The sequence below is a fragment of the Duganella rivi genome (assembly GCF_009857435.1).
Classification (GTDB): Bacteria; Pseudomonadota; Gammaproteobacteria; order Burkholderiales; family Burkholderiaceae_D; genus Rugamonas; species Rugamonas rivi.
In genome coordinates this window covers 567,627-622,805 of the sequence record NZ_WWCK01000006.1, presented here as the reverse complement: position 1 = coordinate 622,805, position 55,179 = coordinate 567,627, and the positions used below count along the sequence as shown (strand labels likewise).

The window sequence follows — 55,179 nt, the reverse complement described above, 5'->3', positions numbered from 1 at the left end:
GATCGGCGTCGGCCAGTACCAGCACGACGTGTCGCAGACCCAGCTGGCGCGCACGCTGGACGCCGTGGTCGAGGATTGCGTGAACGCGGTCGGCGTGGATGTGAACACCGCCTCGGCGCCGCTGCTGGCACGGGTGTCGGGCTTGTCGTCCTCGGTGGCGCAGGCGATTGTCGCCTACCGCGACCTGAAGGGAGCGTTCACTTCGCGTGCAGCCCTGAAATCCGTGCCGCGCCTGGGCGACAAGACCTTCGAACAGGCGGCCGGCTTCCTGCGCGTGATGAACGGCGAGAACCCGCTGGACGCCTCGGCAGTCCACCCGGAATCCTACCCGCTGGTGGAAAAAATCCTGAGCGACATCCAGAAGGACATCAAAGGCGTGATCGGCGATACCGCCCTGATCAAGCGCCTGCAACCGGCCAAGTACGCCGACGACAAGTTCGGCGTACCGACCATCACCGACATCCTGAAGGAGCTGGAAAAGCCAGGCCGCGACCCACGCCCTGAATTCACCACCGCCACCTTTAAAGAAGGCGTGGAAGAAATCAAGGACTTGCGCCCGGATATGATCCTGGAAGGCGTGGTGACTAACGTGGCCGCCTTCGGCGCGTTTGTCGACATCGGCGTGCATCAGGACGGCCTGGTGCACATCTCGGCGCTGTCCAACACCTTCGTCAAAGATCCGCACACGGTGGTGAAAGCCGGCCAGGTGGTGAAAGTGAAAGTGCTGGAAGTGGACGAAAAGCGCAAGCGCATCGCCCTGACCATGCGCCTCTCCGACAGCGCGCCGCAAGCCGGTTCGCAGCCGCAGCAGCGCGGCGACCGCAACGACCGCCGCGCCATGGGCCAGCAGCAAAAGTCGCAAACCCGCGAGCCGGCGATGGGCGGCAGCATGGCCGCCGCCTTCGCCAAGCTGCGGGGGTAAAATCACGGGCGCCGGCATTTTCTTATAAAATGCCGGTATTCGACATCTTTACACCCTAGAGGCAGCTATGAGCGACGTACAAACTTGGATCAAAGAAACCGTGACCAACACCCCGGTGGTGCTGTTCATGAAGGGCACCGCCCAGTTCCCACAATGCGGCTTCTCCGGCCGTGCTATCCAGATCCTGAAAGCGTGCGGCGTTGAAAACATTGCCACCGTGAACGTGCTGGAAGACCCGGAAGTGCGCCAAGGCATCAAGGACTACTCGAACTGGCCGACCATTCCCCAGCTGTACATCAAGGGTGAATTCATCGGCGGTTCGGACATCATGAACGAGATGTTTGAGTCGGGCGAACTGAAAGCCCTGCTGGATGCCTGATCGGCCTCAGCGGATTGTCATTGCCATCACCGGCGCCACCGGTGCGGTGTATGGCGTGCGTCTGCTGCAAGTTTTACAACATATCGCAGGCGTCGAGACCCACCTCGTGATCTCGGACGCCGCGGTTCTCACCCTGCACCAGGAAACCGGCTTGCAGCGGCGCGAAGTTGAATCCTATGCCCACGTGGTGCACAAGGTGCGCGATGTTGGCGCAGCCATTGCCAGCGGCTCGTTCCAGAGCGAGGGCATGATTATCGCCCCCTGCTCGATGAAAACGCTGGCTTCAGTCGCCCACGGCTTGTCTGACAACCTGATCGCGCGCGCCGCCGACGTGGTGCTCAAGGAGCGCCGCCGCCTGGTGCTGATGGTACGGGAAACCCCGTTCAACCTCGCGCACCTGCGCAATATGACGGCGGTCACGGAAATGGGCGGCATCATCTTCCCCCCGCTACCTAGCTTCTATCACAACCCGCAGACAATTGCGGAAATGGTCGACCACACGGTGGCCCGCGTCATTGATTTATTTGGGATAGAGCACGCACTGGCGCCACGCTGGGCGGGCCTCAAGGGCGCCGCCGGCGGCGACACGGGACAGACTTAACGCTTGTCGTAGTAAGAACTGCTGGCGCGCTTCAGTTCACGGGCTTCTTCCACCATGCGGCGCTGGGCAATGCGCTTGCGCATCACTTCAGCGTGCTGGGCGGCGCTCATGGGCGGGGCGGTCATCAAATCTTTCAGCTGGGCGGCGTTGCTGTAATTGCTTTTCATCAAACGGCTCAAAGCGTGACTCCCCGAAAAGTAGGTTCTGACCTATTGTGCCTGAAATCGGCGATGAAACCATGACAAATCGCAAAGATAGCGAAAATAAAAAGGGCGCTCCCGCAGGTGCGCCCTAATTCCGAACAAAAACCGGTCTATCCTGAACCCAGTTTCATGAATATATGGTTGAAGCACATCCCGGTGCGGTCAACATCTCTCCGTAGTACTACGTAAAAATAACTACTTTTGGTAGTTCACCCGTACCAGCATGCGGATAAATTCACGCGCGATCTGGCGGTGATGCTCGTCCAAACGCTGCAAATCCGCGATCAGCTTGACGTCGGCCGACTCAAAACGCGACAAGCCATTGCCGCCGTCACCGGGCGGCGCGCCTTCTTCCGGGCCGCCAAAGCGCAGCCACTCGGCCGGTACGCCCAGCCACTGGGCGATCATGCGCAGCTTCTCCTGCGTCGGAATCGCCTCGCCTACCAGCCATTTCCGGGCCGCATGGACGGTAATTGGCCGTCCGTCGAACCGGATATTGAATTCGCGCGCCAACCGGGTCGGGCTGTCGGGCGAATAGTGGGCGTTTTTAAGAGCCTGTTGCAGGCGCTGGCTAAAGCTTTCGCGTTCATTAGAAGAATTCATAATTGAACTATTTCACGTTGCGTCATGAAAGTCAGTCTCTTCGAGGGCTGCCTCAACTGTGACTTTACAGGATTCGATAATTAACATTTTATCATTTGAAGAGGCTAAAGTGAGCGCAAATGTTCGGCAAATTTTATTTGGCTCGCGCAGGCGGTCGGCCATCATGCTGCCGCGCGATGTTTCACGTCGCACGATACCACTAACTCGCGCTACAATGGTTTGACGTTGACGTAAACGGCAATCTAACGAGAAAAATGTCCACCTACACTATCACCGAACTGGCGCGCGAATTCGACATCACGGCGCGCGCGATCCGTTTTTACGAAGACCAAGGCTTGCTCAGCCCATCGCGCGAAGGCGCCGGCGGCCGCAACCGCGTCTATACGCCGCGCGACCGCACCCGCCTCAAGCTGACCCTGCGCGGCAAGCGCCTCGGCCTGTCGCTGGCCGAGATCAAGAGCCTGGTCGATATGTACGAAACGCCAAAGGACTCGGTGGCCCAGATGCACCGCTTCCTCGGCGTGCTGGCCCAGCACCGCGAAACGCTGGAACAGCAGCGCGAGGACATTGAAATGTCGCTGGCCGAAATCCAGGCCCACGAGGACGAGTGCAAGCGTCTGCTGGCCGCGCAGGCCGCTGCTTGACGTTTACGTTAACGTCACATCGGCGTATCATGGCCGCTTCAAACCAATAACGAATAGAGGAAGACATGCTCCATCTCCCAGGCCTGACTTTTGACCACGGCGAGGACATCGCCGCGCTGCGCGAAGCCGTGCAGCAGTTCGCCGCCGCCGAAATCGCCCCGCGCGCGGCCGACATCGACCGCAGCGACCAGTTCCCGATGGATCTGTGGCGCAAGATGGGCGAACTGGGCGTGCTGGGCATCACCGTGCCGGAAGAGTACGGCGGCGCCAACATGGGCTACCTGGCCCACATCGTAGCGATGGAAGAAATCTCGCGTGCCTCGGCCTCGGTCGGCCTGTCCTATGGCGCGCACTCGAACCTGTGCGTCAACCAGATCAAGCGCAACGGCACCGAAGAACAGAAGAAAAAATACCTGCCAAAGCTGATTTCGGGCGAGTACATCGGCGCGTTGGCCATGTCCGAGCCGAACGCCGGTTCCGACGTGGTCAGCATGAAGCTGCGCGCCGATTTCAAAGGCGACCGCTGGGTGCTGAACGGCACCAAGATGTGGATCACCAACGGCCCGGACGCCGACGTGCTGGTGGTGTACGCCAAGAACGACCTCGAAGCCGGCCCGAAAGGCATGACCGCCTTCCTGATCGAAAAAGGCTTCAAAGGCTTCTCCATCGCGCAGAAACTGGACAAGCTGGGCATGCGCGGCTCGCACACCGGCGAGCTGGTGTTTGAAGATTGCGAAGTGCCGGCCGAGAACGTGCTGGGCGGCCTGGGCAAGGGCGTCAACGTGCTGATGTCGGGCCTCGACTTCGAGCGCACCGTGCTGTCCGGCGGACCGCTGGGCATCATGCAGGCCTGCATGGACGTGGTGGTGCCGTACATCCACGACCGCAAGCAGTTCGGCCAGCCGATCGGCGAGTTCCAGCTGATGCAAGGCAAAATCGCCGATATGTACTCGACCATGATGGCGTGCAAAGCCTACGTCTACGCCGTCGGCCAGGCCTGCGACCGCGCCACCACGCCGGAGCAAGTACGCAACCTGCGCAAGGACGCCGCCGGCGCGATCCTGTACAGCGCCGAAAAAGCCACGTGGATGGCCGGCGAAGCGATCCAAACCTTGGGCGGCAACGGCTACATCAATGAATACCCGGTCGGCCGCCTGTGGCGCGACGCCAAGCTGTACGAAATCGGCGCCGGCACCAGCGAAATCCGCCGCATGCTGATCGGCCGCGAATTGTTCGCCGAAACCAAATAATTTTAGAAGGACAGGAAAATGAACGATCCTATCGTAATCGTCGGTGCAGCCCGCACCCCCATGGGCGCCTTCCAGGGCGACTTCTCCGCCAAGTCCGCGCACGATCTGGGCGCTGTGGCGATTCAAGCCGCCGTTGAGCGCTCCGGCATCGACGGCAAGCTGGTCGAACACGTCTACTTCGGCAACTGCCTGATGGCGGGCCAGGGCCAGGCGCCTGCGCGCCAAGCCTTGCTGAAAGCCGGCCTGCCGACGTCCACCGGCGCCGTCACCCTGTCCAAGATGTGCGGCTCGGCCATGCAGGCCACCATCTTCGCGCACGACCAGCTGGTGGCCGGCAGCGCCGACGTCGTCATCGCCGGCGGCATGGAGTCCATGACCAACGCGCCCTACCTGATTCCAAAAGCACGCGGCGGCTACCGCATCGGCCACGGCATGATGTTCGACCACATGATGTACGACGGCCTGGAAGACGCCTACTCGCGCAACGAGAAAACCGGCGAAGGCCGTTCGATGGGCACCTTCGCCGAAGAGTGCTCGGCCAAGTACGAATTCACCCGCGAGGCGCAGGACAACTTCGCCATCGAATCGGTGAAGCGCGCGCAAGTCGCCACCAGCGAAGGCTACTTCAAGTGGGAGATCGCGCCAGTGACCGTGACCTCGCGCGCCGGCGACACCGTGATCGACAAGGACGAAGGCCCGCTGAAAGCCAAAGTCGAAAAAATCCCTACGCTGCGCGCCGCGTTCAAGAAAGACGGCACCATCACCGCCGCCTCGTCGTCGTCGATCAACGACGGCGCTGCGGCGCTGGTGCTGATGCGCGAATCGAAAGCCAAGGAACTGGGCCTGGCGCCGATCGCCCGCCTGCTGGGCCACGCCACCTTCGCGCAGGAACCAAACTGGTTCACCACCGCACCGATTGGCGCGATTGAAAAGCTGTACAAGAAAATCGGCTGGGGCACCAAGGACGTTGACCTGTTCGAGATCAACGAAGCCTTCGCCGCCGTGCCGATGGCCGCCATGCGCGACCTCGACATCCCGCACGAGAAGGTCAACATCCACGGCGGCGCTTGCGCACTGGGCCACCCTATCGGCGCATCGGGCGCGCGCATCATCGTGACGCTGCTGGGCGCACTGAAACGCACCGGCGGCAAGAAAGGCGTAGCGGCGCTGTGCATCGGCGGCGGCGAAGCGACTGCGGTAGCAGTGGAACTGGTGTAAGCATGGCGACTGCACTCGTCGTCGGCGCCTCGCGCGGCATCGGCCTGGAACTGGTCAAGCAGTACCGGGCCGACGGCTGGCGCGTGATCGCCACGGCGCGCAAGCAGGAAGACTGCGACGCGCTGTTGGCGCTTGGCGCCGAACCGCACAAGCTCGATGTGACCAACGTTGAAGCGGTGGCAGGCATCGGCTGGAAACTCGATGGCGAAGAGTTGGACGTCGCCATCCTGAACGCCGGCGTGTACGGCCCGCGTCACGACGGCTTCCCGATGGAGACCGACTTCAACGCCGTCATGCACACCAACGTGCTGGCGGCGATGCGGCTGCTGCCGATCCTCGCGCCGCTGGTGTGCGCGTCGCGTGGGAATGGCAAGTTAGCGGTGCTGTCGTCGCGCATGGGATCACTGAGCGAGCGCAATTCGCCCGGTGGTTCGCTGTACCGCGCCAGCAAGGCGGCGCTGAATTCCGTGCTGCTCGATACGGCGCTGGTGTTCGGCAAACAAGGCGCCACCTGCGTGGCCCTGCATCCGGGCTGGGTGCGCACTGACATGGGTGGCGCCGACGCACATCTCTCGGTAGAAGAGAGCGCGGCAGGCATCCGCAACACGCTGGCGACGCTACCCGCGTCGGACAAGGCGGCATACCTGAACTACGATGGCACAACCATCGGCTGGTAAAGAATAGAAGAGACAACATGATACTGAGTCAGGAACACGAGATGATCCGCGACGCCTTGCGCGCTTTTGCGCAAGAGCGTCTGGCCCCTAACGCGGCACGCTGGGATAAAGAGCACCACTTCCCAAAAGAAGAACTGAAGGAACTGGCGGCGTTGGGCGCGTTTGGCGTCGCCGTGCCCGAGGAACTGGGCGGCGCGGGCATGGATTACGTGTCTCTGGCTTTGGTATTGGAGGAGATCGCGGCAGGTGATGGCGGCACGTCCACCATCATCTCCGTCAACAACTGCCCGGTATGCAGCATCGGCATGATGTATGCGAACGCGCAGCAGAAAGAACAATGGCTGCGGCCCTTGGCGCAAGGCGAGATGCTGGGCGCCTTCTGCCTCACCGAACCGCACACCGGCAGCGACGCCGCCGCACTGCGCACCACCGCCACGCGCGATGGCGAGCACTATGTGCTGAACGGCGTGAAGCAGTTCATCACCAGCGGCAAGCACGCCGACGTGGCAATCGTGATGGCGGTGACCGACAAAGCCGCCGGCAAAAAAGGCATCAGCGCATTCTGGGTGCCGACGTCGACGCCCGGCTACATCGTCGCCGGCATCGAGCAGAAGATGGGCCAGCACTCGTCGGACACCGCGCAAATCCTGTTTGAAAACTGCCGCGTACCGGCCGAGAATCTGATTGGCGAAGAAGGCCAAGGCTACAAGATCGCCTTGTCCGGGCTGGAGGGCGGCCGCATCGGCATCGCCTCGCAATCGGTCGGCATGGCGCGCTCCGCGTACGAAGCAGCCTTGAATTACGCGAAGGAACGCGAAAGCTTCGGCAAGCCAATCTTCGAGCATCAATCGGTGCAATTCAAACTGGCCGAGATGGCGATGCAGATCGAAGCCGCGCGCCAACTGATCCTGCACGCCGCATCGATGAAAGACGCCGGCCTGCCGTGCCTGAAAGAAGCCGCGATGGCCAAGCTGTTCGCCTCCGAGATGGCCGAGAAAGTCTGCTCCGACGCCATCCAGATCCACGGCGGCTACGGCTACGTCAGCGACTTCCCGGTAGAACGCATCTACCGCGACGCGCGCGTCTGCCAAATCTACGAAGGCACGAGCGACATCCAGAAAATCCTGATCGCCCGCGCGCTTTAAGTCTTGGCGTGCACTTCGTCGCCGATGGCGTAGAACGTGCCGCCGGCGATGTAGTGCAGGCTACGCAGGCTTGGATCGGCGGTTTCGAAGTGCCAGTGGCCGTTGCTGAACACACGGTCATCGGCATACGCGGCGACGATCTCGCCGATGAACAAATCGTAGACCTGCTCATTGCGCGGCTCAGGAGTCACTTTGCAGATCATCCAAGCCGACGAACCGGCGACCAGCGGCGTATCGTAGCCGGCCACGCGGAACAGCTGCACGCCGGCCTTGGCCAGCTTGTCCGGCGTATCGTTCGCGCTGGCGTGGCCGACATCGTAGGTCAACTGCACCTGCGACACATTCGGCACTTGCAGCACAAAGTAGCCGCTCTGCTCCACCAGCGGACGCGTGGCCGTCGCCTTATCCAGCACCACCGTCACCTTGGGCGGCGAGAAATCCAAGGCACACGACCACGCCGCCGACATCACATTCTCAACACCGCCATGCGCCGCCGACACCAGCACTGTCGGCCCATGATTCAACAAACGATACGCCTTCGCCAGCTCCACCGGCTTGATATGCTGATCCATTTTTAAATCCTTACGGCGAGCGCCGCCAACGTTATAAACAGTACCGGCAGGGTCAAGACTATCCCCACGCGGAAATAGTAGCCCCACGAAATGCGCGTGCCCTTGTTAGCCAGCACGTGCAGCCATAACAGCGTGGCCAGGCTGCCAATCGGCGTGATTTTCGGCCCGAGATCGCTGCCGATCACGTTCGCATAAATCATCGCTTCGCGCACCGCGCCTTGCGTGGTGGTCGCATCGACCGACAACGCGCCGACGAGCACCGTCGGCAGGTTGTTCATTATCGAGGACAGGATGGCCGTCAGGAAGCCGGTACCCATGGCTGCGCCCCACACGCCATATTGCGCGCACCAGTCCAGCGCCGCGGTCAGGTAGGCCGTCAGGCCGGCGTTGCGCAAACCGTACACCACCAGGTACATCCCCAGCGAGAAGATCACGATCTGCCACGGCGCATGCAGCAGCACCTCGCGCGTGGAGATGCGATGGCCGCGCGCCGCGACCACCAGCAGCACCAGCGATCCAAACGCCGCCACGGCGCAAATCGGCACGCCCAAAGGTTCGATCACAAAAAAGCCAATCAGCAGCAGCGCCAGCACCCACCATCCCGCGATAAAGGTCGGACGGTCGTGAATCGCCAGCGCCGGATCCTTGATCTGCGTGACGTCGTAATCGGCCGGGATATCGCGCCGGAAGAACCACATCAGCACCGCCAGCGTGGCCGCCACGGCGACAAAATTCACCGGCACCATCACCGCTGCATAGCGCGCAAAGCTGATGCCGAAATAATCGGCCGAGACGATGTTGACCAGATTCGACACGATCAGCGGCAAACTCGCCGTATCCGAAACAAAGCCCGCCGCCATCACAAACGCCAGCGTGGCGCGCGCCGAGAAACGCAGCGAGTGCAGCATGGCGATCACGATCGGCGTCAGGATCAGCGCCGCGCTATCGTTGGCGAACAGCCCTGATACAACAGCACCCAGCAGCACCAGCAGCACAAACAAACGCTTGCCGCTGCCGCCGCCCCAACGCGCCACGTGCAGCGCGGCCCATTCAAAGAAGCCGGCCTTGTCGAGCAGCAGACTGGTGATGATGATGCATACCAGCGTCGCCGTTGCATTCCAGATGATGTGCCACACCACCGGAATATCGCCGACATGAATCACGCCCGCCAGCAGCGCCACCGCCGCCCCCAAAGACGCGCTCCAGCCGATGCCCAAGCCGCGCGGCTGCCAAATCACCAGCACCAGCGTGGCGATAAAAATTAACAGTGCGTTCAGCATCCGATGCGATCCAATGCTTCTTTGGTGATGGCGGGTAGCGCCAAAAACGCCTCGATGCGCGCGCGGATGATGCGATAAGTCTCTTCAAACGCCGCCTCGATTTCCTCCTCCGTGCCCACCACGTGGCCAGGATCGTCCACGCCCCAATGCGCGCGCAGCACCGGTGCGAGATAAGCAGGACAAGTCTCGCCCGCCGCGCTGCCGCACACCGTGATGACGATATCGGGCGTCACCGGCAAATCATTCCACGACTTGCTGAAATAGCCCTCGGTCGAAATGCCCTTGCGCTGCAACAGCGCCACTGCGCGCGGATGCAGCTTGCCGGCGGGCTGGCTGCCGGCGCTAATCGCCCGCCACTCCGGCGGCGCAAGGTGATTGAAAGTCGCCTCGCTCAACACCGAGCGACAGGAATTACCGGTACACAGAAAAAGTATGTTCATGGTTTGCACGAGACACCGCCGCAGCAGTTTTCAGTTAAAAATCCTATCAGCCCATTCATGGCCGCGATATCGGCCGAATAGATGACGAAACGCCCGTCCTGGCGCGACGCGATCAAGCCTGCATGCGACAACTCCTTGAGGTGGAAGGACAGGGAAGACGGCGCAATATCGAGCTTCTCGCCGATCTTGCTGGCAGCCAGGCCATCCGGCCCGGTCTGCACCAGTAGCCGGAACACCGCCAGCCGGCTGTCCTGCGCCAGCGCCGACAGCGCGGCCAAAGTTTGCTTAGTATTCATGCGAAACATGCTACAGCAAACGATTCGACATTTCAAATAATATTGAAATGAAGATGAAAAGTCAGGTCGGCTTGAAATCCGAGCGAATATCGACCAATTCCGCCGAGGGAATGGCGCACGCCACGTCAGCGATGGCGCGCGACAGCGCTGCGCCGGCACTTTCCGCCTTGCGCAGAAAATCCAGCGCGAGGTAGCCAGAACGCCCAACGCCGGCCAGCGCGTCGGCACAATTCGAGCCCGCCAGCCGCTCGGCCAGCTCCTCATAATTGCAATCGCGCTCGTCCAAACGATACCTGAGAGTAAAAGCAAACTCCATCATCCACCTCCGTCAGTCCTTCAGAATAGGGCTGACGCCGCCTGCCCCATTTGGGCCAGCGCAAGCGATGGACGAAAAAAAAGCCCGCATCGCTGCGGGCTTTGTTCCAATGTATTACCTATTCTTCAATCGTACCGGGCTCCAGGGCTATCTGCCAAGTGAGGCGGCGTCTCAAGCGCCCATGCTATCTGCATGGTGCCCTTGACGTGTAAATCGACCAACGTATTCGGAATTACAACTCCGGCTTTTGCGTCACCTGCGCCATCGAACTTACACAACTCTGGGCGCGGCGCATCGGCCGGATGTGGGACTGTTTGCTTGCAAACCTCAACCACTGAACGTAGTGTACCACAGTTCTTTGTGCAACGCACAAATTATTTTATTTATGTAGTCATTGGCTGCGGCGCGCGCTGCTGGTGGCCGCGCCCCACGCGCTCGAACTCGGAAATGACCTGGGCGCCAAACAGCAGCAAGGTCGCGCCGATCTCAAGGCTGAACATAATGATGATGGCAGTGGTCATCGAACCATACACCACGCTCACCTGCGACAGGGTGGAGAAATACCAGACCAGGATCCGCCGCGCCACTTCCCACAGCAGCGCCGCCGTCACGCCGCCGATCAGTGCGTGCGACAGGGACAAGCGCCCAACCGGCATCACCAGGTAAATCGACGACAGCACCAGCACCTCGCCGGCCAGCCCCAGCAAGTACAGCAGCATGCCCGACACGCCATGCAGCGACCAGCTGCGGCCCAGCAACTGCACGCTCTCCTCGCCCAGCACCTGCAAGCTGCCGGCCACCAAGGTCACCAGCAGCATGCCGGCGCCCAGCGAGAGGATATAGCAATAGGGCATGATGGCCGACACCATGAAATGCCGCCGCCGTATCGCCACCCGGTGCTTAAAAATCACACACATGGCGTTTTCCAGCACCGTGAACGCGAGCGAGCTGAAGAACAGCATGCTAACCAGCAGCACGCCGCCGACCACGTCGCGATGCTCGAGGAACTGCGCCACCTCCGCCACGATCGGCTTGGACTGCCCCGGCACCAGCCAGTTCAGATAGCGCCCGACCGTGAACAGCAGCTCCTCCTCCGCGATCACGTGCGACAGCGCCACCACGACCAGCAGCAGCAGCGGCAAGATCGACAGCAGCGAGTAATACGCCACCGCGCCTGCCAGCAGCAAGCCTTGATTGGCGCGGAAGCCTTGCAGGCATTGCACCGTGAAATCCATGGGATGGCGCCCCACATAGGCCAGCGCCCTGCGGTTGAGTAGATTCATGCTGTCATTCTAGGCACAGCTCAGTGTGCGGTATGTGCGTCGACGTCCAAATAACGCCAGTTGGTGAACTCCACCGGATGGCGACGGTAATTTTCCAACCACGGCTGCTGTAAGTCGGCGGAAATGGGATGCGTCAGCAGCACCCACGGCGTGTAAGCGTGGATGATGTTCGCCATCTCATCATACAGGGCCGTGCGCTGCGGCGACTCCCCCATCAAGCGGGCTTGCTCGTAGCGTTGATTGTATGCCGGAAGATTGAAACGCGCGTAATTGGCGCGCCCGGCGTTGGGGCCGTACAGCAGCTGGTAGAAGTTGTCCCCATCCGGGAAGTCGGCCACCCAGTTGGTTTCAAACATCATCACCGAGCCGAGGCGCGAGGCTTTGATGATCTCGGTTTTCTTGTCGCTCTTGAAGACGACCTTGAGGCCGATGGCGTTCAGGTTCTTGCGCCACAGCTCATCGCGCAGGCGGCCGACGGTGGAGGCTTCGCTGTGCATCACCAGCGTCAGCGGCTTGCCGTCCGGCTGGCTGCGGAAGCCATCTGCGCCCTTGCGGTAGCCGTAGCGTTCCAGCAGCGCGTTGGCCAGCGCCGGGTCGTAGGCGACCGGGCTGCGGTACTGCGGATCGTAGCCCAGCACATTCGGCGGCAGCGGCGTGATGGCGGGCAGGGCGAGGCCTTTCTTCATGGTGCTGACATCCTCGGCGCGGTTGTAGGCCAGCGCGATGGCACGGCGCAGCGCCACTTTCTCCTTGCTATAGCCGCCGATCAACGGATCGTCCATGTTCATCCACATATAGTAGGTTTGCAGCACGGGGAACGGCGCGAGCACGATGCCCCTGCGCGCCAGTTCGGGCTTGAGCTTGGCGTCGTCGGTCAGCACCATTTCTTTCATCGATTCCGGCAGTTGTTCGAGGAAGTCGAATTCGCCGTTGAGGAAACCCAGCACGCGCGACTGGTATTCCTCGACGATTTTGATGTCGATGCGATCCAGCAGCGGCAAGCGCTTGCCTTCAAATTCCGTCGGCCGGAAGTCGCGGTTGGCCAGCAGAATGATTTGATCGCTGCGCTTCCAGGTACCGATTTTGAATGGGCCGGTGCCGACCGGATGATTGCCGACCTGCGCGCCATAAGCCTCCACCACTTCGCGCGCCACCACGCCGGTGGCCGGCATGGCGAGGTAGAACAGGAAGTTGGGATCGGGCGCTTTCAGGCGGATGCGCAGGGTTTGTGCGTCCACCGCCTGCATGTCGGCCACGCCGTCGAACAGGTAGAGCCACGGCGATTTCAGCGCCGGATCGTACAAGCGCTTGAAGCTGTAGACGTAATCGGCCGCCGTCACCTGCCGTTTTGCGCCCTTGAAGGCAGCATCCGGCGTGAAGTAGACGTCCGGCCGCAGGCGGAAGGTGTAGGTTTTGCCGCCGTCCGTCACTTCGGGCATGGCGGCCAGCGTGTTGGGAATCAGCTTGACCGGACGGGCTTTGTAGTCGTAGCGCAGCAGGGGATCGAACAGGTTTTCGAGCAGGCTAAGGGTGGCGACGTCCGAGGCCACGGCCGGATCGAGGGCGGTTTCGCCGGTGCTGAGGAAGGCGTGCAGCACCTTCGTTTCGGCCAGCGCTGTGGCGCAGCTCATCGCCAGCACTACGGCTGCACAAATTTTCAGCATCCCTCTCATGGCGCCTCGCACGGTAAAGCGGCAGCTTATAACTTTTTTGGCTTGCTTACCCGCTATACTTTGCAGATCACCTACTGTCCAACAAAAAAATGTCGCTCAATTACATCTGGTCTGGATTCTTCCTCGTGGGCTTTTTGGCCGCGCTGGCGCAGTTCCTCTTCTTGGGCGACACCGAGATTTTCAAGCGCATCATCGACGGCACCTTCGATTCCGCGCGCACCGGCGTGATGGACATCGCCCTGCCGCTGGCCGGCGTGATGACGCTATGGCTCGGCATCATGAACATCGGCGAGAAAGCCGGCGCCATCGATCTGCTGGCGAAACTGATTGCGCCGTTCTTCTCGCGCATCTTCCCCGGCGTGCCGTCCAACCATCCGGCCACCGGCCACATGGTGATGAACTTCTCGGCCAACCTGCTGGGCCTCGACAACGCCGCCACGCCGTTCGGCCTGAAGGCCATGGAAAGCCTGCAAACGCTCAATCCCAACAAGGACGAGCCGACCGACGCGCAGATCATGTTCCTGGTGCTGCACACCTCGGGCCTGACCTTGATCCCGCTGGCCATCATGGCGCAGCGCTCCATCCTCGGCGCGGCCGATCCGTCCGACATCTTCATCCCCTGCATGGTGGCGACCTACGTGGCGACCATGACCGGCATCATCGCCGTGGCGATCCGCCAGCGCATCAACCTGTTCAACCGCGTGGTGGTGGGCTGGCTGGGCGGCATCACCGCCTTCATCGTGGCGACGGTCTGGTACTTCACCAACTACCTGACCAAGGCCGAAATCGAAGTGGCATCTAAAGTCTTCAGCAATTTTGTGCTGATGGCGGTGATAGGCGGCTTTATCATCGGCGCGCTGCGCAAGAAGGTGAATGTCTACGAGGCCTTTATCGAAGGCGCGAAAGGCGGCATTCAAACTTCGCTGACCGTGATTCCGTACTTGGTCGGCATGCTGGTGGCGATCAGCGTGATTCGCAACGCTGGCTTGCTGGGCTTTGTGGTGCAGGGCTTCAGCTGGGTGTTCAGCCATCTCGGTATCAACACCGATTTCGTGCCGGCCCTGCCGACCGCGCTGATGAAGCCACTGAGCGGCAGCGCCGCCAAGGCCATGATGATCGACACCATGCAAACCTATGGCGTTGATTCCTTCGTCGGCCGTCTTGCCTGCGTGTTCCAAGGCTCGGCCGATACCACCTTCTACATCGTCGCGCTGTATTTCGGCTCGGTCGGCATCCGCAAGACGCGCTACGCGATCTCCTGCGGTCTGATCGCCGATCTGGCCGGCGTCATTGCTGCGATTGCGGTGGCTTATGTCTTCTTCCATTAAGGTTTTTATCGCCGCGCTGTTTGCGGCCGGTGCGGTGCAAGCGGCGGATCTGCCGGAGCCAGTGGCGCGGCTGATGCAGTCTTCGAATATTCCGCTGGAAGCAGCCGGCATCGTCGTCATGCGCGGCGATACCACGCTGATCTCGCACAACGCGACGCAGAGCATGCAGCCTGCATCGACCATGAAGCTGTTCACTGCCATGACGGCGCTGGAGCAGCTTGGCCCGGTATTCCGGGGCCGCACCGAATTCCGCACCAACGCAGATGTGGTCAACGGCGTTTTGCAGGGCGATTTGATCCTGCGCGGCGGGGCCGACGCGGACTTCAACGAGGACGCGCTGGTGCACATGGTGCAAGCGCTGCGCAACCAAGGCATCCGCAAGATCAAAGGCGACATCGTGGTGGATCGCCTGTTGTTCCAGCCATCGCGCCCGGATGCTGGCCAGCCGCCGTTTGATGAATATCCATGGGCCTACTACAACGTCATCCCCAACGCGGCGCTGGTCAATACCAACCTGTTGAAAGTGGAGATGCGTTCGACGGCCGACAAGCTGTCGCTGGTGATGACGCCGGAGCTGGACAAAGTCAGCATCCGCTCCGAGATGAAACTCAGCGATGCCGCCTGCAGCGCATGGGAAAACGGCTGGCGCTCGCCGGACTATAGCCGCAAAGGCGACCGCATCGAAGTCGTCCTGCACGGCAGCTTCCCGAAAGACTGCGTCAAATCGACCAGCATCAACGTCCTCGATAGCCAGGACTACCTGGCGCGCCTGCTGCTGAACGAATGGCGCAAGCAAGGCGGTTCGCTGACCGGCGAGGTGCGCGAGGCCGCAGCGCCCGCAGCGGGCGTCGCCATGCCAGCCACGCGTCTACTCGCCGAACACGTCTCGCGTACGCTGCCCGAAGTCCTGCGCGACACCAACAAACAATCCGACAACACGCTGGCCCGCACCGTCTTCCTCAGCCTGGGCAGCCTCGAAGCCGACGCCACGCTGGGCAGCCGCCCGCTGCCCGCCGACGCCGCACAAACCAGCACCGCCATGCGCGCTGAAAGCGCGATCCGCGCCTGGCTCCAGCAGCACAACATCGACGGCAACGGCCTGGTACTGGACAACGGCTCCGGCCTCTCTCGCAGCGAACGCGCGACGCCCGCACAACTGGCAGGCGTGCTGCAGGCAGGCCTGAAAAGCCTGTGGATGCCCGAGTTCCTCGCCAGCCTGCCCATTGCAGCCACCGACGGCACTATGCGCCGCCGCCTGAAGGAAAGTCCAGCCGCTCAGCGCGCGCGGCTGAAAACTGGTAGCCTGTCAGGAGTGATTGCCATCGCCGGCTACGTCCCGGACGCCAGCAACCAGCCTTGCATCGTTGTCGCCATCCTGAACGACTCCCACGTCGCCAATGGCGCCGGCCGCGCCGTGCTGGACGCGCTAGTCGACTGGGTGGCCCGCAACTAACAGGAGCCAACATGAAACAACGCGCACTAGGTAAGCAAGGATTGATCGTCTCCGCCCAAGGCTTGGGCTGCATGGGCATGAGTTTCGCGTACGGCGAGGCTGACGAAGCCGAATCGATCGCCACGCTGCACCGGGCGCTTGATCTGGGCGTGAATTTCTTCGATACGGCCGAAGTCTACGGCCCGTACACCAACGAGGAATTGCTGGGCCGTGCATTCAAGGGCCGCCGCAGCGAGGCGATTATCGCCACCAAGTTCGGTTTCGATATCCGCGATGGCGCCAATGTCGGCGTTACCAGCGATCCGTCGCAAATCCGCGCCAAGGTAGAAGGCTCGCTGCGCCGCCTCGATACCGATTACATCGATCTGCTCTACCAGCACCGCATCGATCCGCAGGTGCCGATTGAAGAGGTGGTGGGCGTGATGGCCGACCTGGTGCGCGAAGGGAAAGTACGCTATCTCGGCTTGTCCGAGGCCGGCGTCGCCAACATCCGCCGAGCGCACGCTGTGCATCCGATCAGCGCCTTGCAAAGCGAGTACTCGCTGTGGGAACGCAACCTGGAAGACGACATCATTCCGGTGCTGCGTGAACTGGGCATAGGCCTGGTGCCATTCAGCCCGCTGGGACGCGGCTTCCTGGCCGGCACCGCCAAGCGCGCGGAAGAATATCCGCCGACCGACTTCCGCCACCTCGACCCGCGCATGCAAGGCGCGAACTTCGACGCCAATATGCAGGCCGCGCAAGCGGTGCGCGATCTGGCCGCAGCACGCGGCGTCGCTCCCGGCCAGATCGCGCTGGCGTGGGTGATGCAGCAGGGCGACGACATCGTACCGATTCCCGGCACGCGCCGCCGCAGCAATCTCGAACAAAATGCGGCAGCAGCCGATATTCAACTGAGCGCCGCCGACAAGGCCGCGCTGGAAGACGCATTAAAACAAGTGGCCGGCCCGCGCTACAGCGCCGAACGCATGGCCACCGTTGACCGATAAGGATTAGATTTGAAACGTCTCACCCTGGCAATTGCAATTAGCCTCAGCCTCTCCGCTCACGCCACAGACCTGCGCAGCGCCATCGATCAAGCCATTCAGCCGGTGATGGCGGAATACGATATTCCCGGCATTGCCGTCGCCGTCACGGTGAACGGCAAGGCCAGCTTTTACAATTACGGCATCGCCTCGAAAGAGAGCAACACGCCGGTCAGCGAAAACACGCTGTTTGAATTGGGCTCCGTCAGCAAGACCTTTACCGCCACGCTGGCGGCGGTCGCGGTAGCCGAGGGCAAGCTGTCGCTGGACGATCATCCGAGCCGCTACATGCCGCAATTGAAAGGCCGTGCTGTCGACAAGGCCACGGTGCTTCATTTCGGCACCTACACCGCAGGCGGCTTCCCGCAGCAGTTCCCGGATGCGGTGACCAACGACGAAGCCAGCATGCTGGCCTACTTCCGCAACTGGAAGCCGAAAGCCAAGCCGGGCAAGCTGCGCGAGTATTCCAACCCGAGTCTTGGCATGTTCGGCCATCTGACCGCGCTGGCGTTGAAAGAGGATTTTGCAGACGCCATGCAGCAGCGGGTGTTCTCGCCGCTAGGCTTGGCCAATACCTACATCCGCATACCGGAAAGCGCGATGCCGAACTACGCGTGGGGCTACGACAAGGACAAACCGGTGCGCATGCGGCCCGACCTGTTCTCGCAAGAGACCTACGGCGTGCGTTCCGCCAGCGCCGATATGATCCGCTACGTGCAGGCCAATATCGAACCGGGCAAGCTGGATGCGACGCTGCGGCCGGCGGTGGCCAGCACCCATATCGGCTACTTCCGCACCGGCGTGATGACGCAGGGTTTGGGCTGGGAGCAGTTTGCGTATCCGACCTCGCTGGAGAATCTGCTGAGCGGGAACTCCGTCGATATGCTCTCGAAAGCCAACTCCACCAAGCGCATTGCGCCGCAGCCGGAATCGGGCTTGTACGACAAGACCGGCTCAACCCGCGGCTTCGGCGCTTACGTGCTGTTTGTACCGGAGAAGAAAATCGGCATCGTCATTCTGGCGAATAAAAACTATCCGATCCCAGCACGCGTAAGAGCGGCGCATGCGATCCTGGCGCAGCTGGAGAATTAAAAGGGGTACAACGAACCGCAGATAGTTGGCGCTTGATGGTGTGCTGCTATTAGTACCCCAAACGAAGGGGTCTGACCCCGTACGGGGTCAGACCCCGAGCGCTGCGGTGTGCGGGTTGGGTTAGTGCCGCGCGCTTTTAAAGCGGCAAGCAACGTCAACCCCATCCATCAAAGCACGCGCGTGTAGTGCTGGCGAACGTGTTGGCGGTCGCCGCAATCGAAGTGCCACCACTCGGTGTTGATGCCGTGCCAGCCGTTTTGCAGCATGGCGTCACGCAACCAACGACGGTTTTCGATCTGCTGCGCGCTGAGGGAGCCGATGGCGAGCAGACCTTCTTCCAACGCCGGATGCGAGCGCTCGGTGAGGTCGTCGAAGCCGGTGCCCATATCAAGTTCCTGGCCTTGCGCGTCCAGCAGCGTGAGGTCGAGCGCCATGCCGAAGGAGTGGATCGAGCCGCGTACCGGATCAGCGATGTAAGTCAGCAGATCGGTACCTTGCAGCGCGGCCCAGAGTTGTTCTTGCACCCGTTGCGGACGCAAGGCATCCAGTACCAGCAGCTTGTATTCAGGTTTGCGGTCGGCCAGCCAGTTGACCGCTTGCTCCAGCGCGAAGGCCGCGTCCTTGTGCAGCCAGCAGCAATCGAGCGGCGAGTAGAGATCACGGCCGACGAAGTTGTCGGCCGTGGCGTAGCGCAGATCGACCGCGATGCCTGCGATGCTGTCCAGCCGGCGGAAATCAGGATGGCCGGGGATGGCTTCGCAAGGGACGGTCGGCGCGCTCATCGGCCTTCGGAAGACGCTGGCGGGACAACGGGCAGAGGGCTAGTCAACACATCCAGCATCGCCGCCGTTTCCGCATCCGGCGTGCCGTCGTATTGCGATGGCCGGTACTTGGTCTGGAACACCGACACCACGTTGCGCGTGGCCTGATCCAGCTCGCCGTTTTGCGGCACTGCATAACCCACTTCCGCCAGCTTGCGCTGGAACCACGCCACCTCCGGCAACTGCTGCACGTAGCCCGGCACGCGCGCCAGCACGCGGCTCGGTTCCGGCCACGTAATCAGTCCCGCATCGGCCAACTGCTTCCACGGGAACAGCGGCCCCGGATCCTGCTTGCGCTGCGGCGCGATATCGTTATGCCCGAGGATATTCCCCGGCGCGATGTTGTGGCGCTTGACGATATCCTTCAACAGCAAAATCAGCTGATCAATCTGCGCTTGCGAGAACGGCGCATACACGCGTCCCTGCGCCGTCTCCTTGAAGCCTGGATTCACAATCTCAATCCCGATGGACGCTGAATTGAGCTGGTTATAAATCTTCCAGCTACTCAGACCAGCATGATTGGATTGACGCGACTCGTCCACCAGCGCGTAGAAGAATGGCTGCTCCGTATCCGTCAGCAAATAGTGTGCGCTAACGTCGGTGGTGGTCAGCGTCTTGATCGAGCGTGGCGTGTCACTCACCGTGTAATGCAGGATCACGTACTTGATGCGGTCACTCTGCCCGCGCGCCGACAGCGAACGATCCAGGCGCGGCGCCTCCGGTGACGGCACCGTGGCGCAACCTGCCAGCACGGCAGCCATGGCGAGTAGGGGAACAATCTTCATAGTCGGTATCGGTAGCGATTCAAGGATGGGAGTGTAGAGCAATCCGCGCCGCGGCGTGGTGCGCCAGCGTATGGCGCGGCGTCAGCGACAACTCGACCGGCAGCGTCGCCCGCATGCTCTGCGCGATCAACGGATGCAGATGCGCAGCGCGTCCGCCCAGCGCAATCGGACGCTCACCGTAGCGGCCCACCAGCGCCAGCGCAATGCGCGCCAGCTCCGATCCGGCCCGTTCGAGGATGTTGCGCGCCACCGGATCGGCATCCGCACTGGCAGCGACGGCCAGCGCCAGCCTTCCGATCGCGCCGCGATCCTGCCCGTAAATGAATTGGCGCGACACCGACCAATCGCTGCCGCCGATGTGCGCAAACACCGCGCGCGCCATGGCCGATTGCTGCCACACGCCCGGTTGTTCATCCTCCAGGCGCCAGATGTGGCGCATGGCTTCGCGCGCGATCCAGAAACCGCCGCCGCCGTCATCGAGCGTGACGCCGCGCCCACCGGCGCGGTGGAACTGGCCGTCGGCATCGATCCACGCGGCGATGGAGCCGGTGCCCGCGTACACCAGATAACCTTCGCCCGGCGCAAAGCTGTCGAGATACGCAATCTCCACGTCGTTGCGGATGCCGACGGCAGCTGGGGCGAGGTTCAGCACCTCGGCCAGCATTTGCGCGGCCTGCGTGCTGACGCCATCGAAGCCGGTCAAGCCAGCGCACACGCGCACCGGCTGCGCCGCAGCCAGCACCTGCGTCGCCAGCATGGCGAAGATGCCGCGCACCGCGTCGCGGCCAGCGGTGCTGTTCATCTGCGTGGCCGACATGCCGCCCACGCTGCCCTCGGCCACGATAGCACCGGCTGCATCAGCCAGCGCCCAGCGGGTTTGCGTGCCTCCTGCATCGATGCCCAGACCGAGTTCACTCATCATCAGCTCCGTTGGTTGTAGACGTTGATACGTTCACTTTCATTGCCAAGGCGGTCGACCGCGCTGACCACTACGGCTTGCGCCGAGCCGCCTGCCGCATCGTCGGCCAGCAGCAGCACCGGGCGCGAAGCCGGAGCCACCGCGAAGCGCCATTCAGTGCCGTAGCGCGACCAGATCGCGTACCGCGCCACCGGCTTGCCGGCGCCGGCGGATAGCTTCAGCGCCACGCCATTGCTCTCGCGCCGCGCCGCTGCTTGCGGCGCCGCCGGCGCATCGGCGCCCAGCCACGGCGTGGCCGGTGTCAGCGCTGCCGATTGATAGGCTTGCGCTTTCAATTGATCGGCGATGCCCTTGCGGTTTTCCATCAGCGCCGCAATCGAGAAGTGCAAATGTCCGCGCACGCCGCTGCGGCTGCGCGTCACGCCGATCTGCTTGACGATTTCCTCCGGCGCGAACGCCTTGGCGCTGTTGTCGATGCGGCTGGTGTAAAGCCCAGGCCACACGTGGCGCGCGCGGGTATTCTGCGCCAGCCAGTAATCGAGCAGCACGTCGAACGCTTGCGGCGCTTGCGACACCGGCCAATACAGCTGCGGCGCAAGGTAATCGAGCCAGCCGTTGGCCAGCCACAGTTCCGCATCCGCATACAGCTTGTCGTACTGGCTAAAGCCGATGATGCCGGCCGGGCGCTTGTCCGGGCGGCCGATGCCGAATGGGCTGATGCCGAATCGTACCCAGCTTTTTTCCTTGCGGATGCCGAGGTACATCGCTTCGATCAGCGAATTCACGTTCTGGCGCCGCCAATGCGGGCGATCCAGCGTGCCGCCGGCCAGCAAGTAGCGCTGCCACGAAGCCTGATCCGGGAATTCCAGTTCCTGCTTGCCGCCGACGCCACCATCGAGCGCCACGCCTTCCGGCCCGGCCGCATTCGGCGTATCGATCGGATACGGGTAGAAGTAATCGTCAATGTGCACGCCGTCGATATCGTAGCGGCGCACCACGTCCAGCACCACGTCCAGCGTGTGCTGCGAGGCGGCGGCTTCGCCCGGATCCATCCACAGATAACGGCCATACGATTTGACCACGTCCGGCTGCTTGCGGCCGATGTGGTTCGCGGCCAGCGGCGACTTGGCGGTAGCATGGCGCGCGCGGTAGGGATTGAACCACGCATGCAGTTCCATGCCGCGCGCGTGCGCCTGCTCGATCCAGAATTGCAGCGGATCCCACGGCTGCGCCGGTGGGCGGCCCTGCTGGCCGGTGAGGAACTCCGACCACGGCTCCAGCTCGGACGGATAAATCGCATCAGCGCTAGGACGCACTTGCAGCACGATGGCGTTCAAATTCAGGGCCTTGGCGCGGTCCAGAATGGCGAGGGCTTCGGTTTGCTGCTTGGCCTGCGTGAGATTGCTGCGGCTCGGCCAATCGATGTTGGCGACGGTAGACACCCACGCGGCGCGGAATTCACGCGGCGCAGGCGGCGGCACGGTGGCGCTGACAGCAGCCTGCACCGGCGGCGTGGCCGAAGGCGAGGCGCCCGGCGCACCCGCAGGCGGAACCGGCCCACCCGGCGTGCTGCCGGGCTCCGGCATCGGCGCCATCGGCGTGCTGGAACATCCTTCAAGCAGCGCCGCCAGACCAGCCGCCACGCCGGCCGACAAAGTCAGCCGCTTCTTCGCATTAAAAACCAAGACCACTCTCCGAATCAGTTGAGACCGTATTGTAATGGCTATTCCCGGCCAAACCCGGCGGGAATGCGCACTAACAACGTCATGACAAACGCGGGCAGGGTGGAAATGCAGGCCCAGATGAAAAAGTGCTGATAGCCGAGCTGCTGCTGGATCCAGCCGCTCACCATGCCCGGCAACATCATGCCGAGGGCCATAAAGCCGGTGCAGATGGCGTAGTGGGCGGTTTTGTGCTCGCCATCGGCCACCAGCACCATGTACAGCATGAAGGCGGCAAAGCCGAAACCGTAGCCGAACTGCTCAATCGCTAGGCAGATGGAAATCAGTGTGAGGTCGCTCGGCAGTGCGGTGGCGAGGTAGACAAACACCAAGTCCGGCACGTGCATGATGAACACCATCGGCAACAGCGCGCGCTTGAGGCCGAAGCGCGACACGGTCACGCCGCCAGCCAAGCCGCCGATCACCAGCGCGCACACGCCGATGGTGCCGTAGACCAGTCCAAAGTCCGAGGTGGTGAGGCCGAGACCGCCCTTGTCGCGCGGATCGAGCAGGAAGGGTGCGGCCATCTTCAGCAGCTGCGCCTCGCCGAGGCGGTACAGCAGCAGGAAGCCCAGCGTCACGCCTATGCCCGGCTTCTGGAAAAAACTGCGGAAAGTGTGGACAAAATCCTGCCACAGCGCGCCGCCGGTGCTGTGGCTGTGGTCGGATGCCGGACGCGGCAGCACAAACTGGTGATATGCGCACAGCGCAAGATACAGCGCCGCCATCAAAGCAAACACCATCGACCAGGCATGCGCCGGGTCGCCGGTTGACTTGATCAACTCGCCGGCGAGATAGACCAAGCCGCCCTGGCCGCCGATCATCGCCAGCTTATAAAACGCACTGCGCACGCCGACAAAGGCGGCCTGCTGATGCTGCGTGGGCAGGCCGAGCATATAAAACCCGTCAGACGCAATATCGTGCGTGGCCGAGCTAAACGCCATCAGCCAGAAAATCACCAGCGTCCAGCGGAAGAAATCCGGCGCATGCAAAGTCAGCGCCACCGCCGCTAGGCCTGCGCCGCCGACCAGCTGCATCAACACCGTCCAGTGCCGCTTGGTGCCGAACATCTCCACGATAGGCGACCACAGCGGCTTAACCACCCAAGGCAAATACAGCCATGCCGTGTAAAACGCCAGATCGGCATTCGAGATCCCGAGATTCTTGTACATCACCGTGGACAGCATCATCACCGCCACGTACGGCACGCCCTGCCCAAACGACACACTAGGCACCCAAGCCCATGCACTACGCTGTTGCGCCATCTATTTCAACGCCTCGCGGACATTGCCCTTGGTTTGGTCGAGCAGGGCCAGCGCCTGCTCGGCGGTTTGTTTTTTGAGTAGCATGACGATGGCGACTTTGACCTGGTATTGGCATTGCTCCAGCGCGGCGCGGGCGGTGTCGGCATCCGCGCCGGTGGCGTGCATGGTGAGGCTGACGGTGCGCTCGGTGAGTTTGACGTTGGTCGGGTGCAGGTCGACCATCAAGTTGCCGTAGACTTTGTTGAGCCGCACCATCAGCGCGGTCGATAAGGTGTTGAGGACGATTTTCTGCGCCGTGCCCGCCTTCAGCCGCGTGCTGCCGGAAATCAGTTCCGGGCCGGTATCCAGCAAGATACCCGCGTCGCAGCCGGTCAGCAGGGGCGTGCCGGCGTTGTTGGCGATGCCCACGCTCAGCGATCCGACCGTGCGTGCCGCTTGCAGCGCGCCCAGCACGTAGGGCGTGGTGCCGGATGCGGCCATCAGCAAGATCACATCGTTGTAAGTGGGATAGAGCAGCCGCAAGTCGGCCGCGCCTTTTTGACGGTCATCTTCCGCGCCTTCGACCGCCTCGAACATCGCGCCGAGGCCGCCTGCCAATAGCGGCACCGCCCGCTCATGCGGCCATGAGAAAGTGGGGAATAGCTCCACGCTGTCCAGGATGCCCAGCCGCCCCGACGTGCCGGCGCCAACGTAAATCAAGCGCCCGCCTGCCGCCACGCGCGGCGCCATCGCCTCCACCGCCGCGCTGATGCTGGCCGAGGCCGCTTTCACGGCCTGCGCCGCCTGCGCCTGGTCGTCGATCAGAGCGTCGACCAGATCCTGCACCGGGTACAAGTCCAGTTCGGTGTGCTGCGTACTCGGCGTCTCGGTTTTCAGCATGGTGTCAGGTTGCGCGGCGCATCTCCGCCACGAAGTCGTAGTGATCGCTGTGGCAATACGAGTGCGTCAACTCCATCGCCTCGCCCGAGTCCAGATAGGCGATACGGGTGATGTACAGCACTGCCTGTCCCTCCGGCACGCCCAGCTGCTTGGCCAGCTCGGCCGACGCATTCATGGCGCGGATGTGCTGCAGGGCGCGTGCCGGCGCCTTGTTGATGCTTTCCAGGTATTGGTAGAGCGAGTTCCCGACCGCGTTCGGGTCGTTGAGCACGGTCTGCGGCAGTACCGACACTTCGTAGGCCATCACCACATCATCCGCAAGGCGCAGGCGTTCCAGCCGCGCCACCTTGGAATACGGCGACAAACCGAGACTCAGTTGTTCTTCCGGCGTTGGCGTCACCACCGCGCGCTTGAGCCAGCGCGAGCCGGGAATATGGCCGCGCTGCTGCAATTGTTCCGAAAAACTGGTGAGGTTGGACAAAGGCTGCTCGATGCGCGGCGCAATATAATTGCCCGATCCGCGACGGCGCACCACCAATCCCTGATCCACCAGCTGGTCGATAGCCTTGCGCGCGGTGACCCGCGACACGTTCAACAGCTCCGACAAAGTGCGTTCAGACGGCAGTGCCTGATCCACCTGGTAGCGGCCGTTGAGCACATCGTCGCTCAATTTGCGGGCAATTTGCATGTACAACGGCGAACTGTCGTTGGCATCCGCCTTGAATTCAAAACTGGTATCGCTCATTCATTTCTCCTCACGCCTCTAGTGTAATAGCGATGCGGAAGAACCAACAATTTTTCTACATCTAGCGTAACTCGCGGGACGGCAGAATGCGCATATTTGGCGGATAATGCGGGGTTTGCATCACCAGCCCCGGCTGTTCCGACCATGTCCAAGAAGTCCACCGCGCCCGCCGGCTGCCCTTGCGGCGGCCCCTCGCTAGCCACCTGCTGCGGCCCGTACATCGATGGTAGCGCCATCGCGCCGACCGCCGAGGCACTGATGCGCTCGCGCTATACCGCCTACGGCCAGCGCAACGAGCCCTACCTGCTGGCCACGTGGCACGCCAGCACCCGCCCGACCGAGCCCATCATGAGCGAAGAGGAAAAGGTGCAATGGCTGGGACTTGAGGTAAAATCTGCTTTACGTTTACGTCAACGTAAAGCAGAAGAGCCCGGCCTGACCAAGGATACGGTGGAGTTTGTGGCCCGGTTCAAGATCAATGGCCGGGCCCAGCGCCTGCACGAGATCAGCAACTTTGTACGCGAACCGGCAGAAGGAGGAGACCTGCGCTGGTTTTACGTTGACGGTAGTTTTCCAGAATAAATATGAGACTCCGGGGTCAGGTCCTCCATTTCTACACGGTCTCTACAGTAGGCGCGCCTACTGTAGAGACCGTGTAGAAATGGAGGACCTGACCCCGCTAGAAAAGGAAAAGCAATGCCGCAGATCGAAAGCAAACTTAACCCTCGCAGCGAGGATTTCAAGGCCAACGCGGCCGCCATGCAGGTCGTCGTCGACGATTTGCACGCCAAAGTCGCCAAGATCGCGCTGGGCGGCGGCGAGGCGGCTTCGGCCAAGCACGTCGCCCGCGGCAAGCTGCTGCCACGCGACCGCGTCCAGATGCTGCTCGATCCCGGCACGCCTTTCCTTGAACTGTCGCAGATGGCGGCCTACGGCATGTACGACGATGCCGCCCCAGCCGCCGGCATCATCACCGGCATCGGCCGCGTTGCCGGCCAGGAGTGCGTGATCGTCTGTAACGACGCCACCGTCAAGGGCGGCACTTACTACCCGATGACGGTCAAAAAGCACCTGCGCGCGCAGGAAATCGCTGACCAGAACAACCTGCCGTGCATCTACCTCGTGGACTCCGGCGGCGCCAACCTGCCGAACCAGGACGATGTGTTCCCGGACCGCGACCACTTCGGCCGCATTTTCTACAATCAGGCCAACCTTTCGGCCAAGGGCATTCCGCAGATCGCTGTGGTGATGGGTTCCTGCACCGCCGGCGGCGCTTACGTGCCGGCGATGAGCGACGAATCCATCATCGTCAAAGAGCAAGGCACTATCTTCCTCGGCGGCCCGCCGCTGGTGAAGGCGGCTACCGGCGAAGTCGTCACCGCAGAAGATTTGGGCGGTGGCGATGTGCATACGCGCCTGTCCGGCGTGGCCGATCACCTGGCGCAGAACGATTTGCACGCGCTGTCGCTGGCCCGCACCATCGTCTCGAATTTGAACCGCACCAAGCCGCAGCAGGGCGCGTTGCGCGAGGCCGTGGAGCCATCTTACGCCGCCAAGGAATTGTACGGCGTGATCCCGGTCGACACCCGCAAGCCTTTCGATGTACGCGAAGTGATCGCCCGCATCGTTGACGGCAGCGAGTTCGATGAATTCAAAGCGCGCTACGGCACCACGCTGGTGTGCGGCTTCGCCCACATCTTCGGCATGAAGGTCGGCATCATCGCCAACAACGGCATCTTGTTCTCCGAGTCCGCACTGAAAGGCGCGCACTTCATCGAGCTTTGCGCACAGCGCAAAATCCCGCTGGTGTTCCTGCAAAATATCACCGGCTTCATGGTCGGCCGCAAGTACGAGAATGAAGGTATCGCCCGCAATGGCGCCAAGATGGTGACCGCTGTCGCCACCGCCGCCGTACCCAAGTTCACCGTCATCATCGGCGGCAGCTTCGGCGCTGGTAACTACGGCATGTGCGGCCGCGCCTTCTCGCCGCGCTTCATGTGGATGTGGCCTAACGCGCGCATCTCGGTGATGGGCGGCGACCAGGCCGCATCCGTGCTGGCCACCGTCAAGCGCGACGGCATCGAAGCCAAAGGCGGCGCATGGTCCGCCGAAGAGGAAGCCGCATTCAAGCAGCCGATCAAAGAGCAATACGAACATCAAGGCCACCCGTACTACGCCACCGCGCGCCTGTGGGACGACGGCGTGATCGATCCGGCAGACACCCGCATGGTGCTGGGCCTCGGCCTGTCCGCCGCGCTGAATGCGGAAATTGAAGACACCAAGTTCGGCGTCTTCCGCATGTAAGGAGCGATGAAGATGACCTACACCACGCTCACCATCGAACGCGAAGGCCGCATCGCCACCGTCACGCTGAACCGCCCGGACGTGCGCAACGCCTTCAACGAAAAGGCCATCGCCGAAATTAAGCAAGCCTTCAGCGAATTAGGCGATGATGCCGCGCTGCGCGCCATCGTGCTGGCGGCGAACGGCCCGGCCTTCTGCGCCGGCGCCGATTTGAACTGGATGAAAAAAATGGCGGGCTACACGCACGCCGAAAACCATGCCGACGCCCTGCACCTGGCGGAGATGCTGCGTACGATTTACCTGTGCCCAAAGCCGGTAGTGGCCAAGGTGCAGGGCGATTGCTACGCGGGCGGCATGGGCCTCGTGGCCGCGTGCGACATCATCGTCGCGGTGGAAGAGGCCAATTTCTGCCTGAGTGAAGTGAAGCTGGGTCTCATCCCGGCCACCATTTCGCCGTACGTGATCAAGGCCATGGGCGAAAACGCCTCGCGCCGCTACTTCCTCACCGCCGAACGTTTCGGTGCACAGGAAGCGCTGCGCATCGGCTTTGTGCACGAAGTGGTTTCCGCTGGCACCTTGGATGCCAAGGTCGCGGAAATCGTCAAAGCGCTGGTCAACAACAGCCCGAACGCCGTGCAGCAAGCCAAAGTGCTGGTGCGCAAAGTGGCCGGGCAAGAAGTCAACGATGCGCTGCTGGCCGATACGGCCGAACGCATCGCGCATATCCGCGCCTCCGACCAGGGACGCGAAGGCGTGGCTTCCTTCCTCGAGAAGCGAAAGCCCGCCTGGTTAAGCTAGGAGCAGTTTTTGGAATTGAATAAACAAAGCGACTGGGTCGCGCGTAGCCTGCGTAGCGTATGGCATCCGTGCACCCAGATGCAGCATCACGAAACCGTCCCGCTGATTCCTGTCAGCCGGGGCAAAGGCGCATGGCTGTACGACCATGAAGGCCGCCGCTATCTCGACGCAATCAGCTCGTGGTGGGTGAATCTGTTCGGCCATGCCAACCCGCGCATCAACGCGGCGCTGAAAGACCAGCTGGATACGCTGGAACACGCCATGCTCGCAGGCTTTACGCACGAGCCGGTGATTGAATTGTCCGAGAAGCTGTCGGCGCTGACCGGCCATGTGCTGGGCCACAGCTTCTACGCCAGCGACGGTGCATCCGCCGTTGAAATCGCGCTCAAGATGAGCTTTCACTCATGGCGCAATAACGGCCATGCAGACAAGCAGGAATTCGTCTGCCTTAAAGGCAGCTACCACGGCGAGACTATCGGCGCGCTGGCCGTGACCGATGTTGCGCTGTTCAAGGACGCTTACGGCCCGCTGCTGCGCGCTTCGCAAACCGTGATGTCGCCGGATGCGCGCCTTGCTGCTGAAGGTGAAACGGCGCAAGACGTGGCGCGCCGCGCTGCCGCCGATGTCGAACGCCTTTTCATCGAACGTGGCGACAAGATCGCCGCCATCATCATCGAGCCGCTGGTGCAATGCGCCACCGGCATGGCGATGCACGATCCGCTCTACCTGCAACTGGTGCGCGCCCTGTGCGATCAGCACAACGTCCACCTGATCCTCGACGAAATCGCCGTCGGCTGCGGCCGCACCGGCACTTTCTTCGCTTGCGAACAAGCCGGCGTGTGGCCGGACTTCCTGTGCCTGTCGAAGGGCATCAGCGGCGGCTACCTGCCGCTATCGCTGGTGATGACGCGCGACGAAATCTACCAAGCCTTCTACAGCAGCGACGTCACGCGCGGCTTCCTGCACTCGCATTCGTACACCGGCAATCCGCTGGCCTGCCGCGCTGCCCTGGCGACGCTGCAAATCTTCGAACAGGACGATGTCCTCAACACCAACAAGGTAAAGGCCGCGCGGCTGACGCAAGCCCTGCAACCGCTGGCCCAGCACGAACAAGTGCGCAACTTCCGCCAGCGCGGCATGATCTGGGCCTTCGACGCCATCGACGCGCCGAAAGACTTCTCGCGCCGCTTCTTCGCCACCGCGACCGAGCACGAATTGCTGATGCGCCCTATCGGCTCTACTGTCTACATGATGCCGCCGTATATCCTCAGCGACGAGGAGATCGACGGCCTCGCCGCCAACACGCTGGCGGTGTTCAATAAAGTCATGGCGGGCTGACGATGGATCTGATTAAACGCCTCAACCAGCAGCTGCAAGCGCTGGACGACCAACAGCTGATCCGCAAGCGCCGCACCGTCAATTCGCCGTGCGGCGCGCGCGTGAACGTGGATGGCCGCGAACTGCTGGCCTTCTGCAGCAACGACTATCTCGGCCTGGCCAACCACCGCAAGATCAAGCTCGCGCTGCAGGAAGGCGCGGCGATCTACGGCGTTGGTAGCGGCGCCTCGCACCTGATCAGCGGCCATGTGCGCGCGCATGCGATGCTGGAAGAGCGCCTGGCCGAATTCGTCGGAGCGCACCTCGAAAAGCCGCGCGCGATCAGCTTCTGCACCGGCTACATGGCCAATCTCGCCGTCATCACCGGCCTTACCGCCGGCGACAAGGAAGCGGAAATCTTCTCGGAAGAGCTGAACCACGCCTCGCTGATCGACGGCGTGCGCCTATCGCGCGTCAAGGCCCACGTCTACCCGCACGCCGACCTGCAAGCGCTGGAAGTCCTGCTGAAAGCCAGCCATGCCGCTACCAAGGTCGTAGTAACGGACAGTGTCTTCAGCATGGACGGCAACCTTGCACCGCTGCCACAGCTGCTGGCCCTGTGCGAACAGCACAACGCATGGCTGGTAGTGGACGACGCCCACGGCTTCGGTACGCTGGGTGACAAAGGCCACGGTGCGCTGGAACACTTCAATCTGCGCTCGCCCTATCTGGTCTACATGGGCACCCTCGGCAAGGCGGCCGGCGTGGGCGGCGCTTTCATCGCCGCACATGAAACGGTAATTGAAACGCTGATCCAAAAAGCACGCCCGTACATCTTCACCACCGCCACCCCGCCGGCGCTGGCGCACGCCCTGCTGACTAGCCTCGATCTGCTGGAAGGCGAGGAAGGCGCTACACGGCGCGCACAGCTTCAGGCATTGGTGGCACAATTAGACGATGGCCTGCGCCTTGAGCGCTGGCAGCGCCTGCCCTCGAAGACTGCGATCCAGCCTATCCTGATCGGCGATAATGCTGAAACCATGCGCGCCGGCGCGGCCTTGTACGAGCAGGGCCTGTGGATCGGCGCCATCCGCCCGCCCACCGTGGCGCCCGGAACTGCGCGCTTGCGCGTCACGCTGTCGGCAGCCCACAACAGCATGGATGTCGCAAAATTGATAGGCGCGCTCAATGCCTTGGAAAGGGATATGAAATGAGTCTGGACGATCCCGTGTTAGCTATCGCTCCACAAACGCAGCCGGTCGGCGCAGGCAGCGGCATACCGCCGCGCTTTAACTGCTTCGTTACCGGCACAGATACTGAAATCGGCAAGACGCTGGTCTCTTCCGCCATGCTGCACGCACTGGTGCAAAGCGGCGTGCGCGCCTGCGGCATGAAACCGGTGGCCGCCGGCGCCGAGCTGGGTGAAGACGGCAAATGGCACAACGACGATTGCGACCAGCTGGCCGCCGCCGGCAATGTCCACCTGCTGCAGTCAATTACCACGCCGTTCCTGCTGAAAGAACCGGCCGCGCCGCACATCGCCGCCGAGCAGGAAGGCATCACCATTTCGCCGGTGCCGATCCTGGCGGCCTACGTTGAAATCAACGCCGCATCGGATGCGGTAGTGGTGGAAGGCGTGGGCGGCTTCATGGTGCCGCTCAACGACGAATTCGATACCGCCGACCTGGCCGAGCAATTGGCGCTGCCGGTGGTGCTGGTGGTGGGCCTGCGGCTCGGCTGCATCAGCCACGCGCTGCTGACGGTGGAAGCCATCCTGTCGCGCGGCTTGAAGCTGGTCGGCTGGGTCGCCAATGAGACGCAGGCCGATATGGCTTTCGCCGACGAAAACGTGATCGCGCTGGAGCAGCGCATCCCCGCGCCCTTCCTCGGCCGCGTGCCGCGCCTGGCCGAACCGACCGCCGAAGCGGCCGCCGACTACATCGATTTTACGCAGCTGCCTAACTGGCCGCTGCCACACACTATTTGAACGAAGAAGGAACCCGTATGCCTCAGAACATCCTGCAAGAACCGAAGGTCGTTTCCCTGCACCGTCCAACGGCGCCGATCACGCCTGCCGCCACCACGTGGCCGCGCGAAGAAGTATTGGCGCTGTTCGATCTGCCGTTCAACGACCTGCTGTTCAAGGCACAGCAAGTCCACCGCGCCAACTTCCCGGACGGCGACGTGGAGCTGGCGACGCTGCTGTCGATTAAAACCGGCGGCTGCGAGGAAGACTGCGGCTACTGCCCGCAAGCGGCACGCTACGACACCGGCGTGGAAGCCAAGAAGATTCTCGATCTGGAAACCGTGCTGGATGCGGCCAAGCAGGCCAAGGACAACGGCGCGACCCGTTTCTGCATGGGCGCTGCATGGCGCAGCCCTAAAGACCGCGATATGGAAAAAGTCGAAACCATGGTGCGTGAAGTGAAGGCGCTGGGTCTGGAAACCTGCGCCACGCTGGGCATGCTGGAAGAGCACCAGGCGCAGCGCCTGAAGGATGCGGGCCTCGATTACTACAACCACAATCTGGACACCGCGCCCGAGTTCTATGACAACGTGATTTCGACCCGCGAATACCAAGACCGTTTGGATACGCTGGGCCACGTGCGCGAAGCAGGCCTGAAGGTTTGCTGCGGCGGCATCGTCGGCATGGGCGAATCGCGCGACCAGCGCGCTGGCCTGATTGCGCAGCTGGCGAATCTGAATCCGTATCCTGAGTCGGTGCCGATCAATCACCTGGTGCAGGTGGAAGGCACGCCGCTGCACGGCCTGCCGCCGCTGGATCCGTTCGAATTCGTGCGCACCATCGCCGTGGCGCGTATCACCATGCCGAAAGCGCGCGTGCGCCTGTCGGCCGGCCGCCGCGAGCTGGGCGAGGCGGTGCAGGCAATGTGCTTCATGGCCGGCGCGAACTCGATCTTCTATGGCGACAAGCTGCTGACGACCGATAATCCAGAAGCCAACGATGACCGCGCGCTGCTGGAGAAACTGGGCTTGCGTACGCGCGGCGCGGTGCTGGAATCGGTACAAAAAGAGAGCTGCGGCTGCTGATCGCAAGCCTCACTGAAGCATCACCATAAAAAAACTTCCGGCCATAAGCCGCAAAGAGAGAGACGATGTTTACAAAAATTCTGATCGCCAACCGTGGTGAAATCGCTTGCCGTGTGGCCGCTACCGCGCGCCGTATGGGCATCAAGACCGTGGCCGTGTATTCCGAGGCGGATGCCAACGCCAAGCACGTCGCCGTGTGCGACGAGGCAGTGCTGATCGGCCCTGCCGCCGCCAAGGAGAGCTACCTGTGCGGCGATAAAATCATCGCCGTCGCCAAGGCGACCGGTGCGCAGGCGATTCATCCGGGCTATGGCTTCCTGTCCGAGAACGCGGAGTTTGCGGACGCCTGCGCGGAAGCGGGCCTCGTGTTTATTGGCCCGCCTGCATCGGCCATGCGCGCCATGGGTTCCAAGTCGGCTGCCAAGCAGTTGATGGAGAAGGCCAATGTGCCGCTGGTGCCGGGCTATCACGGCGAGCAGCAGGATGCGGATTTCCTGCATGCGCAGGCTGACAAAATCGGCTATCCGGTGCTGCTGAAGGCATCGGCCGGCGGCGGCGGCAAGGGCATGCGCGTGATTGAAAACTCGGCGCAGTTCAAGGATGCGCTGGCGTCGTGCAAGCGCGAGGCGATCAGTTCTTTTGGTGACGACAAGGTGTTGGCGGAGAAGTACCTCCAACGCCCGCGTCACATTGAAATTCAGGTGTTTGCCGATACGCTCGGCAATTGCATCTATTTGTTCGAGCGCGATTGCTCGGTGCAGCGGCGCCACCAGAAAGTGCTGGAAGAAGCGCCGGCGCCGGGTATGCCGGCGGAGCGCCGCGCGGCGATGGGCGAAGCCGCCGTTGCAGCCGCACGCGCCGTCGGCTATGTTGGCGCGGGCACGGTGGAGTTCATCGCCAATCAGGATGGCAGTTTCTACTTCATGGAGATGAACACCCGCCTCCAGGTAGAACATCCGGTGACCGAGATGATTACCGGGACGGATTTGGTTGAGTGGCAGTTGCGCGTTGCGGCCGGCGAACCGCTGCCGAAGCAGCAGCACGAGTTGGCGATCAACGGCCACGCCATCGAGGCGCGTATCTACGCGGAGAATCCTGAGAAGGGCTTCCTGCCATCGATCGGCACCCTGCGCCATCTCGGAACGCCAAGCGCAGTGTCGTTTGAACTGGGCGATGTGCGCATCGACTCCGGCGTACGCGAGGGCGACGCCATCTCGCCGTTCTACGATCCGATGATCGCTAAGCTGATCGTTTGGGGCGCGGATCGTAAGCAGGCTTTGGCCCGCATGGCGCAAGCGCTGGCGCAGTATCAAATCGTCGGCCTGGCAACCAACATCGCGTTCCTGAAACGCCTCGTTGAAGGCCAGGCTTTCTCCTTGGCCGATCTGGATACTGGCCTCATCGAACGCAATCACGACAGCCTGTTCCCAGCCGCGCAGCCCGCGCCAGCAGGCCCACTTGCACTGGCTGCCGTCGCGCTGCTGGCGTCGGAGCAAAAGCCGGCAGCCGATCCGTGGGCGCAGGCCAACGGCTGGCGCATGAACCAATCCTACGCGCGCAAGCTGTCGTTCGCCGACGAACATGCAGCCTACGACACCTACGTAACCTATCGCACTGAAGACTGGCTGTTCAGCGCCGGCAACGCCGCACCGCAAGCCCTGTCACTGACATCGCATACCGGCAACGACTACAGCATCAAGCTAGGCGACCAGGCCACCCACGGCACCGTGCTGCGCGACGGCGACACCTTCCACGTCTTCGCCAACGGCGCGCACTACCAGTTCGCGTGGAACGACCCCATGGCCCACGCCGGCGAAACCGAATCCGAAGGCGGCCGCCTCACCGCGCCCATGCCAGGCAAAGTCGTCGCCGTCCTCGCAGCCAAGGGCCAGGAAGTCAAAAAAGGCGAACCGCTAGTCATCATGGAAGCCATGAAAATGGAGCACACCATCGCCGCCCCGCACGACGGCATGATCGACGACATTCTCTACAGCGTGGGCGACCAGGTCGCAGACGGCGCGCCACTGCTGGCCTTCAAGGCGGCGTAAAGGAGAACACCATGCGCATCTTGTTACACCGCGCCGACGGCAAAACCGAGCCGTGGATCAAGGACTTCGCCAAATACCTGCCGGAAGCCGAGATCGAAATCTGGCACGCCGGTGAAAAAAACCAGGCCTGCGACTACGCCGTGGTGTGGTCGCCGCCGGAAGCCATGCTGCCGGAGCTGAGCACCGTCAAAGCCATCTTCGTCACCGGCGCCGGCGTCGACGCGCTGCTCAAATTCGGCGACGCACTGCCGCCGCACATTCCCATCATCCGTCTGGAAGATGCAGGCATGGCGATACAGATGGCAGAATACGTCACGCACTCCGTGCTGCGCTACTTCCGCCGCTTCGACGAATACGAAGCGCAGGCACGCGCCGGCCAGTGGGCGCCGCTACCGCAGCATCACAAGGAAGATTTCGCCGTCGGTGTGCTCGGCATGGGCGTGCTGGGAACGCGCGTGCTGGAAGCACTGGCGCCGTTCGGCTTTCCGCTGCGCGGCTGGAGCCGCACCGAGAAGAATATGCCGGGCGTGCAGTGCTTCCGCGGCGCCGATGGTCTCGATACCTTCCTGCGCGGTTCGCGCGTATTGGTCTGCATGCTGCCGCTGACGCCGGATACCAGCAACATCATGGATCGCACCAACATGAGCAAGCTGCCGGCCGGCTCTTACATCATCAACGTCGCGCGCGGCGCGCACATCGCCGAGCCGGATCTGCTTACGCTGATTAAATCCGGCCACATCGCCGCCGCCACGCTGGACGTGTTCCGCAACGAGCCGCTACCGGCGCAGCATCCGTTCTGGCAGGAGCCGCGCATCACCATCACGCCGCACATCTCCGCGCTGACCTTGCGCCGCGAGAGCGTGCAGCAGATTGCCGCTAACATCCGCAAGACCGAAACTGGCGAACAAGTCGCCGGCGTGGTTGACCGCATACTGGGATATTGAAATGAGCAGCTTACCGAAACAAGTCAAAATCGTTGAAGTCGGCCCGCGCGACGGCCTGCAAAATGAGAAGGAAAACGTCCCGGCCGAGATCAAGATCGAACTGGTGAACCGTCTTACCAGCGCCGGCTTCCAGAACATTGAAGCGGCAGCCTTCGTGTCGCCAAAATGGGTGCCGCAAATGGCGACCAGTGCCGACGTGATGGCCGCCATCAATCGCAAGCCGGGCGTGATCTACTCGGCGCTGACGCCGAACATGCAGGGCTTTGAAGCGGCGCTGGCGGCGAAGGCCGACGAAGTGGTGATCTTCGGCTCGGCCTCGGAAGCCTTCTCGCAAAAGAACATCAACTGCTCGATCGCGGAATCGATTGCGCGCTTTGAAGGCGTGGCGAAAGCGGCGAAAGAGCAGGGCATCCGCCTGCGCGGCAGCATCAGCTGCGCCTTCGGCTGCCCGTACCAGGGCGAAGTGCCGCTGGACGCGGTGGCCGACGTGGTAGGCCGCATGCGCGATCTGGGCTGCGATGAAATCGACATCGCCGACACCATCGGCGTAGCGACGCCGCGCAAGACGCAAGCGGTGATGGAACGCGCCATCCGCGAATTCCGCGTGGACGGCTTGTCCGGCCACTTCCACGATACCTACGGCCAGGCGCTGGCCAATATTTACGCCAGCCTGGAAGTGGGCATTGCGATCTACCACTCGTCGGTATCGGGACTGGGCGGCTGCCCGTATGCGAAAGGCGCAACCGGCAACGTCGCCACCGAGGACGTGCTGTACATGATGCAGGGCTTGGGCATCGAGACCGGCATCGACCTCGATATCGTGGTGGACGCGGGCCAGTTCATCTCGCAATTCCTCAACCGCAAGGGCGCCAGCCGCGCCGGCAACGCCATCGCCGCCAAGCGCGCCGGTTGATGAAAACCGGGGTCAGTTCTGCCATTGGTACATGAGCTCGTGTGCGATTGGCAGAACTGACCCCGGATTCACCGTCACCCGCCGCGCGGCGTTGCTGGTCGAGGCCTTGATCCATAAAGGAAAAAACCCTGTTTGACGTTGCCATCAAACAGGGTTTTTAGATTTTGGTCGGAGTACAAGGATTCGAACCTTGGACCCTCTGGTCCCAAACCAGATGCGCTACCGGGCTGCGCTACACTCCGAAGAAGCAAGATAATACAGTCTGCCGGGCAGGTCGTCAAGTGCTTGTGTAACTTCGGTGCTATGATCGACTGATCATGGATGCCACAATTTCATTCGATCAACCCGTGCGGCTGCGGCGGGCAGGCATTGCGGCAGGGATCGCCGTCTCGCTGCTGCTGCACGCCGTGTTGATCTTTGGCTATCGCTTGCCGACGGAAACACCGCAGCAGCCGGCCCGCGCGATGACGGTTTGGCTGCAGCCGCCGAAGCCGCCGCAAGTTGTTGCCCGGGCGGCGCCGCCGCCGGAAAAACCGCGCAAGCGCGAGCCTGTCCCCAACCGTGCACCACAGCGCGTCATCGCCGCCGAGGCCACACCGGGCATCATCCCGCCAGCGCCGGCAGCAACCCCGGCCGAGTCGCAAGCCGTCACGCTGCCGCCCGATCCGCTGTACCCGGACCAGCAGCCCAAGCAATTCGATATGAACGAGGCACTGAAGACCGCCCGCAAGGTGGCCAAGGAGAAAGCGCCGCCCGGCACGCTGGCAGCGCAGCTGGAAGCCCATCCGATCAATACCGAACCGGTCGCCAATGAGCTGGCGACCAAGATGGCCGCCGCCAAGAAAACCGATTGCTTGAAATCGGCCTCCGGCGCCGGCTTGCTCGCCCCGCTATTCTGGGCGCTGGACAAGCACTGTAAGTTTTAAGCCTCGTCCTTCAATTGCAGGGCGCGGTCGTACAGGGCGTTTTTCTTGCGGCCGGTGATTTGCGCGGCCAGCCCGGCTGCCTGTTTAACAGGCAGTTCCGCCAGCAGGATATTCAACAGGCGATCCGTTTCAACGTCATTTTCATCGTCGGCCGGGGGTGCGCCTTCCAGCAACACCACGAATTCGCCCTTTTCCCGGTGCGCATCGGCCTTGATCCACGCTTCCGCCTCGGACAGCGGGCAGCGGTGAATTTCTTCGAACATCTTGGTCAGTTCACGCGCAAACACCACTTGGCGGGTCGGTTCAAACACCGAGGCGAGGGCGGCGGCGCAGTCCAGGATCCGGTGCGGCGCTTCATAAAACACCATGGTCGCGGTCACCGAACGCAGGGTGCCGAGGAAGTTTTCGCGCTGCTTGGCCTTGGCCGGCAGGAAACCGACAAAATAAAACTGGTCATTCACCAGGCCGCTGGCCGACAAAGCCGTTACGGCCGCCGAAGCGCCCGGCAGCGGCAACACGCGCAAACCAGCCGCCCGCACCGCATCGACGATGCGCGCGCCCGGATCGGACACCGCCGGCGTACCGGCATCCGACACCAGCGCAATGCGCTCGCCGGCTTGCAAGCGGGCGATCAAAGTCTCGGCCGCCTCACGCTCGTTGTGCTGGTGCGCGGCAATTAATGGCTTGTGCAAGCCGAAGCGGTTCATCAAAGTCGCGGTATTTCGCGTGTCTTCGCATGCCACAGCATTGACCAAGCTCAAAACGTGCAGCGCGCGCAGGCTAATATCCGTCACATTGCCGATCGGGGTCGCCACGACGTACAAGGTTGCGCTAGGATAGGCTTGGTGTGCCGTTTCGCCCAGGACGGGCAGGCTGGCAATGGAACTGGAGTCGTGGTCGCTCATTGGGGATAAGGATGAAAAGTGTGAGGTTGACGCTGCTGTGCATGGCTGCCGCAGTGCTGAGTGCATGCAGCACGCCGTTTTGCGACGCGCCGGGAGGATTGTGCTCGCCCCAGCCGGCAAAAACAAGCCCGCCGCCGGTGATTGCCGCGCCCGCGCCTGCGCCCGCGCCGAAACCGCTGCCGCTCAAGGCGCCGCCGGGGCCGGAGCTGCCTGCGGCCGAGGTATTTGCCGTTACCGAGGCCGGCGCCACGGTCGCACCGGACACCGGCAGCCAGAGCCAAGCCGAGAATCCGGGCCAGCCAGCCATGCGCCAAGCCGATCTCGGCGCCCGCTTCGTCAACGAAAGCGCGCAGCCATCCGGCACGCCGATCCGCATCGGCCTGCTGCTGCCGCTGCGCTCGGACTCGCTGGGCGCCGCCGCCGAATCCGTCCGGGCAGGCTTCATGGCAGGCTGGGAACGCGACCGCGACAATATCACCATCACCGTGCTGGAAACCGGCGATGTGCCGCAAGACATCCTTGCCGCCTACGCACGTGCCCTGCAAAACGAAGATATCGTGGTCGGCCCGCTGTCGCGCGCGGCTGTGGCAACCATCGCCGGCAGCCCACTGGTCAGCAAGCCGACCATCGCCCTGAATTACCCGGAAGGCCACGGCCAGCCCGGCGCCATGCCGCTGCCGCCGCAAATGCTGGCCATCGGCCTGTCGATCGAGGAAGAAGCGCGGCAAGCGGCCCAGTGGGCGGCGTCCGAGCAGGCTGGCGGCAGCGCGCTGGTGCTCACCACCAATTCTGCGTGGCAACGCCGGGTGGCCGCCGCCTTCACCAGCCAGTGGGAAGGCCGCCTCGGCCGCCCGGTGCGCACCGTCGAACTAAGCGCGCCGGACGGCTACCTCAGCGATCCAGAACTGGTGCAATTGCGCGCCCGCCTGCGCCAGGACATGCCCACCGTGCTGTTCTCGGCCATGGGCGCGGACCAGACCCGCCAGCTGCGCATCGCCCTCGGCAGCGTGCTCACCACCGAGCCGGACAACCCGATTTTCAGCACCGCCGACAAGCTGCCGCCGCCACCGCCTGTGCCAACCGAGCAATTCGCCAGCCTGCCAATCTACGGCACCTCGGCGCTCAATCCCGGCGGCAGCGCCGGTTTCCCCGGCCGCGACCTGGACGGCGTACGCCTGCTCGACCTGCCATGGCAAGTGCAGCGCGACCATCCAGCGGTGATGGTCTACCCGCGTCCGCTGCAAACCGGCGTCGGCAGCGCTGACATGGCCCGCTTGTACGCGCTCGGCATCGACGCCTACCGCGTAGCGCGTGAAATCGGCCGCCATCCGGTCGGCCGCTTCCAGCTGGATGGCGTGACCGGCAAGCTGACCGTCGATTTCGGCCAAGGCCCGGCGCAGTTCGAACGCATCGAGCAATCGGCTGTCTACCAAAACGGCACCGCCAAGCCGGCCAACCCATGAGGATGATATGCCGCGCACCCCACAGCAGCGGCTGGGCCGGCAGGGTGAGGATAGGGCGCTGGCCTACCTCCTCACCCAAGGCCTGACGCTGGAGGCACGCAATTTCCTGTGCAAGGCAGGCGAGCTGGACCTCATCATGCTGGAAGGCCCGACCCTGGTGTTCGTGGAAGTGCGCCAGCGCGCCAGCAGCAAATTCGGCGGTGCGGCCTACAGCGTCACGCCGGCCAAGCAGCAGCGCTTGTTACGCGCAGCACAACATTATCTTTTACGCCATAAAATCCCACCGCCCTGCCGCTTCGACCTCATTGCCATCGACAACGATAAGTTGTCCTGGATACAAAACGTCCTGGAGATGTAAGCATTTTTAACAGCGCTTGTCCGGTCAACAGGACGACTGCACTATAATCAGCACACTATGACTAATCAACGCATCCTCTCGCACTTCCACGAAAGTGCCGAACTCAAAATCCAATCCGCCACCGTCCTCGCCCCGCACATTGCGCAGGCGATCGAGATGATGTTCTCGGCGCTGTCCAACGGCAACAAGATCCTGGTGTGCGGCAACGGCGGTTCGGCCGCCGACTCGCAGCACTTTGCCGCCGAGCTGGTGGGCCGTTTCGAGCGCGAGCGCTTCCCGCTGCCGGCCATCGCCCTGACCACCGACACCTCGATCCTGACCGCCGTGGCCAACGATTACAGCTACCGCGAGATTTTCTCCAAGCAGGTGCAAGCGTTCGGCCAGGCCGGCGACATCCTGCTGGCGTTCTCGACCTCGGGCAACTCGGGCAACGTGATGGCGGCAATTGAAGCGGCGCTGGAGCGCGAGATGCGGGTGGTGGCCCTGACCGGCAAAGGCGGCGGTGCCATCGGCAAGATGCTGACCGACGCCGACGTCCATATCTGCGTACCGCACGACCGTACTGCCCGTATTCAAGAAGTCCATTTGGTAACTATCCATTGCATTTGCGACGGCATCGACGTCGCCCTGTTCGGAGGAGATGTGAATGAGTAATTCCAGCGCTATCTGGAAAAAGGTACAACGTCCGCTGGCCATGAGCGTGCTGTGCGGCGCCATGCTGGCATCCTTGTCGGGCTGCGTGGCGCTGGTCGCGGGCGGTGCGATTTCCGGTACGCTGGCGGCCTCCGACCGCCGCACCTTCGGCGCGCAGACGGAAGACCGCGCGATTGAAGTCAAAGGCGGCATCAAGGCCAACAACGTGGGCGGCGATGCTGCGCACGTCAACATCAACAGCTTCAACCGCCGCGCCCTGCTGACCGGCGAAGTGCGCGATGAGGCCATGAAGGCGGCCATCGAGCGCGAAATCCGCGGCATCGAGGGCGTGGTCGATGTGATCAACGAATTGGAAATCGCCGGCCCGTCGAGCTACACCTCGCGCTCCAGCGACACCATCATCACCACCAAGGTAAAGGCCAGCCTGGTTGACGCCAAGGATATCTCGGCCAATTCCTACCAGGTGGTGACCGAGCGCGGCGTGGTCTACCTGCAAGGCCGCGTGACCCAGCGCGAAGGCCAGATCGGCGCCGACATCGCGCGCGGCGTCAACGGCGTGACCAAGGTGGTGAAGGTATTTGAGTACATCTCCGAGGAGGAGTGGAAAACCTACCAGCCTAAACCGGCCAACACGGCCAACGCCAACGCGCAGAGCTAATCATGAGCGACACCTCCCGCGCCTGGATCAAACCGGTGATTGCCGCCGTGGCGATTGCCGTTATCGGCTTCGGCGGCTACACTGTGCTGAACAAGCGCGAGGTGGCGCCCGAGCTGACGTTCGTCAGCATCAAGGGCGAGAAAATCACGCCGGCCAGCCTGAAGGGCAAGGTAGTGATGGTGAATTTCTGGGCCACCTCGTGCACCACCTGCGTGGCCGAGATGCCCAAGATGGTCGACACCTACAACAAGTTCAAGGCCGAAGGCCTGGAGTTTGTGGCGGTGGCGATGAACTACGATCCGGCCAACTACGTGATCAATTACGCCGAAACGCGCCAGCTGCCGTTCAAGGTAGCGCTGGATGCGGACGGCTCGGCGGCCAAAGCCTACGGCAATGTCTCGATGACGCCGACCACCTTCGTCATCGGCAAGGACGGCAAAATCCTCAAGCGCTACCTCGGCGAGCCGGACTTCCCGGCCCTACACAAGCTGCTGGAGCAGGCGCTACGCGGCTAGAAGGGGTTGACGTTGCACGCCGCTTTAAAAGCGCGCGGCACCAACCCAACCCGCACACCGCCAAGCTCAGGGTCTGACCCCGTACGGGGTCAGACCCTTCCGGTCGGGGTGCTCTTTAAGCCAGTATGTGGACGCCTACGGGCACTCATCTGGGTACCCCACAACTGGCACGCGGTTTGCATGGCGTACAGCTCTCCTCAACCCTTAAGGAAAGCTGCCATGGATCGCAACCAAGTCACGCAAAAAATCATCTCCACCAAGGTCGCCAAGCAGCTGCGCTGGGCTGATCTCGCCACGCAGTTCGGCCAGAGCAAGGAATGGACGACGGCCGCGCTGCTCGGCCAGATGACCTTCTCGCGCGCGCAAGCCGACAAGGCGCAGGAAATCTTCGACCTCACCGATGAAGAAGCCGCATGGCTGCAGATCGTGCCGTACAAAGGTTCGCTGCCGACCGCCGTGCCGACCGATCCGCTGATCTACCGCTGGTACGAAATCGTCAGCGTCTACGGCACCACCATCAAGGAGTTGATCCACGAAGAATTCGGCGACGGCATCATGAGCGCGATCGACTTCTCGATGAATATCCAGCGCGAAGCCGATCCCAAGGGCGACCGCGTCCAGGTCGTCCTCAGCGGCAAATTCCTGCCGTACAAGAGCTACTAGAAGCCGGCCTGCAAGGACAGGTACAAGCCCTTCTGCTTCTTCGGATTGAAGATGGTGATGTCGCCCAGATTGGCATAGGCCGCCGTCACCGAGCAGTGCTTGGTCGGGAACCATGCGATGAAGGCGTCGTAGTACGCCTTCTCATCATCGACGCCGAGGTTGTGCGGCTTGCGGCGATACTCGGCGCCTAGCACCAGCTTGCGGTTGATCAGGTAGGCGGCCGAGAATTCCGGCATCAGGCGCGTATCGTCGTTCTTGTCGCCGCCGAAGCCCAGCAGGCCCATTTGGTTGGCGCGCGTGGCGCGCAGCGTGGCGTTCAGCAGCAAGCTTTGTTCGAGGTAGATCTTGGTGGCGGAGACGTAGTAGTCGTAGCCGCTATCATCCTTGGCGCCGAGCTGCTTGACGTTGGTGACACCCAGCGCCTCCAGGCCGCGTATGCCCTTGTTCTTCTTGTACATCGCGCCGACTGCGACTTGCGGCACCCAGGTATCCTGCTCGTACACCGCATCGCCCAGCACTTTGAATTTAAGGCCGACGATATCCTGCTTGATGTTCAGCTTATCGAGCGGCGCCAGTTCGCCCTTGAATTCCTGATTCGCGAACGACAATTCAAGACGATCTTGAATACCGACCGCCACGCCGTAAGAATTGAGCTTGTAGTCCTGCGTGCCGACGTAGGTGTAGTGCGCATTGGCGCCCCACGAGTCGCGCGAGCCGTAGCTGGTGATCAGCGCCCACGGCGTAATGCCGCCGCCGCCCGCGCCTTCCACTTGCGAGACGCCGCCGGTGGCAAGCAGCTTGCCCAAGTCCTGCGCGCCGGCGCCGGCGCACGCGCATACCGCCATCAATGCTGGAATGAGTTTTTTCATGATTGTGCTCCGCTTATTTCGTCACGATATCGCGCTGCATCGGCGCCAGCTTGGCGACCAGCTTGAGCGCAACGCTGCTTGGCACATTGTGCTGTTCCATCGCGATCTGCAAATCCTCGGTCAGCGCATTGAACATGGCGTTGGTGATCTGTAAGTCCTGGTGCACGGTCTTCATATCGCGCACGGTGCCGACGCCGTCCATGGTCTTGTCGCGGTACTTGCCGGTGTACTTGCACGGGCCGCCGGCGAATTCGCAGAACTGCTCCTGCAAGCGCTGGTTGACCTGCGGGATATCGAAGTCGGCGAAGCTATCCTTGATGCGCGGATCGGCCAGCACGATCACGAGGAAGGTATCGACGATCTTCTTGATACCCTCCTTGCCGCCCAGGCCTTGGTAAGTGGAGTCTTCGGTGTAAGGAGTTTGGGCCATTGCCAGTGAGGAAGCCAGCAGCAGGCCAATAGCGGCCATTCGGGAGCGTTTAAGCATGTTCATCCTCATGAGTGGTCGGTCTAGCTGCCAATTTATCAGCTATTCTTGGGATACAAAACCATTTGCGTGCATCTGAACAACGCTATTGTTTTGCCAGTGGCCTTGTTCGTCACAGTGGCGTCCCACACTTGCGTGGTGCGGCCAAGGTGCACTGCCGTCGCCGTCGCCACCACCGTGCCTTCGCGCGCGGTGCCGAGGTGATTCGACTTCAATTCGATGGTGGTGAAGTTTTGTGCATCGTCCGGCAGGTGCGAGAAACAGGCGTAGCCGCAGGCGGTATCGGCCAGCGTGACCACACTGCCGGCGTGCAGAAAGCCATTCGGCGCCAGGTGATTGTTCGTGACCGTGAACTCCGCCACGATCTCGTTTTCCTTCACCGAGGTGATGACGATGCCCAGGTGATCCGGCAAGGTGCCCTTGCCGAAGTTGTTGAAATAGTCGACGTTGAATTTTTCTGCATCCATGGTGTGCTCTCTTTACATTACGCGTACCCACGCGCCCTTGTACAGGATAGGGCCGGTCGGGCCGTTAGGATCGGGCGAACCGCCTTTCGGTTCAAGCGATACGGCCAGCACCGCGACGTCGTCGCCGACGGCGTTGCTGGTCAGCGCCAGCTTGACTTCGCCTTTATCAGCCAGCAGACCCAGCGAACGCGGATTGCCCTGCTTAGGCACGGCCCACAATTGCAGCGTCTTGTCGCTGGCCACCGGCGCGTTGCCGACCAGGCGCACGGTCAGCGCTTTGTGCGCGGTGTCGCCGGTCAGCAGCAGCGCGGTTTGGGCTTTGTCGTCGGTCAGCGTGGCGACGTAGTCAAGCCGCGGCGTATCGAGCACGCGCAGGCCGATCACCACCACCAGCAGCGCCGCCACCGCGGTCGACAGCACGCCCAGCGAGCGCCAGAAGTTCAGCGATTCCAGCCAGCCGGCGCGCGCAGGGCGCAGATTCAGGCGCCGTTCGATATTGCCCCAGACTTGCTTGCGCGGTTGCTGCGCGGTGGCGAATTCGGCCATCGGCGCCAGGCGGTCTTGCCATTCGATGGTGAGGTGGCGCAGCGCGGCGTCGTTGTGCAGATAGCCTTCGAAGCGGCGGCGCGCGCCGCCTTTCAGCGTGCCAAGCACGTATTCAGCGGCCAGCTTGTCGCGCAGGGGAGCGTTGTCGCGGATATTCATGCGCGGTCTCCTTTCGACAAACAAGCCTTCAAGCGTTCAAGGCTGCGCCGTATCCACGTCTTGACGGTGCCGATCGGCAGCGCCATTTGCTGCGCCACTTCGCTGTGCGACAAGTCGTGGAAGAAGGCCAAGCCCAATACTTGGCGATGCAGCCCTTCCAGCGCGGACATGCAATAGGCCAGCGCCTTGGCGTCGCGGCTCATGGTCAAGGCCTCGATCGGCGTGGCGGCAGGGTCGTGTAGGGCGTTCATGACTTCGGCGTCAAACTGGTCTCCATCGATTTCGGCGGCATCATCGGTACGGCGCAGCACATCGAAGGCCTTGTTGCGCACGATGGTGGTCATCCACGTCATCGGTGCGGCCAGATGGCTCTGATAGCTGGCCGCGTTGTGCCAGATCGCGACGAAACTTTCTTGCAGCACCTCTTCGGCCAGTTCGCGCTTAACCAATATACGCAGCGCAAAGCCAAACAGTTTCGCTGAGGTAGCGTCATACAGTGAACGGAAGGCGCTTGCGTCGCGTTGCGCGGCGCCTTGCAGCCAGATGCGGAGTTGCTGTGGATCGAGAGTATGAGCGTCGGACACTGATTGCCTTATCAATAATGGAAATTAAACCTCTCAAGCGTGAGCAAATTATCACATTCCAGTTCGCACACAAAAAGAAATATGAATCCGCGAACGTGCCCACTGCGTATATGCCTGACAACGTGAAGTAAACGGCAAGACTGGCTGGGAGACTCTATGACAAGCAACTGCAAGCTCGCGACGATGCTGGCGCTCGCCGTTCATGGCCTCGCTGCCGCCAATGACGGCGAGGCCGCGCTAACCAGCGTGATTGTGATGGGACATTATGACAACGCCATCGGCGCCAGCGACGCCGCCAGCCAGGGCAGCGTCACCGCCAACCTGATCGCCAACCGTCCCGCGCTGCGCACCGGCGAGCTACTGGAATTCGTGCCCGGCATGATCGTCACGCAGCACAGCGGCGACGGCAAGGCCAATCAATACTTCCTGCGCGGCTTCAATCTTGACCACGGCACCGATTTCGCCACCTGGGTCGATGGCGTGCCGGTCAATATGCGCAGCAACGCGCACGGCCAGGGCTATTCCGACCTCAACTTCCTGATCCCGGAACTGGTGCAGCGCATCGATTACAAAAAGGGCAGCTACTTTGCCGACGAAGGCGATTTTTCTTCCGCCGGCGCGGCCCACATCCGGCTCAGCGACCGGCTCAAGCAAGGCCTCGCCAGCCTGACCATCGGCAGCTATGGCTATCAACGCGGCGTGGTGGCGGACTCGTTTGCAGCAGCGAATGGCACGCTGCTGTATGGCTTGGAACTGAGCCGCAACGACGGGCCGTGGCAAGCGCCGGAGCAGGTGCGCAAGTTCAGCGCCACGCTGCGCTATAGCCACGGCGACGCGCAAGATGGCTACAGCATCGCCGCCATGGCCTACCGCAACCGCTGGAACGCCACTGACCAAGTGCCGTTGCGCGCCGTGCAGTCGGGCATGATCGACCGCTACGGCAGCATCGATCCCAGCGACGGCGGCGATACCGCGCGCACCAGCGTGGCGTGGAATCTGCACCGTCGCGACAGCGACCGCTTGACTGAAGCGTCGGCCTATCTGGTGCGATCGAGTCTCGACTTGTACAGCAACTTTACCTACTGGCTCAATGACCCGGTGCAGGGCGACCAGTTCCAGCAAAGCGAACGCCGCACCATGGGCGGCGCCAGCATCAGCCAGACATGGCTCAGCAACATCGGCGGCATCGGCATGCGCAACAAGCTGGGCGCGCAAACGCGCTACGACCATATCGCCCCCATCGGCCTGTACGCCACCGCGGCACGCCAGCGCCTCGGCACCGTGCGCGAAGATCGCATCAACGAAGCCAGTCTCGGACTGTCTGCGGAAAACACCAGCTATTGGACGCCGTCTTTGCGCAGCATCGCCGGCCTGCGCTACGACGCCTACCGTTTTACAGTGAACGACGAGCGCGCCAACGCGCACAAATTCTCCCCCAAGCTAGCGCTGATTTTGGGGCCGTGGCGCGACACCGAATACTTCATCAACTACGGCGCCGGCTTTCACAGCAATGACGCGCGCGGCGTGACCGGGCCGGCGCCGGCGCCGCCGCTGGCGGCCACGCGCGGCGCCGAACTGGGCGTACGCAGCGCGTGGCTGCCCGGCCTGCAAAGCTCGCTGGCGCTGTGGACGCTCGATATCGATTCGGAACTGGTGTATGCAGGCGACAGCGGCCAGACCGAGACCAGCCGCGCCAGCCGCCGCCACGGCGTTGAATGGAGCAACCACTACATCGCCGCGCCGTGGCTGCTGTTTGATCTCGACTTGTCGGCCGCGCGCGCGCGCTACCGCGACAACGATCCAGCGGGCAACTACGTGCCGGAGGCACTGAACAAAGTGGCCGCGTTTGGCGTGACCGTGAAAGATCTTGGCCGCTGGTTTGGCGGCCTTGAAGTGCGCTACTTCGGCCAGCGTCCGCTGGTGGAAGACAACAGCGTGCGCTCGGCAGCCACCACGCTGGCCTATGGCCGCATCGGCTATCAGCTCAGCCGTAACACCAGGCTCACGCTGGACGGCTTCAACTTGCTCAACCGCCGCGCCAGCGACATCGACTACTACTACCGCTCGCGCTTGCAAGGCGAGCCGGAGGGCGGCGTCGACGACGTGCATTTCCACCCGGTCGAGCCGCGCACATTGCGCCTGACGCTCACGCACAATTTTTAAAAAATAAATATTAAATATTCTGAATCTGACGCATCACGGGTCGCGTATACCAGCCTTGCAGTACCCACAGAAGGTCAACTCATTCGGAGGAAGCGAGATGCAATCCATTATCCACCATGCAGTACGCCTTGCCGTTGCAAGCGCGCTGGCCGGCGCCTGTTTGCCGGCAGCGCTGGCGTCCAGCCACCGCGAGGCGCCGTTCGTCACACAAAGCCCCAAGGTCGACGGCACCGATTTCTATATGTTCCGCAGCTACGAAGCGGGCCGCGCCAACTTCGTCACCTTGATTGCCGACTACGTGCCGCTGCAAGACCCGTACGGCGGCCCGAACTATTTTGCGATGGATCCCAACGCGCTGTACGAGATCCACATCGATAACAATGGCGATGCCAAGGAAGACCTGACCTTCCAGTTCCGCTTCACCAATACCAACAAGGACACCAAGTTGACCGTGGGCGGCAAGCAAGTATCGATACCGTTGGTCATCAATGGCGGCGCCATCGCCGCACCGAATGCCGCCGGCGCCAATGTGCGCGAAAGCTACACCATCAGCGTGGTGCGCGGCGACCGCCGCACCGGCGCCAAGTCTGCCGTCACCAACGCGGCCGATGGCAGCACCAGCTTCGACAAGCCGCTCGACAACATCGGCAACAAGTCGATACCGAACTACGCCAGCTATGCGGCAGCCCACGTCTACAACGTCAATATTCCCGGCTGCGCGACGCCGGCGCGGGTGTTCGTCGGCCAGCGCAAAGATCCGTTCGTGGTGAACTTGGGCGAGACGTTTGACCTGGTCAACATCAAGGCGCCGGCCACCGAGTTTGCCGCCAATGCCGAGAAAGCCGCGCACGACGACCTGGCCGGCAAGAACGTCACCGCGATTGAACTGGAAGTGGCGGCGTCCTGCCTGACTGCATCGGGCAGCAGCGATCCAGTCATCGGCGGCTGGACGACCGCCAGCGTGCGCCAGGCGCGCTTGCTGAATCCGACCCCGAACAGCAGCACACCATCGAAAGAAGGCGGCGCCTGGACGCAGGTATCGCGCCTCGGCATGCCGCTGGTGAACGAAGTGGTGATCGGCCTGAAAGACAAGGACACTTTCAACGCCAGCAAGCCGTCCGGCGACGCCCAGTTTGCCACCTACGTGACCAATCCAACGCTGCCGGCGCTGATTGAAATCCTGTACGGCAGCGCCGGCGCCAAGGCGCCGACCAACTTCCCGCGCAACGACCTGGTCGCCGCCTTCCTCACCGGCGTGAAAGGCTTGAACCAGCCTGCCACGGTCACCGCGTCCGAAATGCTGCGCCTGAACACCTCCACGCCGGCGACGGCGATGGGCAAGCAGAATCGTCTCGGCGTGATCGGCGGCGACAATGCCGGCTTCCCGAACGGCCGCCGTCCCGGCGACGACGTGGTCGATATCGCACTGCGCGTAGTGATGGGCAATCTGTGCACCTTGAACCTGGGCTGCGCTCCGGCCGACGCACCGGCCGGTGGCCTGCACTTCACCGATGGCGCCTACCTTGACGACAGCTTCTTCACGGCAGCCTTCCCTTACCTGAAAACGCCGCTGCCGGGCTCGCCGCAAAGCGCCGCCACAGCACAAGCCATGCGGGGGGCGCCATGAGCTATCGACGCCTGACGCTGGGCCTGGGCGCCTTGCTAGTCCTGAGCGCGTGCGGAGGCAGCCACCACCATGGCGACACCTCCGGGCCGCCCACCACCACCACGCCGCCGGTGACCATGACGGACGCGTTTTTCAGCGCCGTGCTGGCCATCATCGGCGATGGCAGTGAAACCACGACCGAGCCGCAAGCGACTGACACCGTCGTCGCCACCGCGCCTGACGATACCGAGCCGGTCATCTTGAAGTAAGCCCGTGGCGGGCGCGATCGTGCCCGCCGCTTTGAGAGTTCATCATGCACAAACTGATTTTGATGCTGGCCTGCTGCGGCGCTGCGCTGGTGCAGGCAGCGCCTTACATTCCGGCCAGCGGACAACAAGTGGTGGCAAGCGTGCCGCGCCGGGGTGATCCTCTACAGCAGGAATTGCGCCGCCTGCGCAGCCAGTTGAATGCCAGTCCCAACGATGTCGCGCTGGCCACCACGGTGGCGCGCCGTTACATTGCGCTGGGCCGCAGCGAAACCGATCCACGCTACCTGGGCTATGCGCAAGCGGCGCTGGCGCCGTGGTGGCAGCAAGCGGCGCCGCCGCCGGAAGTGCGGCTGCTGCGCGCCACGCTACTGCAAAGCACGCACCAGTTTGCGCCTGCGCTGGCCGATCTGAAAGCGGTGCTGGCCGCCGATCCCGGCAGCACGCAAGCCTGGCTGACACTCGCGACCGTGCAAACCGTGCGGGGCGATTATGCCGACGCCACCGCCAGTTGCGCCCGCGTGTCGCGCTTGTCGATCGACCTGATCGCCATTACCTGCATTGCCAATGTCGGCGCACTGACCGGCAAAGCAGAGCGCAGCGAACAGCTACTCGACCTAACGCTGACGCGCAGCGCCAACGCGCCGCCGGAACTGCAAGTGTGGGCGCTGACGCTGCTGGCCGAAATGGCACAGCGCCGCGCTGATGGTGCGGCGGCGGAGGCACGCTTTCGCCAGGCGCTGGCGCTCAGCCCGCGCAACAGCTACCTGCAAGGCGCGTACGCCGATTTCCTGCTCGAACAAGGCCGTCACGCCGAAGTGTTGACACTGCTGCGCGATCAGGAACGCATCGACGCGCTGCTGCTGCGCCGGGCATTGGCGCTACAGCAGTCCGGTCAGCAGCGCGCCATGCAGGCCGACGTCAAAGAACTGGCGGCCCGCTTCGACGCCGCCGCGCAGCGCGGCGACACCGTGCACCAGCGCGAGCAAGCGCGCTTTGAACTGCTGCTGCGCCATGACAGCCGCGCCGCACTGGCGCTGGCGCGCAAGAATTGGGAAGTCCAGAAAGAGCCGGCGGATATCCGCATCTATCTGGAAGCGGCGCTGCAAGCGCAGGATGCCGGCGCCGCCAAACCGGTGATCGACTGGGTCGCCAGCCATCACACGGAAGACGTGATGGTGACGCGGCTGATGCGTCAACTGCGGGCGGGCATATGATGAAGCGGCTACTCCTGGCGTTGCTGCTGTGCTGTGCCCTGCTGCCCGCGCAAGCGCACAAACCCAGCGACAGCTATCTATCGCTCGACGTCCGCGAGCAGCGCGTGAGCGGCCAGTGGGACATCGCGCTGCGCGATCTTGATTACGCCATTGGCCTCGATCAGAATGGCGACGGCCAACTGACGTGGGATGAAATCCGCGCCCGCCACGCCGCCATTGCAGCGTACGCGCTGGAGCGCTTGCACATTGCGGCAGAGGGCGCAGCCTGTAGCATTAAGCCCGGTGCGCAGCTGATCGATCAGCACACCGACGGCGCTTACAGCGTGCTGCGCTTTGAGGCGCTGTGTGCGGCGCCGGTCGCCACGCTGGCCATCAGCTATCACCTGTTTGCCGACCTAGATCCGCAGCACAAGGGCTTGCTGCGATTAAGCCACCACGGCATGACCTCCACCGCCATCTTCGACCCAGCGCATGCGGAGCAGCGCCTGTCGCTGACGGCGCCGAACCGGCTGCAGCAGTTCGCCGCCTACGTCAAGGACGGCGTATGGCATATCTGGATCGGCTACGACCACATCCTGTTCCTGCTGTCGCTGCTGCTGCCGGCGGTGCTGCTGGCCGCACCGGCCGACAATCTGCGCGGCGCGTTGGTCGATGTGCTGAAAGTGGTGACCGCATTCACGCTGGCGCACTCGCTCACGCTGACGCTAGCGAGCCTGTCGCTGGTGTCGCTGCCTTCGCGGCTGGTCGAATCCGCGATTGCCGCCTCGGTGGTGCTGGCTGCGCTGAACAACCTGTATCCGCTGTTTCGCGGACGGCGACCTTGGGCGGCGTTTGGTTTCGGGCTGATTCACGGTTTCGGTTTTGCCAGCGTGTTGATCGATCTCGGCCTGCCGCAAGGTGCGCTGCTGGCCAGCCTGTTCGGCTTCAATCTCGGCGTTGAGATAGGACAGCTATGCATCGTCGCAGTGTTCCTGCCGCTGGCATATTGGCTGCGCCATACTTGGTGCTATCGCCGGCTGCTAACCGTCGGCTCGGCCTTGATTGCGTTGATCGCGGTGGTATGGTTCGTGGAACGCGCGTTTGATGTTCAAGCCCAATCGATAGGGCTGTGACCTTGGGCGGCTAAGTACTCATTCGCGCGCGAAAATGGCTTGCTGCCAAAGAAGCCCTTGTGCGCGGAGAAGGGCGATGGGTGCGGCGAAGTAATCACCAGGTGCTTGCGGCTGTCGATCAGCGCGCGCTTGGCGATGGCGTAGCTGCCCCACAAAATAAACACGATGTTCTCGCGCTGCTGCGAGAGGGCGCGGATGGCGCTGTCAGTGAACGTCTCCCAGCCCTTATTGGCGTGCGATCCGGCTTCGCGTGCACGCACGGTCAGTACACTGTTCAGCAGGAAAACGCCTTGCTGCGCCCAGTCGCTGAGATCGGTGTGTCGCCGATCAAGGCCGAGATCGTTGCGGAGTTCCTGGAAAATGTTTTGCAAGCTAGGCTGCGGGCGATTGCCATCCGGGACGGAGAAGCAAAATCCCATTGCAGCACCGGGTGTGTGATACGGATCTTGGCCGAGGATCACTACCTTCACTTGCTCAAACGGCGTGAGATCGAAAGCGCGGAAGATATTTTTACCGGCAGGGCAGCACTGAGTAGCGGCATACTCGGCGCGCACGAAGGAGGTCAGGGATTCCCAGTAAGGCTGCTCAAACTCTGCTTGCAGCTGCTGTTTCCACGATTCCTCAATGCGTATACTCATTCAAACCCCGACCCGAGCTATTATCAGCTGGGAATAGTCCGTCAAACGAGATCTATGGTCAATAGTTTTGTCTAAGGTAGAGCACTCAGATCAGCTCCACTAAATCGGTAGTCTGCAAGAATGCGATCCGCCAACGCAAGCTGCGCCATCTGACCCAGATCAAAACAAAGGGCTCCGTGAGGAGCCCTTTGTTGTTTAGCCTGCGGCCAGTACGTTGTGTGCTTGCTCGTCCGCGTGGTACGAGGAGCGCACCATGGCGCCGACGGCGGCGTGCTTGAAGCCCATCTTGTAGGCTTCTTCTTCAAACATCTTGAACACGTCCGGGTGCACGTAGCGGCGCACCGGCAGGTGGCTGTTCGACGGCGCCAGGTATTGGCCGATGGTCAGCATGTCGATGTCGTGCTCGCGCATGTCGCGCATCACTTGCAGGATTTCTTCGTCGGTCTCGCCCAGGCCGACCATGATGCCCGACTTGGTTTTCACGTTCGGATACATGGCCTTGAAGTCTTTCAGCAGCTTCAGCGAGTGCATGTAGTCCGAACCCGGACGCGCTTCCTTGTACAGGCGCGGCACGGTTTCCAGGTTGTGGTTCATCACGTCCGGCAGGCCGTCGGCGAAGATGGCCAGCGCTTTTTCCAGGCGGCCGCGGAAGTCCGGCACCAGCACTTCGATCTGGGTCTTCGGCGACAGCGCGCGGGTGTTGGAGATGCACTCGACGAAGTGCTGGGCGCCGCCGTCGCGCAAGTCATCACGGTCGACCGAGGTGATCACCACGTAGCTCAGGCGCAGCTTGGCGATGGTGTGCGACAGGTTGGTCGGCTCGTCCTTGTCCAGCGGATCCGGGCGGCCGTGGCCGACGTCGCAGAACGGGCAGCGGCGGGTGCACTTGTCGCCCATGATCATGAAGGTGGCCGTGCCCTTGCCGAAGCATTCGCCGATGTTCGGGCAGCTCGCTTCTTCGCACACGGTCACCAGCTTGTTCTCGCGCAGCGTTTCCTTGATTTCGTAGAAACGGGTGTTCGGCGAACCGGCCTTGACGCGAATCCAATCCGGCTTTTTCAAGCGCTCGACCTGCTCGACCGGCACGATCTTGATCGGAATGCGCGAGGTTTTGCTGGCGCCTTTTTGCTTTTCGCTCGGGTTGTAAGCTGGAGTAGTTTCGGTGGTCATAAGTAATTTATTCGTTTGTCGCCAAGACGCGGATCAGTTCCTCGGCCAGTTGCTGTTGTACGTCCGACAGCATTGCCTGCGCGCCAACGGTGCGCATATCGACTGTTTCCAGTCCGGCATAGCCGCAAGGATTGATCCATGAAAACGGGGCCAGATCCATCGCCACATTCAGCGACAGCCCATGGTAGGTGCAGCCATTGCCGCGTACCTTCAAGCCCAGCGCGGCAATCTTGGCGCCTTTGTGGTCGCCGCCGGCCATGTAGATGCCCGGCGCGCCTTCAACGCGCTCACCGGCGAGATTATACGCTTGTAGAACATTGATGATCGCCTGCTCGATTTTATGCACGAACTGGCGCGCATACAGCTTGCCGCCCGGCTTGTTGCGGCGCAGGTCCATCAGCAGGTAAATCACCACCTGGCCGGGGCCGTGGTAGGTGACTTCACCGCCGCGGTCGGTCTGCACTACCGGGATTTCGGACGCGCCAGCCAACAGGTGGCCGCGATCCGCACCCAGGCCCAGCGTGTAGACAGGCGGGTGCTCGACGATCCACAGTTCGTCGCGGCTGTCCGGCGTGCGGGCGTCGGTGAAGGCCCGCATGGCGGCGAAAGTGCTGTCGTAATCGGCTTTGCCGAGATGCTTGATCTCGGGAGAGGTAGGAGACGTCATGCCGCCATTATACCCCGGCGGCTATTTTCAGCCCGGCTGGTGCCTTGCCAGCCATTGCTGCACGGACGGCCGCTGCCATTGGAATTCGACGTAGTCACGCAGCTTGGCTGGCACCTCGTCGCCGTTGCGCACCAGGCGGCTGAGCATGATGGCGAGGTCGGTATCGGCCAGCGACC

Annotated in this window: 60 protein-coding genes and 1 tRNA gene (2 of these 61 running past the window's edge); 34 read left to right on the top strand and 27 right to left on the bottom strand. The window is 62.4% G+C overall.

The genetic code is table 11. The features are described from left to right. From GTP45_RS22385 to GTP45_RS22375, 3 genes are all read left to right on the top strand, one after another. Positions 1–922, top strand: the final stretch of a protein-coding gene (locus GTP45_RS22385; protein WP_161016048.1) for a Tex family protein. It extends 1,427 nt beyond the left edge of the window; only the last 922 of its 2,349 coding nucleotides appear in the window; the start codon falls outside the window, past its left edge; the stop codon is at positions 920–922. Positions 923–989: 67 nt separating this feature from the next. Further along, complete coding sequence (gene grxD, locus GTP45_RS22380; protein ID WP_161016047.1) at positions 990–1,301, top strand: Grx4 family monothiol glutaredoxin; 312 nt, start codon at positions 990–992, stop codon at positions 1,299–1,301. After that, positions 1,294–1,902 (top strand): UbiX family flavin prenyltransferase, encoded by a 609-nt coding sequence (locus GTP45_RS22375; RefSeq protein WP_161016046.1) that lies wholly within the window; start codon positions 1,294–1,296, stop codon positions 1,900–1,902. Before grxD ends, GTP45_RS22375 begins: the two co-directional genes overlap by 8 nt. Here the strand turns inward: GTP45_RS22375 and GTP45_RS28080 are convergent. Continuing rightward, positions 1,899–2,069 carry a hypothetical protein gene (locus GTP45_RS28080; protein WP_166454693.1) on the bottom strand — a complete coding sequence of 57 codons (171 nt, stop codon included), beginning with the start codon at positions 2,067–2,069 and terminating at the stop codon, positions 1,899–1,901. The genes GTP45_RS22375 and GTP45_RS28080 overlap by 4 nt on opposite strands. 231 nt (positions 2,070–2,300) lie before the next feature. Further along, entirely contained in the window at positions 2,301–2,708 is a 408-nt protein-coding gene (locus GTP45_RS22370; RefSeq protein WP_161016045.1) for a hypothetical protein, read from the bottom strand. A 254-nt stretch (positions 2,709–2,962) separates the two neighbouring features. Between GTP45_RS22370 and GTP45_RS22365 the strand changes: the two genes are divergently transcribed. The 5 genes from GTP45_RS22365 to GTP45_RS22345 all read left to right on the top strand — a co-directional run bounded on the left by GTP45_RS22365 (position 2,963) and on the right by GTP45_RS22345 (position 7,642). Beyond that, positions 2,963–3,352 (top strand): MerR family transcriptional regulator, encoded by a 390-nt coding sequence (locus tag GTP45_RS22365; protein ID WP_161016044.1) that lies wholly within the window; start codon positions 2,963–2,965, stop codon positions 3,350–3,352. A 65-nt stretch (positions 3,353–3,417) separates the two neighbouring features. Continuing rightward, positions 3,418–4,602 (top strand): isovaleryl-CoA dehydrogenase, encoded by a 1,185-nt coding sequence (locus GTP45_RS22360; protein ID WP_161016043.1) that lies wholly within the window; start codon positions 3,418–3,420, stop codon positions 4,600–4,602. 18 nt (positions 4,603–4,620) lie between these two features. Beyond that, a complete protein-coding gene (locus tag GTP45_RS22355) occupies positions 4,621–5,820 on the top strand; it encodes an acetyl-CoA C-acyltransferase (RefSeq protein WP_161016042.1) in 1,200 nt (399 codons plus the stop codon). A 2-nt stretch (positions 5,821–5,822) separates the two neighbouring features. Next, positions 5,823–6,497 carry an SDR family oxidoreductase gene (locus tag GTP45_RS22350; protein WP_161016041.1) on the top strand — a complete coding sequence of 225 codons (675 nt, stop codon included), beginning with the start codon at positions 5,823–5,825 and terminating at the stop codon, positions 6,495–6,497. Between the two features lie 17 nt (positions 6,498–6,514). Further along, complete coding sequence (locus GTP45_RS22345) at positions 6,515–7,642, top strand: acyl-CoA dehydrogenase family protein (RefSeq protein WP_161016040.1); 1,128 nt, start codon at positions 6,515–6,517, stop codon at positions 7,640–7,642. On the opposite strand, the gene GTP45_RS22340 is transcribed toward GTP45_RS22345, so the two are convergent. The 7 genes from GTP45_RS22340 to GTP45_RS22310 form a co-directional block, all read right to left on the bottom strand. After that, the gene (locus GTP45_RS22340) at positions 7,639–8,214 is read right to left on the bottom strand and encodes a flavin reductase family protein (protein WP_161016039.1); all 576 of its coding nucleotides are present in this window, start codon (positions 8,212–8,214) and stop codon (positions 7,639–7,641) included. The genes GTP45_RS22345 and GTP45_RS22340 overlap by 4 nt on opposite strands. A 2-nt stretch (positions 8,215–8,216) precedes the next feature. After that, entirely contained in the window at positions 8,217–9,494 is a 1,278-nt protein-coding gene (locus GTP45_RS22335; protein ID WP_161016038.1) for an arsenic transporter, read from the bottom strand. Then, entirely contained in the window at positions 9,488–9,934 is a 447-nt protein-coding gene (locus tag GTP45_RS22330; protein WP_161016037.1) for an arsenate reductase ArsC, read from the bottom strand. The genes GTP45_RS22335 and GTP45_RS22330 overlap by 7 nt, the downstream gene beginning before the upstream one ends. Further along, positions 9,931–10,230 carry an ArsR/SmtB family transcription factor gene (locus tag GTP45_RS22325; RefSeq protein ID WP_174821672.1) on the bottom strand — a complete coding sequence of 100 codons (300 nt, stop codon included), beginning with the start codon at positions 10,228–10,230 and terminating at the stop codon, positions 9,931–9,933. Before GTP45_RS22325 ends, GTP45_RS22330 begins: the two co-directional genes overlap by 4 nt. A gap of 61 nt (positions 10,231–10,291) precedes the next feature. After that, positions 10,292–10,549 (bottom strand): hypothetical protein, encoded by a 258-nt coding sequence (locus GTP45_RS22320; protein WP_217363381.1) that lies wholly within the window; start codon positions 10,547–10,549, stop codon positions 10,292–10,294. A 380-nt stretch (positions 10,550–10,929) separates the two neighbouring features. After that, entirely contained in the window at positions 10,930–11,829 is a 900-nt protein-coding gene (locus GTP45_RS22315; RefSeq protein ID WP_161016035.1) for a YihY/virulence factor BrkB family protein, read from the bottom strand. Positions 11,830–11,849: 20 nt separating this feature from the next. Then, a complete protein-coding gene (locus GTP45_RS22310; RefSeq protein ID WP_229258587.1) occupies positions 11,850–13,493 on the bottom strand; it encodes an ABC transporter substrate-binding protein in 1,644 nt (547 codons plus the stop codon). Between the two features lie 98 nt (positions 13,494–13,591). On the opposite strand from GTP45_RS22310, the gene GTP45_RS22305 reads away from it, so the two are divergent. The 4 genes from GTP45_RS22305 to ampC are packed head-to-tail and all read left to right on the top strand — an operon-like array spanning position 13,592 to position 18,400. After that, complete coding sequence (locus tag GTP45_RS22305) at positions 13,592–14,830, top strand: spore maturation protein (protein ID WP_161016033.1); 1,239 nt, start codon at positions 13,592–13,594, stop codon at positions 14,828–14,830. Continuing rightward, the gene (dacB, locus tag GTP45_RS22300) at positions 14,814–16,283 is read left to right on the top strand and encodes a D-alanyl-D-alanine carboxypeptidase/D-alanyl-D-alanine endopeptidase (RefSeq protein WP_161016032.1); all 1,470 of its coding nucleotides are present in this window, start codon (positions 14,814–14,816) and stop codon (positions 16,281–16,283) included. Before GTP45_RS22305 ends, dacB begins: the two co-directional genes overlap by 17 nt. 11 nt (positions 16,284–16,294) lie before the next feature. Continuing rightward, positions 16,295–17,272, top strand: coding sequence for an aldo/keto reductase (locus tag GTP45_RS22295; RefSeq protein ID WP_161016031.1), 978 nt, complete (start codon positions 16,295–16,297; stop codon positions 17,270–17,272). Between the two features lie 9 nt (positions 17,273–17,281). Then, positions 17,282–18,400 carry a class C beta-lactamase gene (gene ampC, locus GTP45_RS22290; protein WP_161016030.1) on the top strand — a complete coding sequence of 373 codons (1,119 nt, stop codon included), beginning with the start codon at positions 17,282–17,284 and terminating at the stop codon, positions 18,398–18,400. Positions 18,401–18,567: 167 nt separating this feature from the next. Here the strand turns inward: ampC and GTP45_RS22285 are convergent, their stop codons facing one another. The 7 genes from GTP45_RS22285 to GTP45_RS22255 are packed head-to-tail and all read right to left on the bottom strand — an operon-like array spanning position 18,568 to position 25,535. Then, complete coding sequence (locus GTP45_RS22285) at positions 18,568–19,182, bottom strand: M15 family metallopeptidase (RefSeq protein WP_161016029.1); 615 nt, start codon at positions 19,180–19,182, stop codon at positions 18,568–18,570. Further along, a complete protein-coding gene (locus GTP45_RS22280) occupies positions 19,179–20,006 on the bottom strand; it encodes an N-acetylmuramoyl-L-alanine amidase (RefSeq protein ID WP_161016028.1) in 828 nt (275 codons plus the stop codon). Before GTP45_RS22280 ends, GTP45_RS22285 begins: the two co-directional genes overlap by 4 nt. Positions 20,007–20,025: 19 nt before the next feature. Further along, the gene (locus GTP45_RS22275; RefSeq protein ID WP_161016183.1) at positions 20,026–20,925 is read right to left on the bottom strand and encodes an N-acetylglucosamine kinase; all 900 of its coding nucleotides are present in this window, start codon (positions 20,923–20,925) and stop codon (positions 20,026–20,028) included. Positions 20,926–20,927: 2 nt separating this feature from the next. Continuing rightward, positions 20,928–22,616: a glycoside hydrolase family 10-like protein gene (locus tag GTP45_RS22270; RefSeq protein WP_161016027.1), complete on the bottom strand. Its 1,689-nt coding sequence runs from the start codon at positions 22,614–22,616 to the stop codon at positions 20,928–20,930. A 32-nt stretch (positions 22,617–22,648) separates the two neighbouring features. Beyond that, positions 22,649–23,911, bottom strand: a complete 1,263-nt coding sequence (locus tag GTP45_RS22265; protein WP_161016026.1) for an MFS transporter — start codon at positions 23,909–23,911, stop codon at positions 22,649–22,651. Further along, on the bottom strand, positions 23,912–24,790 hold the full coding sequence (gene murQ, locus GTP45_RS22260) for an N-acetylmuramic acid 6-phosphate etherase (RefSeq protein ID WP_161016025.1): 879 nt from the start codon (positions 24,788–24,790) through the stop codon (positions 23,912–23,914). It abuts the gene before it with no gap. Positions 24,791–24,794: 4 nt separating this feature from the next. Further along, positions 24,795–25,535, bottom strand: coding sequence for a GntR family transcriptional regulator (locus tag GTP45_RS22255; RefSeq protein ID WP_161016024.1), 741 nt, complete (start codon positions 25,533–25,535; stop codon positions 24,795–24,797). Between the two features lie 144 nt (positions 25,536–25,679). Here GTP45_RS22255 and GTP45_RS22250 point away from each other — a divergent pair, with 144 nt between their 5' ends. The 10 genes from GTP45_RS22250 (at position 25,680) to GTP45_RS22205 (ending at position 36,910) form a co-directional block, all read left to right on the top strand. Continuing rightward, positions 25,680–26,117, top strand: a complete 438-nt coding sequence (locus GTP45_RS22250) for a YchJ family protein (protein WP_161016023.1) — start codon at positions 25,680–25,682, stop codon at positions 26,115–26,117. Positions 26,118–26,231: 114 nt separating this feature from the next. Then, the gene (locus tag GTP45_RS22245; protein WP_161016022.1) at positions 26,232–27,839 is read left to right on the top strand and encodes a carboxyl transferase domain-containing protein; all 1,608 of its coding nucleotides are present in this window, start codon (positions 26,232–26,234) and stop codon (positions 27,837–27,839) included. A gap of 12 nt (positions 27,840–27,851) precedes the next feature. Further along, positions 27,852–28,637, top strand: a complete 786-nt coding sequence (locus tag GTP45_RS22240) for an enoyl-CoA hydratase/isomerase family protein (RefSeq protein WP_161016182.1) — start codon at positions 27,852–27,854, stop codon at positions 28,635–28,637. A gap of 9 nt (positions 28,638–28,646) precedes the next feature. Further along, positions 28,647–29,975 carry an adenosylmethionine--8-amino-7-oxononanoate transaminase gene (bioA, locus tag GTP45_RS22235; RefSeq protein ID WP_161016021.1) on the top strand — a complete coding sequence of 443 codons (1,329 nt, stop codon included), beginning with the start codon at positions 28,647–28,649 and terminating at the stop codon, positions 29,973–29,975. Positions 29,976–29,977: 2 nt separating this feature from the next. After that, positions 29,978–31,168 carry an 8-amino-7-oxononanoate synthase gene (gene bioF / locus GTP45_RS22230; RefSeq protein ID WP_161016020.1) on the top strand — a complete coding sequence of 397 codons (1,191 nt, stop codon included), beginning with the start codon at positions 29,978–29,980 and terminating at the stop codon, positions 31,166–31,168. Continuing rightward, a complete protein-coding gene (gene bioD, locus GTP45_RS22225; RefSeq protein WP_161016019.1) occupies positions 31,165–31,941 on the top strand; it encodes a dethiobiotin synthase in 777 nt (258 codons plus the stop codon). The genes bioF and bioD overlap by 4 nt, the downstream gene beginning before the upstream one ends. A 17-nt stretch (positions 31,942–31,958) precedes the next feature. After that, on the top strand, positions 31,959–33,005 hold the full coding sequence (gene bioB, locus GTP45_RS22220; protein ID WP_161016018.1) for a biotin synthase BioB: 1,047 nt from the start codon (positions 31,959–31,961) through the stop codon (positions 33,003–33,005). A gap of 65 nt (positions 33,006–33,070) precedes the next feature. Next, entirely contained in the window at positions 33,071–35,053 is a 1,983-nt protein-coding gene (locus GTP45_RS22215; protein ID WP_161016017.1) for an acetyl-CoA carboxylase biotin carboxylase subunit, read from the top strand. Positions 35,054–35,064: 11 nt separating this feature from the next. Continuing rightward, positions 35,065–35,997, top strand: coding sequence for a 2-hydroxyacid dehydrogenase (locus tag GTP45_RS22210; protein WP_161016016.1), 933 nt, complete (start codon positions 35,065–35,067; stop codon positions 35,995–35,997). Position 35,998: 1 nt separating this feature from the next. Further along, positions 35,999–36,910 carry a hydroxymethylglutaryl-CoA lyase gene (locus GTP45_RS22205; protein ID WP_161016015.1) on the top strand — a complete coding sequence of 304 codons (912 nt, stop codon included), beginning with the start codon at positions 35,999–36,001 and terminating at the stop codon, positions 36,908–36,910. A gap of 165 nt (positions 36,911–37,075) precedes the next feature. On the opposite strand, the gene GTP45_RS22200 is transcribed toward GTP45_RS22205, so the two are convergent. Further along, positions 37,076–37,152 (bottom strand) — tRNA-Pro (locus GTP45_RS22200). Between the two features lie 75 nt (positions 37,153–37,227). On the opposite strand from GTP45_RS22200, the gene GTP45_RS22195 reads away from it, so the two are divergent. Beyond that, a complete protein-coding gene (locus GTP45_RS22195) occupies positions 37,228–37,836 on the top strand; it encodes a hypothetical protein (RefSeq protein ID WP_161016014.1) in 609 nt (202 codons plus the stop codon). On the opposite strand, the gene rsmI is transcribed toward GTP45_RS22195, so the two are convergent. Next, the gene (gene rsmI, locus GTP45_RS22190; protein ID WP_161016013.1) at positions 37,833–38,741 is read right to left on the bottom strand and encodes a 16S rRNA (cytidine(1402)-2'-O)-methyltransferase; all 909 of its coding nucleotides are present in this window, start codon (positions 38,739–38,741) and stop codon (positions 37,833–37,835) included. The two genes, GTP45_RS22195 and rsmI, sit on opposite strands and share 4 nt — an antisense overlap. An 11-nt stretch (positions 38,742–38,752) precedes the next feature. Between rsmI and GTP45_RS22185 the strand changes: the two genes are divergently transcribed. The 6 genes from GTP45_RS22185 (at position 38,753) to cynS (ending at position 43,052) form a co-directional block, all read left to right on the top strand. Beyond that, complete coding sequence (locus GTP45_RS22185; RefSeq protein ID WP_161016012.1) at positions 38,753–40,204, top strand: penicillin-binding protein activator; 1,452 nt, start codon at positions 38,753–38,755, stop codon at positions 40,202–40,204. A gap of 7 nt (positions 40,205–40,211) precedes the next feature. Next, complete coding sequence (locus GTP45_RS22180; RefSeq protein ID WP_161016011.1) at positions 40,212–40,562, top strand: YraN family protein; 351 nt, start codon at positions 40,212–40,214, stop codon at positions 40,560–40,562. 57 nt (positions 40,563–40,619) lie between these two features. Next, on the top strand, positions 40,620–41,216 hold the full coding sequence (locus tag GTP45_RS22175) for a phosphoheptose isomerase (RefSeq protein ID WP_161016010.1): 597 nt from the start codon (positions 40,620–40,622) through the stop codon (positions 41,214–41,216). After that, positions 41,209–41,874, top strand: coding sequence for a BON domain-containing protein (locus GTP45_RS22170; protein ID WP_161016009.1), 666 nt, complete (start codon positions 41,209–41,211; stop codon positions 41,872–41,874). The genes GTP45_RS22175 and GTP45_RS22170 overlap by 8 nt, the downstream gene beginning before the upstream one ends. Before the next feature lie 2 nt (positions 41,875–41,876). Further along, positions 41,877–42,389 (top strand): peroxiredoxin family protein, encoded by a 513-nt coding sequence (locus GTP45_RS22165; RefSeq protein ID WP_161016008.1) that lies wholly within the window; start codon positions 41,877–41,879, stop codon positions 42,387–42,389. A gap of 219 nt (positions 42,390–42,608) precedes the next feature. Further along, positions 42,609–43,052, top strand: a complete 444-nt coding sequence (gene cynS, locus GTP45_RS22160; protein ID WP_161016007.1) for a cyanase — start codon at positions 42,609–42,611, stop codon at positions 43,050–43,052. Here the strand turns inward: cynS and GTP45_RS22155 are convergent. Genes GTP45_RS22155 through GTP45_RS22135 form a run of 5 tightly spaced genes read right to left on the bottom strand, consistent with a single transcriptional unit; the run spans position 43,049 to position 46,164 of the window. Continuing rightward, positions 43,049–43,921 (bottom strand): DUF3034 family protein, encoded by an 873-nt coding sequence (locus tag GTP45_RS22155; RefSeq protein ID WP_161016006.1) that lies wholly within the window; start codon positions 43,919–43,921, stop codon positions 43,049–43,051. The genes cynS and GTP45_RS22155 overlap by 4 nt on opposite strands. 13 nt (positions 43,922–43,934) lie before the next feature. Continuing rightward, complete coding sequence (locus GTP45_RS22150) at positions 43,935–44,408, bottom strand: group I truncated hemoglobin (protein WP_229258585.1); 474 nt, start codon at positions 44,406–44,408, stop codon at positions 43,935–43,937. Positions 44,409–44,446: 38 nt separating this feature from the next. Continuing rightward, the gene (locus GTP45_RS22145; protein ID WP_161016005.1) at positions 44,447–44,875 is read right to left on the bottom strand and encodes a PaaI family thioesterase; all 429 of its coding nucleotides are present in this window, start codon (positions 44,873–44,875) and stop codon (positions 44,447–44,449) included. Positions 44,876–44,887: 12 nt separating this feature from the next. Further along, complete coding sequence (locus GTP45_RS22140) at positions 44,888–45,580, bottom strand: anti-sigma factor (protein ID WP_161016004.1); 693 nt, start codon at positions 45,578–45,580, stop codon at positions 44,888–44,890. Further along, complete coding sequence (locus GTP45_RS22135; RefSeq protein WP_161016003.1) at positions 45,577–46,164, bottom strand: sigma-70 family RNA polymerase sigma factor; 588 nt, start codon at positions 46,162–46,164, stop codon at positions 45,577–45,579. Before GTP45_RS22135 ends, GTP45_RS22140 begins: the two co-directional genes overlap by 4 nt. A 156-nt stretch (positions 46,165–46,320) precedes the next feature. Here GTP45_RS22135 and GTP45_RS22130 point away from each other — a divergent pair, with 156 nt between their 5' ends. The 5 genes from GTP45_RS22130 to GTP45_RS22110 all read left to right on the top strand — a co-directional run bounded on the left by GTP45_RS22130 (position 46,321) and on the right by GTP45_RS22110 (position 52,528). Next, a complete protein-coding gene (locus tag GTP45_RS22130; RefSeq protein ID WP_161016002.1) occupies positions 46,321–48,327 on the top strand; it encodes a TonB-dependent receptor in 2,007 nt (668 codons plus the stop codon). Between the two features lie 97 nt (positions 48,328–48,424). After that, positions 48,425–49,954, top strand: a complete 1,530-nt coding sequence (locus tag GTP45_RS22125) for a DUF4331 domain-containing protein (RefSeq protein ID WP_166454691.1) — start codon at positions 48,425–48,427, stop codon at positions 49,952–49,954. Beyond that, the gene (locus tag GTP45_RS22120; RefSeq protein WP_161016001.1) at positions 49,951–50,202 is read left to right on the top strand and encodes a hypothetical protein; all 252 of its coding nucleotides are present in this window, start codon (positions 49,951–49,953) and stop codon (positions 50,200–50,202) included. The genes GTP45_RS22125 and GTP45_RS22120 overlap by 4 nt, the downstream gene beginning before the upstream one ends. 44 nt (positions 50,203–50,246) lie before the next feature. Continuing rightward, complete coding sequence (locus tag GTP45_RS22115; protein WP_161016000.1) at positions 50,247–51,416, top strand: tetratricopeptide repeat protein; 1,170 nt, start codon at positions 50,247–50,249, stop codon at positions 51,414–51,416. Beyond that, positions 51,413–52,528, top strand: coding sequence for a HupE/UreJ family protein (locus GTP45_RS22110; protein ID WP_161015999.1), 1,116 nt, complete (start codon positions 51,413–51,415; stop codon positions 52,526–52,528). The genes GTP45_RS22115 and GTP45_RS22110 overlap by 4 nt, the downstream gene beginning before the upstream one ends. Here the strand turns inward: GTP45_RS22110 and GTP45_RS22105 are convergent. From GTP45_RS22105 to yfcF, 4 genes are all read right to left on the bottom strand, one after another. After that, complete coding sequence (locus GTP45_RS22105; protein ID WP_161015998.1) at positions 52,504–53,166, bottom strand: uracil-DNA glycosylase; 663 nt, start codon at positions 53,164–53,166, stop codon at positions 52,504–52,506. The genes GTP45_RS22110 and GTP45_RS22105 overlap by 25 nt on opposite strands. A gap of 195 nt (positions 53,167–53,361) precedes the next feature. Further along, entirely contained in the window at positions 53,362–54,336 is a 975-nt protein-coding gene (gene lipA / locus GTP45_RS22100; RefSeq protein WP_161015997.1) for a lipoyl synthase, read from the bottom strand. Between the two features lie 7 nt (positions 54,337–54,343). Next, complete coding sequence (gene lipB / locus GTP45_RS22095) at positions 54,344–55,003, bottom strand: lipoyl(octanoyl) transferase LipB (protein ID WP_161015996.1); 660 nt, start codon at positions 55,001–55,003, stop codon at positions 54,344–54,346. A gap of 27 nt (positions 55,004–55,030) precedes the next feature. Then, positions 55,031–55,179, bottom strand: the 3' portion of a protein-coding gene (gene yfcF / locus GTP45_RS22090; RefSeq protein ID WP_161015995.1) for a glutathione transferase. Its footprint extends 478 nt past the window's final position; only the last 149 of its 627 coding nucleotides appear in the window; the start codon falls outside the window, past its right edge; it ends in the stop codon at positions 55,031–55,033.

Excerpts from the sequence above, each read along its gene's own strand:
- grxD (WP_161016047.1), top strand. The coding sequence starts at position 990 with ATGAGCGACGTACAAACTTGGATCAAAGAAACCGTGACCAACACCCCG.
- GTP45_RS22375 (WP_161016046.1), top strand. The coding sequence starts at position 1,294 with ATGCCTGATCGGCCTCAGCGGATTGTCATTGCCATCACCGGCGCCACC.
- GTP45_RS28080 (WP_166454693.1), bottom strand. The coding sequence starts at position 2,069 with ATGAAAAGCAATTACAGCAACGCCGCCCAGCTGAAAGATTTGATGACC.
- GTP45_RS22370 (WP_161016045.1), bottom strand. The coding sequence starts at position 2,708 with ATGAATTCTTCTAATGAACGCGAAAGCTTTAGCCAGCGCCTGCAACAG.
- GTP45_RS22365 (WP_161016044.1), top strand. The coding sequence starts at position 2,963 with ATGTCCACCTACACTATCACCGAACTGGCGCGCGAATTCGACATCACG.
- GTP45_RS22360 (WP_161016043.1), top strand. The coding sequence starts at position 3,418 with ATGCTCCATCTCCCAGGCCTGACTTTTGACCACGGCGAGGACATCGCC.
- GTP45_RS22355 (WP_161016042.1), top strand. The coding sequence starts at position 4,621 with ATGAACGATCCTATCGTAATCGTCGGTGCAGCCCGCACCCCCATGGGC.
- GTP45_RS22350 (WP_161016041.1), top strand. The coding sequence starts at position 5,823 with ATGGCGACTGCACTCGTCGTCGGCGCCTCGCGCGGCATCGGCCTGGAA.
- GTP45_RS22345 (WP_161016040.1), top strand. The coding sequence starts at position 6,515 with ATGATACTGAGTCAGGAACACGAGATGATCCGCGACGCCTTGCGCGCT.
- GTP45_RS22340 (WP_161016039.1), bottom strand. The coding sequence starts at position 8,214 with ATGGATCAGCATATCAAGCCGGTGGAGCTGGCGAAGGCGTATCGTTTG.
- GTP45_RS22335 (WP_161016038.1), bottom strand. The coding sequence starts at position 9,494 with ATGCTGAACGCACTGTTAATTTTTATCGCCACGCTGGTGCTGGTGATT.
- GTP45_RS22330 (WP_161016037.1), bottom strand. The coding sequence starts at position 9,934 with ATGAACATACTTTTTCTGTGTACCGGTAATTCCTGTCGCTCGGTGTTG.
- GTP45_RS22325 (WP_174821672.1), bottom strand. The coding sequence starts at position 10,230 with ATGAATACTAAGCAAACTTTGGCCGCGCTGTCGGCGCTGGCGCAGGAC.
- GTP45_RS22320 (WP_217363381.1), bottom strand. The coding sequence starts at position 10,549 with ATGATGGAGTTTGCTTTTACTCTCAGGTATCGTTTGGACGAGCGCGAT.
- GTP45_RS22315 (WP_161016035.1), bottom strand. The coding sequence starts at position 11,829 with ATGAATCTACTCAACCGCAGGGCGCTGGCCTATGTGGGGCGCCATCCC.
- GTP45_RS22310 (WP_229258587.1), bottom strand. The coding sequence starts at position 13,493 with ATGCTGAAAATTTGTGCAGCCGTAGTGCTGGCGATGAGCTGCGCCACA.
- GTP45_RS22305 (WP_161016033.1), top strand. The coding sequence starts at position 13,592 with ATGTCGCTCAATTACATCTGGTCTGGATTCTTCCTCGTGGGCTTTTTG.
- dacB (WP_161016032.1), top strand. The coding sequence starts at position 14,814 with ATGTCTTCTTCCATTAAGGTTTTTATCGCCGCGCTGTTTGCGGCCGGT.
- GTP45_RS22295 (WP_161016031.1), top strand. The coding sequence starts at position 16,295 with ATGAAACAACGCGCACTAGGTAAGCAAGGATTGATCGTCTCCGCCCAA.
- GTP45_RS22285 (WP_161016029.1), bottom strand. The coding sequence starts at position 19,182 with ATGAGCGCGCCGACCGTCCCTTGCGAAGCCATCCCCGGCCATCCTGAT.
- GTP45_RS22280 (WP_161016028.1), bottom strand. The coding sequence starts at position 20,006 with ATGAAGATTGTTCCCCTACTCGCCATGGCTGCCGTGCTGGCAGGTTGC.
- GTP45_RS22275 (WP_161016183.1), bottom strand. The coding sequence starts at position 20,925 with ATGAGTGAACTCGGTCTGGGCATCGATGCAGGAGGCACGCAAACCCGC.
- GTP45_RS22265 (WP_161016026.1), bottom strand. The coding sequence starts at position 23,911 with ATGGCGCAACAGCGTAGTGCATGGGCTTGGGTGCCTAGTGTGTCGTTT.
- murQ (WP_161016025.1), bottom strand. The coding sequence starts at position 24,790 with ATGCTGAAAACCGAGACGCCGAGTACGCAGCACACCGAACTGGACTTG.
- GTP45_RS22255 (WP_161016024.1), bottom strand. The coding sequence starts at position 25,535 with ATGAGCGATACCAGTTTTGAATTCAAGGCGGATGCCAACGACAGTTCG.
- GTP45_RS22250 (WP_161016023.1), top strand. The coding sequence starts at position 25,680 with ATGTCCAAGAAGTCCACCGCGCCCGCCGGCTGCCCTTGCGGCGGCCCC.
- GTP45_RS22245 (WP_161016022.1), top strand. The coding sequence starts at position 26,232 with ATGCCGCAGATCGAAAGCAAACTTAACCCTCGCAGCGAGGATTTCAAG.
- GTP45_RS22240 (WP_161016182.1), top strand. The coding sequence starts at position 27,852 with ATGACCTACACCACGCTCACCATCGAACGCGAAGGCCGCATCGCCACC.
- bioF (WP_161016020.1), top strand. The coding sequence starts at position 29,978 with ATGGATCTGATTAAACGCCTCAACCAGCAGCTGCAAGCGCTGGACGAC.
- bioD (WP_161016019.1), top strand. The coding sequence starts at position 31,165 with ATGAGTCTGGACGATCCCGTGTTAGCTATCGCTCCACAAACGCAGCCG.
- bioB (WP_161016018.1), top strand. The coding sequence starts at position 31,959 with ATGCCTCAGAACATCCTGCAAGAACCGAAGGTCGTTTCCCTGCACCGT.
- GTP45_RS22215 (WP_161016017.1), top strand. The coding sequence starts at position 33,071 with ATGTTTACAAAAATTCTGATCGCCAACCGTGGTGAAATCGCTTGCCGT.
- GTP45_RS22210 (WP_161016016.1), top strand. The coding sequence starts at position 35,065 with ATGCGCATCTTGTTACACCGCGCCGACGGCAAAACCGAGCCGTGGATC.
- GTP45_RS22205 (WP_161016015.1), top strand. The coding sequence starts at position 35,999 with ATGAGCAGCTTACCGAAACAAGTCAAAATCGTTGAAGTCGGCCCGCGC.
- GTP45_RS22195 (WP_161016014.1), top strand. The coding sequence starts at position 37,228 with ATGGATGCCACAATTTCATTCGATCAACCCGTGCGGCTGCGGCGGGCA.
- rsmI (WP_161016013.1), bottom strand. The coding sequence starts at position 38,741 with ATGAGCGACCACGACTCCAGTTCCATTGCCAGCCTGCCCGTCCTGGGC.
- GTP45_RS22185 (WP_161016012.1), top strand. The coding sequence starts at position 38,753 with ATGAAAAGTGTGAGGTTGACGCTGCTGTGCATGGCTGCCGCAGTGCTG.
- GTP45_RS22180 (WP_161016011.1), top strand. The coding sequence starts at position 40,212 with ATGCCGCGCACCCCACAGCAGCGGCTGGGCCGGCAGGGTGAGGATAGG.
- GTP45_RS22175 (WP_161016010.1), top strand. The coding sequence starts at position 40,620 with ATGACTAATCAACGCATCCTCTCGCACTTCCACGAAAGTGCCGAACTC.
- GTP45_RS22170 (WP_161016009.1), top strand. The coding sequence starts at position 41,209 with ATGAGTAATTCCAGCGCTATCTGGAAAAAGGTACAACGTCCGCTGGCC.
- GTP45_RS22165 (WP_161016008.1), top strand. The coding sequence starts at position 41,877 with ATGAGCGACACCTCCCGCGCCTGGATCAAACCGGTGATTGCCGCCGTG.
- cynS (WP_161016007.1), top strand. The coding sequence starts at position 42,609 with ATGGATCGCAACCAAGTCACGCAAAAAATCATCTCCACCAAGGTCGCC.
- GTP45_RS22155 (WP_161016006.1), bottom strand. The coding sequence starts at position 43,921 with ATGAAAAAACTCATTCCAGCATTGATGGCGGTATGCGCGTGCGCCGGC.
- GTP45_RS22150 (WP_229258585.1), bottom strand. The coding sequence starts at position 44,408 with ATGCTTAAACGCTCCCGAATGGCCGCTATTGGCCTGCTGCTGGCTTCC.
- GTP45_RS22145 (WP_161016005.1), bottom strand. The coding sequence starts at position 44,875 with ATGGATGCAGAAAAATTCAACGTCGACTATTTCAACAACTTCGGCAAG.
- GTP45_RS22140 (WP_161016004.1), bottom strand. The coding sequence starts at position 45,580 with ATGAATATCCGCGACAACGCTCCCCTGCGCGACAAGCTGGCCGCTGAA.
- GTP45_RS22130 (WP_161016002.1), top strand. The coding sequence starts at position 46,321 with ATGACAAGCAACTGCAAGCTCGCGACGATGCTGGCGCTCGCCGTTCAT.
- GTP45_RS22125 (WP_166454691.1), top strand. The coding sequence starts at position 48,425 with ATGCAATCCATTATCCACCATGCAGTACGCCTTGCCGTTGCAAGCGCG.
- GTP45_RS22120 (WP_161016001.1), top strand. The coding sequence starts at position 49,951 with ATGAGCTATCGACGCCTGACGCTGGGCCTGGGCGCCTTGCTAGTCCTG.
- GTP45_RS22115 (WP_161016000.1), top strand. The coding sequence starts at position 50,247 with ATGCACAAACTGATTTTGATGCTGGCCTGCTGCGGCGCTGCGCTGGTG.
- GTP45_RS22110 (WP_161015999.1), top strand. The coding sequence starts at position 51,413 with ATGATGAAGCGGCTACTCCTGGCGTTGCTGCTGTGCTGTGCCCTGCTG.
- GTP45_RS22105 (WP_161015998.1), bottom strand. The coding sequence starts at position 53,166 with ATGAGTATACGCATTGAGGAATCGTGGAAACAGCAGCTGCAAGCAGAG.
- lipA (WP_161015997.1), bottom strand. The coding sequence starts at position 54,336 with ATGACCACCGAAACTACTCCAGCTTACAACCCGAGCGAAAAGCAAAAA.
- lipB (WP_161015996.1), bottom strand. The coding sequence starts at position 55,003 with ATGACGTCTCCTACCTCTCCCGAGATCAAGCATCTCGGCAAAGCCGAT.